37 protein-coding genes and 5 pseudogenes are annotated in these 46,169 nt (G+C 42.8%); 23 read left to right on the top strand and 19 right to left on the bottom strand.

Going from position 1 to position 46,169, the window contains the following annotated elements; translation table 11 throughout:
• Positions 1-470, top strand: a pseudogene (locus tag V7K55_RS06585) (serine/threonine protein kinase); the annotation flags it as partial.
• Between the two features lie 55 nt (positions 471-525).
• Here the strand turns inward: V7K55_RS06585 and hpnH are convergent.
• From hpnH to V7K55_RS06570, 3 genes are read right to left on the bottom strand one after another with little or no spacing between them, the layout of a single operon-like run.
• Positions 526-1,545: an adenosyl-hopene transferase HpnH gene (gene hpnH / locus V7K55_RS06580; RefSeq protein ID WP_334829391.1), complete on the bottom strand. Its 1,020-nt coding sequence runs from the start codon at positions 1,543-1,545 to the stop codon at positions 526-528.
• Between the two features lie 55 nt (positions 1,546-1,600).
• Positions 1,601-2,584 (bottom strand): hopanoid-associated sugar epimerase, encoded by a 984-nt coding sequence (gene hpnA, locus V7K55_RS06575; protein ID WP_334829389.1) that lies wholly within the window; start codon positions 2,582-2,584, stop codon positions 1,601-1,603.
• On the bottom strand, positions 2,584-5,238 hold the full coding sequence (locus V7K55_RS06570; RefSeq protein WP_334829387.1) for an efflux RND transporter permease subunit: 2,655 nt from the start codon (positions 5,236-5,238) through the stop codon (positions 2,584-2,586). Before V7K55_RS06570 ends, hpnA begins: the two co-directional genes overlap by 1 nt.
• A 173-nt stretch (positions 5,239-5,411) precedes the next feature.
• On the opposite strand from V7K55_RS06570, the gene V7K55_RS06565 reads away from it, so the two are divergent.
• Positions 5,412-6,113: a 5'-methylthioadenosine/S-adenosylhomocysteine nucleosidase family protein gene (locus V7K55_RS06565; protein ID WP_334829385.1), complete on the top strand. Its 702-nt coding sequence runs from the start codon at positions 5,412-5,414 to the stop codon at positions 6,111-6,113.
• A 574-nt stretch (positions 6,114-6,687) separates the two neighbouring features.
• Positions 6,688-8,400, top strand: coding sequence for a putative bifunctional diguanylate cyclase/phosphodiesterase (locus V7K55_RS06560; RefSeq protein ID WP_334829383.1), 1,713 nt, complete (start codon positions 6,688-6,690; stop codon positions 8,398-8,400).
• Between the two features lie 459 nt (positions 8,401-8,859).
• Here the strand turns inward: V7K55_RS06560 and V7K55_RS06555 are convergent, their stop codons facing one another.
• Positions 8,860-9,756, bottom strand: a complete 897-nt coding sequence (locus V7K55_RS06555; RefSeq protein ID WP_334829381.1) for an alpha/beta fold hydrolase — start codon at positions 9,754-9,756, stop codon at positions 8,860-8,862.
• Positions 9,757-10,272: 516 nt separating this feature from the next.
• On the opposite strand from V7K55_RS06555, the gene V7K55_RS06550 reads away from it, so the two are divergent.
• Both V7K55_RS06550 and V7K55_RS06545 read left to right on the top strand, forming a co-directional pair.
• Positions 10,273-10,857 carry a hypothetical protein gene (locus V7K55_RS06550; protein WP_334829379.1) on the top strand — a complete coding sequence of 195 codons (585 nt, stop codon included), beginning with the start codon at positions 10,273-10,275 and terminating at the stop codon, positions 10,855-10,857.
• A gap of 178 nt (positions 10,858-11,035) precedes the next feature.
• A complete protein-coding gene (locus V7K55_RS06545) occupies positions 11,036-11,833 on the top strand; it encodes an armadillo-type fold-containing protein (RefSeq protein WP_334829376.1) in 798 nt (265 codons plus the stop codon).
• Between the two features lie 49 nt (positions 11,834-11,882).
• Here the strand turns inward: V7K55_RS06545 and ftsE are convergent, their stop codons facing one another.
• Positions 11,883-12,629: a cell division ATP-binding protein FtsE gene (ftsE, locus tag V7K55_RS06540; protein WP_334829374.1), complete on the bottom strand. Its 747-nt coding sequence runs from the start codon at positions 12,627-12,629 to the stop codon at positions 11,883-11,885.
• Positions 12,630-12,810: 181 nt separating this feature from the next.
• Entirely contained in the window at positions 12,811-13,566 is a 756-nt protein-coding gene (locus V7K55_RS06535) for a WecB/TagA/CpsF family glycosyltransferase (RefSeq protein ID WP_334829372.1), read from the bottom strand.
• A gap of 514 nt (positions 13,567-14,080) precedes the next feature.
• On the opposite strand from V7K55_RS06535, the gene V7K55_RS06530 reads away from it, so the two are divergent.
• The 3 genes from V7K55_RS06530 (at position 14,081) to V7K55_RS06520 (ending at position 17,067) form a co-directional block, all read left to right on the top strand.
• A complete protein-coding gene (locus tag V7K55_RS06530) occupies positions 14,081-14,800 on the top strand; it encodes a response regulator transcription factor (protein ID WP_334829370.1) in 720 nt (239 codons plus the stop codon).
• A 164-nt stretch (positions 14,801-14,964) separates the two neighbouring features.
• The gene (locus tag V7K55_RS06525; RefSeq protein ID WP_334829368.1) at positions 14,965-16,638 is read left to right on the top strand and encodes a SpoIIE family protein phosphatase; all 1,674 of its coding nucleotides are present in this window, start codon (positions 14,965-14,967) and stop codon (positions 16,636-16,638) included.
• Between the two features lie 3 nt (positions 16,639-16,641).
• Entirely contained in the window at positions 16,642-17,067 is a 426-nt protein-coding gene (locus V7K55_RS06520; RefSeq protein ID WP_094329678.1) for an ATP-binding protein, read from the top strand.
• A gap of 84 nt (positions 17,068-17,151) precedes the next feature.
• Here V7K55_RS06520 and V7K55_RS06515 read toward each other — a convergent pair whose 3' ends face one another.
• Positions 17,152-17,583, bottom strand: coding sequence for a ketosteroid isomerase family protein (locus V7K55_RS06515; RefSeq protein WP_334829365.1), 432 nt, complete (start codon positions 17,581-17,583; stop codon positions 17,152-17,154).
• A 202-nt stretch (positions 17,584-17,785) separates the two neighbouring features.
• Between V7K55_RS06515 and queG the strand changes: the two are divergent.
• Both queG and V7K55_RS06505 read left to right on the top strand, forming a co-directional pair.
• Positions 17,786-18,783 (top strand): annotated as a pseudogene (queG, locus tag V7K55_RS06510) (tRNA epoxyqueuosine(34) reductase QueG).
• Positions 18,758-19,393, top strand: a complete 636-nt coding sequence (locus V7K55_RS06505; protein WP_334829363.1) for an HAD-IA family hydrolase — start codon at positions 18,758-18,760, stop codon at positions 19,391-19,393. The pseudogene queG and the gene V7K55_RS06505 overlap by 26 nt, the downstream one beginning before the upstream one ends.
• Positions 19,394-19,513: 120 nt before the next feature.
• Here V7K55_RS06505 and V7K55_RS06500 read toward each other — a convergent pair whose 3' ends face one another.
• Positions 19,514-19,909: a hypothetical protein gene (locus tag V7K55_RS06500; RefSeq protein ID WP_334829361.1), complete on the bottom strand. Its 396-nt coding sequence runs from the start codon at positions 19,907-19,909 to the stop codon at positions 19,514-19,516.
• 218 nt (positions 19,910-20,127) lie between these two features.
• Here V7K55_RS06500 and V7K55_RS06495 point away from each other — a divergent pair, with 218 nt between their 5' ends.
• Entirely contained in the window at positions 20,128-20,658 is a 531-nt protein-coding gene (locus V7K55_RS06495) for an orange carotenoid protein N-terminal domain-containing protein (protein WP_334829359.1), read from the top strand.
• A gap of 1 nt (position 20,659) precedes the next feature.
• On the opposite strand, the gene V7K55_RS06490 is transcribed toward V7K55_RS06495, so the two are convergent.
• Entirely contained in the window at positions 20,660-21,424 is a 765-nt protein-coding gene (locus tag V7K55_RS06490) for an ABC transporter ATP-binding protein (RefSeq protein WP_334829357.1), read from the bottom strand.
• 75 nt (positions 21,425-21,499) lie between these two features.
• On the opposite strand from V7K55_RS06490, the gene V7K55_RS06485 reads away from it, so the two are divergent.
• Positions 21,500-22,522: a tRNA-dihydrouridine synthase family protein gene (locus tag V7K55_RS06485; protein ID WP_334829355.1), complete on the top strand. Its 1,023-nt coding sequence runs from the start codon at positions 21,500-21,502 to the stop codon at positions 22,520-22,522.
• A gap of 286 nt (positions 22,523-22,808) precedes the next feature.
• Here V7K55_RS06485 and rimM read toward each other — a convergent pair whose 3' ends face one another.
• Together rimM and V7K55_RS06475 are read right to left on the bottom strand one after the other, a co-directional pair.
• Positions 22,809-23,531 (bottom strand): ribosome maturation factor RimM, encoded by a 723-nt coding sequence (gene rimM, locus V7K55_RS06480; RefSeq protein ID WP_334829353.1) that lies wholly within the window; start codon positions 23,529-23,531, stop codon positions 22,809-22,811.
• Positions 23,532-23,545: 14 nt separating this feature from the next.
• The gene (locus tag V7K55_RS06475) at positions 23,546-24,829 is read right to left on the bottom strand and encodes a valine--pyruvate transaminase (RefSeq protein ID WP_334829351.1); all 1,284 of its coding nucleotides are present in this window, start codon (positions 24,827-24,829) and stop codon (positions 23,546-23,548) included.
• A 291-nt stretch (positions 24,830-25,120) separates the two neighbouring features.
• Between V7K55_RS06475 and V7K55_RS06470 the strand changes: the two genes are divergently transcribed.
• The 3 genes and pseudogenes from V7K55_RS06470 to V7K55_RS06460 all read left to right on the top strand — a co-directional run bounded on the left by V7K55_RS06470 (position 25,121) and on the right by V7K55_RS06460 (position 26,947).
• On the top strand, positions 25,121-26,230 hold the full coding sequence (locus V7K55_RS06470; protein ID WP_334829393.1) for an S-(hydroxymethyl)glutathione dehydrogenase/class III alcohol dehydrogenase: 1,110 nt from the start codon (positions 25,121-25,123) through the stop codon (positions 26,228-26,230).
• 154 nt (positions 26,231-26,384) lie between these two features.
• Positions 26,385-26,705: pseudogene (locus V7K55_RS06465) on the top strand (DUF29 domain-containing protein).
• Positions 26,702-26,947, top strand: a complete 246-nt coding sequence (locus tag V7K55_RS06460) for a DUF29 family protein (RefSeq protein WP_334829349.1) — start codon at positions 26,702-26,704, stop codon at positions 26,945-26,947. The pseudogene V7K55_RS06465 and the gene V7K55_RS06460 overlap by 4 nt, the downstream one beginning before the upstream one ends.
• Before the next feature lie 25 nt (positions 26,948-26,972).
• Here the strand turns inward: V7K55_RS06460 and V7K55_RS06455 are convergent, their stop codons facing one another.
• Both V7K55_RS06455 and V7K55_RS06450 read right to left on the bottom strand, forming a co-directional pair.
• Positions 26,973-28,646: a hybrid sensor histidine kinase/response regulator gene (locus V7K55_RS06455; protein ID WP_334829347.1), complete on the bottom strand. Its 1,674-nt coding sequence runs from the start codon at positions 28,644-28,646 to the stop codon at positions 26,973-26,975.
• A gap of 96 nt (positions 28,647-28,742) precedes the next feature.
• On the bottom strand, positions 28,743-30,659 hold the full coding sequence (locus tag V7K55_RS06450) for a GTPase family protein (protein ID WP_334829345.1): 1,917 nt from the start codon (positions 30,657-30,659) through the stop codon (positions 28,743-28,745).
• Positions 30,660-30,897: 238 nt separating this feature from the next.
• Between V7K55_RS06450 and V7K55_RS06445 the strand changes: the two genes are divergently transcribed.
• From V7K55_RS06445 to V7K55_RS06430, 4 genes are all read left to right on the top strand, one after another.
• Positions 30,898-31,095: a DNA-binding protein gene (locus tag V7K55_RS06445; protein ID WP_334829343.1), complete on the top strand. Its 198-nt coding sequence runs from the start codon at positions 30,898-30,900 to the stop codon at positions 31,093-31,095.
• Positions 31,092-31,268 carry a hypothetical protein gene (locus V7K55_RS06440; protein ID WP_334829341.1) on the top strand — a complete coding sequence of 59 codons (177 nt, stop codon included), beginning with the start codon at positions 31,092-31,094 and terminating at the stop codon, positions 31,266-31,268. The genes V7K55_RS06445 and V7K55_RS06440 overlap by 4 nt, the downstream gene beginning before the upstream one ends.
• Positions 31,265-31,552 (top strand): type II toxin-antitoxin system death-on-curing family toxin, encoded by a 288-nt coding sequence (locus V7K55_RS06435; RefSeq protein WP_334829339.1) that lies wholly within the window; start codon positions 31,265-31,267, stop codon positions 31,550-31,552. The genes V7K55_RS06440 and V7K55_RS06435 overlap by 4 nt, the downstream gene beginning before the upstream one ends.
• Positions 31,553-31,803: 251 nt before the next feature.
• Complete coding sequence (locus V7K55_RS06430; protein WP_334829337.1) at positions 31,804-32,613, top strand: PEP-CTERM sorting domain-containing protein; 810 nt, start codon at positions 31,804-31,806, stop codon at positions 32,611-32,613.
• Between the two features lie 244 nt (positions 32,614-32,857).
• On the opposite strand, the gene ebsA is transcribed toward V7K55_RS06430, so the two are convergent.
• Positions 32,858-33,232, bottom strand: a complete 375-nt coding sequence (gene ebsA / locus V7K55_RS06425; RefSeq protein ID WP_094332152.1) for a type IV pilus biogenesis protein EbsA — start codon at positions 33,230-33,232, stop codon at positions 32,858-32,860.
• Positions 33,233-33,843: 611 nt separating this feature from the next.
• Between ebsA and V7K55_RS06420 the strand changes: the two genes are divergently transcribed.
• Both V7K55_RS06420 and V7K55_RS06415 read left to right on the top strand, forming a co-directional pair.
• A complete protein-coding gene (locus V7K55_RS06420) occupies positions 33,844-35,250 on the top strand; it encodes a glycosyltransferase (protein WP_334829335.1) in 1,407 nt (468 codons plus the stop codon).
• 210 nt (positions 35,251-35,460) lie between these two features.
• Entirely contained in the window at positions 35,461-35,844 is a 384-nt protein-coding gene (locus V7K55_RS06415; RefSeq protein WP_334829333.1) for a hypothetical protein, read from the top strand.
• 288 nt (positions 35,845-36,132) lie between these two features.
• Here V7K55_RS06415 and V7K55_RS06410 read toward each other — a convergent pair whose 3' ends face one another.
• The gene (locus V7K55_RS06410; protein ID WP_334829331.1) at positions 36,133-38,238 is read right to left on the bottom strand and encodes a DNA polymerase III subunit gamma/tau; all 2,106 of its coding nucleotides are present in this window, start codon (positions 38,236-38,238) and stop codon (positions 36,133-36,135) included.
• 385 nt (positions 38,239-38,623) lie between these two features.
• On the opposite strand from V7K55_RS06410, the gene V7K55_RS06405 reads away from it, so the two are divergent.
• A complete protein-coding gene (locus V7K55_RS06405) occupies positions 38,624-39,310 on the top strand; it encodes a hypothetical protein (protein ID WP_442949071.1) in 687 nt (228 codons plus the stop codon).
• Between the two features lie 171 nt (positions 39,311-39,481).
• On the top strand, positions 39,482-43,366 hold the full coding sequence (locus V7K55_RS06400) for a CHAT domain-containing protein (protein ID WP_334829327.1): 3,885 nt from the start codon (positions 39,482-39,484) through the stop codon (positions 43,364-43,366).
• Between the two features lie 80 nt (positions 43,367-43,446).
• On the opposite strand, the pseudogene recR reads toward V7K55_RS06400, so the two are convergent.
• From recR to V7K55_RS06380, 4 genes and pseudogenes are all read right to left on the bottom strand, one after another.
• Positions 43,447-44,043: pseudogene (gene recR, locus V7K55_RS06395) on the bottom strand (recombination mediator RecR); the annotation flags it as partial.
• A 78-nt stretch (positions 44,044-44,121) separates the two neighbouring features.
• Positions 44,122-44,496, bottom strand: a complete 375-nt coding sequence (locus V7K55_RS06390) for a hypothetical protein (protein ID WP_334829325.1) — start codon at positions 44,494-44,496, stop codon at positions 44,122-44,124.
• Between the two features lie 2 nt (positions 44,497-44,498).
• Positions 44,499-45,737 carry a tetratricopeptide repeat protein gene (locus V7K55_RS06385; protein WP_334829323.1) on the bottom strand — a complete coding sequence of 413 codons (1,239 nt, stop codon included), beginning with the start codon at positions 45,735-45,737 and terminating at the stop codon, positions 44,499-44,501.
• A gap of 207 nt (positions 45,738-45,944) precedes the next feature.
• Positions 45,945-46,169: pseudogene (locus V7K55_RS06380) on the bottom strand (photosystem II q(b) protein); the annotation flags it as partial.

Here is a 46,169-nt window from a genome sequence, read left to right as displayed (position 1 = left end):
GTTCTAATCAAGGCGGGCAACAAGTACCACCAGATAAGACGTTGTTTCAACCGCGACCTGGTTCTAATCAAGGCGGGCAACAAGTACCACCAGATAAGACGTTGTTTCAACCGCGACCTGGTTCTAATCAAGGCGGGCAACAAGTACCACCAGATGTAACGTTGTATCAACCGCGTCCTGCATCTAATCAAGGTGGGCAACAAGTACCACCAGATGTAACGTTGTATCAACCACGACCTGCATCCAATCAAGGCAGACCACAAGTGCGAACGGATGATACTATTTACCAACCAAAGCTCAATGAGCAGCTAGCTACGAGAATCACTCCCAATTTTTTGCGAATCTTGGGAGTAGTCTTGGCCATTGGATTGGCCTTAGCATTGGTAGCTTATATATATACTCAACTTCAATCTCGTAAAGAGCCAAGTAACCAGCAAGGTTTACCTAATAGCGATCGCCTTCAGAACTAACCCCACAGGAGAAGACCGTACTGCCTCCTCCGGTGGTTGTTCTTTTAACTACTTACTAGTTTCTGCCAAACACACTGCCAAGGGCACGCGCCATATTTTGCGGTTGCATTGCATCCATTGCGGCGGTGGGTTCGTAGCCACAGTGAACCATGCAATCGGCACACTTGGGATTACCACTCTTCTGGCCGTATTGACTCCAATCAGTTTGTGCTAGTAATTCCTTGAAGGTAGAGTAATAACCCTCGTTCAATAGATAGCAAGGTTTTTGCCAACCGAGAACGCTATAGCTAGGGCTACCCCAAGGCGTGCATTCGTAGTCCTTCTCACCAGTGAGAAAATCTAGAAAGAGGGGATTGTGATTGAAGTTCCAGCTTTTTTCACCAGCTTTATAAGGAGCCAGAATTTGCCGGAAGAGGGTGCGGGTTTGTTCGCGGTGAAGAAAATGATCTTGATCTGGTGCCCATTCATAACTGTAGCCGGGAGAAATCATCATCCCGTCAGTATTTAGGGTTTCCAGAAAATCGAAGAACTCTTGCATATCTTTAGGTTCAGTACCTTCAAAGATAGTGGTGTTAGTGGCGACACGAAAGCCTTTAGCTTTAGCGGCGCGAATAGCTTTGACAGCAATATCAAAAACACCTTGACGATCGACACAGCGATCGTGTAACTCGCGCATTCCATCTAAATGCACGCTAAAAGTTAGGTAAGGGGAAGGTTGAAACTTATCTAGATTCTTTTCTAACAACAAACCATTGGTACACAAGTAAATATATTTCTTGCGCTCAATTAATCCCTGAACAATCTCATCGATCTGGGGATGTAGCAGAGGTTCTCCCCCAGGAATTGAGACAACCGGTGCGCCACACTCTTCCACTGCGGTAAAGCACTGTTCTGGGGTGAGATTTTGCTTTAAAATTTCCTTGGGATGTTGGATTTTACCACAACCAGTACAGGCTAGATTACAGCGAAAAAGAGGTTCCAACATCAATACTAAGGGGAAGCGTTTACGTCCTTTCAAACGCTGAGTAACCAGATACTTCCCGATATCCATAGCTTGTTGTATATTAACTGCCATTGTTGCGATCGCTCCTCTTTATATATCTAAAAACACTACAGGATCGTTATATTTTTCATCTCACATAGCCCTGAGCAACAAACCAATCTACAGCATCTTTGAGTGCTGCTTTCAACGAAGATTGAGGTAGACCCAACTCTCGTACAGCCTTTGCAGCATCATAATACATAGGTTGTTTCGCCATCCGCACGCCATCCAATGGCACTGAGGGCGATTTACCCAAGGGTGCGAGAATCTTTTCATCAACCCAGGCAACACTAAGGGGCAACCAAGGGGGTACTGTTCGTTGAGGTGCTATCAAACCGGTGATATCGGCAAGTTGTTCGAGTAGTTCTTTGAGACTTAAATTTTGATGACCTAAGATATAGCGATCGCCTGACTTACCCCGTTGCAAAGCCAGTAAATGCCCCCATGCTACATCCCGCACATCGATAAAATTCAGACCAGTATCTAAATAAAAGGGCATTTGCCGTTGTAAAAACCGTAAGATTATATCACCTGTCGGGGTAGGTTTGATATCCAACGCTCCAATGGGACTACTAGGATTGACAATAACTACCTCTTGACCTCTAGCAACAGCTTGTATGGCTTCTTGTTCAGCCAGAAACTTAGACTTTTTGTAGTCACCCACCAACTTTTCTAGGGGACTCTGATGTGTTTCATCGACAACTTGACCAAAGGATCCTACCCCAATAGCTGCTACTGAACTAGTATAAACGGTACGCTCAATTCCAGCTTTGCTAGCTGCCGCTAACACATTGCGCGTACCTAGGACATTGTTATGGTGAAGTAACTCTCGGTCTGTTTGCCACAGAGAATAATGGGCTGCAACGTGAAATAGATATTGACAACCTCTCATCTCTTCCCAGAGATTTGAAGCGTTCAAATCGCCTTTGATAATTTCCACATCCAAACCGCGGAGATTCTCCAGGTTGCTGCTTGAGCGGACTAGCGCTTTGACATCATATCCTTGTTGTAAAAGCAACCGTACCAAGTGGGCACCAATAAAACCCGTACCCCCTGTAACAAAAACTGGCATCAAGCTGTCCCTCTCTTTTTAAATCGGGGAAACCAATCATCTAAAATGGTGTAGACTACCGGCACGACAATTAAGCTGAGGATCGTTGAAGTTACGAGTCCACCAGCGATCGCTACAGCCATAGGCGATCGCAATTCCGAACCAGCACCTAAACCTAATGCGATCGGTAGCATTCCCAAAATAGTGGAGGCGGTAGTCATCATAATTGGTCTGAGGCGCACTATTCCTGTCTTCAGGATCGCCTCGGTGCGTTCTGTACCAGCATTGCGTAACTGGTTGATGTAATCCACAAGCAAGATGGCATTTTTATTGGCCAGCCCCAGTAAAAAGACGAAACCAATCAGTGAGATCATACCAAAGTCACTCCTGGTAATCAGTAATGCCAACATTGCCCCCACTAGTGCCAAAGGTAAAGATACACCAATCACCAGAGGGTCTACCCAGGTTTTGAACAGCAAAAATAGTACCACAACAATACACAGGGCAGATAAAGCCAAAGTACTGCCAAAACTGCTAAAAACCTCACTTTGGTTAGCAGAGTCTCCTCCTAAATCTAAGGAAACATTGGACGGTAATACCGCCTTCGCTTCTGCTACTACTTTGTCAGTAGCATCACCTAAAGACAGATCCTTGCCAAGATTCGCACTAACATAAGCAACTCGCTGATTATTTAAATGCTCGATTTGAAAAACCTTACCCTGTGGATTCGTTTCACCTGTAATTGTGACATCAGCAAATCCCGGTAGTCTTTGAATTCTTTCTTTAATTGCCTTGACTGCTTTACTTAAGGCTTGGAGATCGTTACCACTTAAAGCTATTTGGAGAGGTTTTTGACCCCCAGAATCGACAAATTGAATATCTTCCACACTAGTCGTTACCCCAGGAAGGATAGGTAAAGTGGAGCGCAATTGGTCTTGTAGTTCCGCAGTTGCGATCGCGCGGTCTTCCTTTAACTTTATATATAGTGTGCCTTTGTTTGGCTCACCCTCACGAGAACCAACAGTAGTAAATACCGTTTCAACTGCTGGTGATTTTCTGACTACATCTTCTAGTTTTTTAGCAACCTGAAGAGAATCGTTTAAGGGATTGGGAATATTGCTCCCTTGTTCTTGTGTCCCTCTACCCAAATCTGGGATATTTGGTAAAGGAACAGTATAAGCAATATTGAATTCGCCGCGATCGAGTTTGGGAATAAACCCTTTGGGAATTAGTGGAATCAGTGCTATACCTGCGATGAAGCTGAGGACAGCTAATCCGATAACTATTTTCCGGTGATTCAAAGACCAACTCAGCAAGTTTCTGTAAGATTGGGCAAACGCTACCCAAATTTTTGCTTCCTGACGTGGGGAGAGCGAGGATTTAGGTTTTAGCCAGTAAATAGCCAGAACTGGAGATAAAGTCCGAGCAACTAACATAGAAGCAAGCATCGCTGCTGAAACAGTAATGCCGAAAGGCTTGAAGAACTGACCGATTACTCCACCCATCAAACCTATGGGTAGAAAAACTGCTACTGCTGTCAAGGTGGCGGCGGTGACTGTTAATCCAATTTCATTGGTTGCTAAAAACGCCGCTTGACGAGGAGTTTCGCCATCTTCAATGTGTCGCATAATGTTTTCCACATCCACGATCGCATCATCAACAATACTCCCAATCACCAAAGCTAAAGCTAACAACGTAATGGTTTCTAAGTTGAAACCGAAAATTGCCATGACGATAAATGTCGCCAATAAAGACGTAGGAATCGCCAAGGCAGAGATTAGGGTGGCTCGCCAATTCCACAAAAAAGGAAAAATTACCACGATGGACAACAAAACTGCTTCTAGCAAAGCATCGATAGTTGACTGGGTGGCTTGGCGGATATATTTTGCTTGGGTAGCAGCTAAGGTGAGTTTGACATCCTTGAGGGTAGAACGTAGCCTTTGGACTTCTTTTTCAACTCGACTTACTACTTCTAAGGTGTTAGCGCTACCGCGTTTGATTACCTGAAATGCCAGTGCATCTTGGCCGTTAAATCTGACTAATGTTGCACCTGCTTGGGGGATGGCTGCTGGACTCACATTCGAGGGATTTAGGGGAATTGCAGTAGCACCGCCCAACAGTGAGACTTTCAGGACTCCTGGTAGTTTAGCGATCGCACTTACAATGTCGTCTTTCGCCAACTTTGTCAAATCTGTCAGATTCCGAGTGGGACTCTCAATGGCATAGCTAATGGCGGCTGACTCGTTCAGATTCAGGGGAATAATTTTAGAAGTCGCTCCTTGAGGCAAAGTCAACTGCTTGAGGGCAGTTTCCACCTTTTTAGTCGATGTTTCTAAATTTGTACCAACGGCAAAAGAAAGGCTAACGGCTGTTTGACTAGGATAGGTGGATGAGCGAATATTCTCCAGTCCTTCTAGAGAACGGAGGCGTTCTTCCAACGGTTTGGTAAGCTTCGCCTCTGTATCCAGGGCAGTTGTCAGGGGGGCTGTAGCATTCACAACTACCACTGGAAAGGTAATATCTGGAAACAAAGCATACTTGAGAGAACTGAAAGCCAGAATACCAGCTACCGTTACAGCAATCCAAAAACTCACCGTCAGCCACGAAAATTGAATCGCTAGTTTAGAAATATTGAAGAGTTCTCGTGCGGATTTTGAGCGATCAGGCTTTACCATCTTGGAAAATTATCGTGGGTGGCACAATTATTTAGTCATGCTACAGCAATCACCTGGAGTTTATGACCAGAAAAGGGCAACATTCTTTATTGTCACTCAGATGTGGCAAAATTTTTAAATATGAAACTTGGTTTTGATAAGCAATTATTCTGTCAGAGTTTTTGGGAGATCTAGTGCCTAATTTTTTGCCCATCAATACAATTTTAGTACCCCAAGGAGCAGAATATAAAGCTGTGTGTCGCGGATTAAGCAGCGTAACTGGTTCCATGTCAACCGTAGTAGCCATACCTGTGGGGATGAAACCTTTGCTCAAATATCTGCAAAAATCCCCAGGAAATGCACAATTTTTAGCTCCAAAATCTAGAGTGCTAATTATGGGTATATGTGGTAGCTTGAGCGATCGCTATACAGTTGGTGATATTGTGCTGTATCAAGATTGTGTTTATCAGGGGAAGCGGCAAGAATGCGATCGCACTTTTACAACTCAATTGCACTCTTACATATCAGAGAAAGTCTCATTAGTCAAGTCATTAACTAGCGATCGCGTCATTTGGTCTGCGCCCGAAAAACGCCGTTTAGGTGAGACTTGGGCGGCTGATGTTGTTGATATGGAAGGATTTACCGCTTTAGAATTTTTCAATGCGGCTGGGGTGTCTGTGGCAATGCTGCGAGTAGTCAGCGACGATTGTCAGCACGATATCCCCGATCTCACATCAGCAATTAACTCTGATGGCTCTCTAAACCCTTTTCCTTTAGCGATCGCCATGCTTCGACAACCCCTTGCCGCTACTCGGCTGATTAGAGGTTCATTAACAGCATTAAAGACACTAGAGCAAGTTACAAATCTGCTCTTTTCTGGCAATCAATTGGGATAATTTGTTGCAGAATTAATCGCACACTTAACGGTGTTTAACTTTTCACGAATGATTTAGAACTGGTATACGTATCTTAAGAGGATGTTTGAAAAGTCATACTGTCGGTATAAAAAGTTATAAATCCCCCTAAATCCCCCTTAAAAGGGGGACTTCGATTCCGGTTCCCCCCTTTTTAAGGCTAGGGGGGATCTAAAAGTGCCTAAAATCACAGCCAAATACTTTTCAAACAACCTCTAAGAAAGAATTAATATTTTATAATTCGTAATTTTTGAAAAGGAACCACAAATAAATATTTGTGGTTCCTTTTCTTTTGATATGACATTCAGGCCAAACAATAAATACTGACAGTGTAAAAATAAATACAACTACAAGTTTGCGATCGAAAAGCTTTTGCAATAAGTTTTACAGAAACTTTATCATCATACATGTCAAGTAGAAAAGGATATTGGGAAGCATAATATATAGCCTTATCAGGGTTAGGTTCCACGAGAGCTAATTCCACTGGATTGCGAACAAAAAATACTTTTTTGCCAGGATAGCTCGGAACTAATTTGCCAACTATCAAACATAATTTATGACGCTAAATCACAACCTTTACCTGTATTCGTTCCTCGCTAATTTCAGATGGCTCAAAAAAAGTTACACCGCTAAAATTATGTTGGTGGCTTTTTTGGGTACTCACGTACCACTTCTAACCTTACTTTTGAGTTTCGTCATTTCAAACTCCTATTCCTTCGAGATGGCGGCGCGAGTTATGATTATTGCTCTATTGGCGACATTAGCGGGTACAGCTGCCACCCTCTATGCGCTAAACCATCTCCTTAAACCGGTCATTTTGACATCTGCGGCATTACAAAACTATCTGAACAGCAAAACACTACCTGAGTTGCCCACAGAATTTGCTGATGAAGCGGGTACGTTAATGGCGGATACCTCACAAACTCTTCACAAATTAGATGAGTTAATTCACTACATCACTAATTATGACGAACTGACTGGATTGCCTAATCGCGATCTATTCTGCGATCGCCTCCATCAGATTTTATCCCAACCTGAAAACAACCAACGTCTTGTAGCTGTATTTGTGTTAAGTATTGATGATTTCATTGGCATGAGTCATGGGTTGGATCATCAAATAACAAATTTATTGTTAAGAGCAGTTGCCCAAAGATTATCAACCTGCATAACACAAACAGATATTCTTGCCCATTTTAAGGGAGATGAATTTGCCCTTGCCCGAATCGACATTAATTCTTTGGAAAGTGTAATTAAGTTATCTCAATTGTTATTGAGTACCCTAAATAAACCCTTTTTTTTGGAGGGTAACTCGATTCATATCACCGCCAGCATCGGCATCACAATTAATAACCCAACCGATCTTAATACTGTAAATCAGGTCTTACAACAGGCTCATATAGCGCTGTACCAGTCAAAGCAGCAAGGGCGTAGTCGATACCAATTCTATTCGCCGGAAATTAATGCTCAGTTGCAAGAGCGACTGACTTTAGAAAAAGAATTACATGGAGCGCTTGAACGTGGCGAAATGCTGATTTATTATCAACCTCTAATTGAGTTACATAGCGGAAAAGTTACAGCTATGGAAGCCTTGATTCGCTGGCAGCATCCTACATTAGGTTTGGTTTCTCCAGCAAAGTTTATTCCCATTGCAGAAACCAATGGTGCGATTGTAGCAATTGGCGAATGGGTCTTACGAACTGCTTGCATCCAAACCCGTGCTTGGCAGCTTGCTGGATATACCCCAATTCGGATATCTGTGAATCTGTCATCTCGACAGTTTGAACAACCCTATCTGGTTGAGATAGTCAACCAAATTCTTGAGGAGAGTGGACTCCAAGCATCTTACCTAGAACTGGAAGTGACCGAAAGCTTTTTGATGGCTGATATGGATCGTTCAGTTCATATCTTAAAACAATTACGAGAACTGGGTATCTGCTTGGCTCTAGACGATTTTGGTACTGGTTATTCCTCGCTGAATTATTTGAAACGCTTTCCTGTGAATATGCTCAAAATCGATCAGTCATTTGTGCAGGATGTCATGTCTAATCCTGATAGCGCCGCCGTCACCGATGCGATTATTGCCCTAGCAAAGAGCCTCCGCTTGAAAATCACAGCAGAGGGTGTGGAAACCCAAGAGCAGCTTGAATACCTGCAAATGCGTGGATGTGATGAAGGTCAGGGTTACTACTTCAGTCGTCCTGTTCCTGCTGATATGATTGCCCCGATGTTGCAGAAAAGTTTTCAGCAGGTAGAGATTACTACAATATAGGTGGATGTTTAAGCCATTACAATGTCAGGACTTACGCAAAAAGGCAGTGAAAGCCTTGATTTACCGTAGGGGCAATTCATGAATTGCCCCTACATTTCGCACTTTTATCTCATGTAGTCGTGACTTCCAGTCAATTAAGAGGACAAGGGGCAGGGGGCGGGGGGCAAGGGGGAGAACCCCATAAATAAATTTATTTGCTCTGGAACAAGGACGTATTATTTCTCGCGCTTCGCGTCTCGAAATAAATGTTTAAAATTGAGCATAAATAAATTTAGCGAAAAGTTCTGTAGGCGGGTTTCCCTGCCGTAGGAAACTTTTCCAGACAGGGGCTTGAAACCCTTGTGGCAGTGTATCTCATGGTATCTTTCTCCCTGCTCCCCTGCTCCCCTGCTCCCCTGCACAAGCACAGGCTTTGAGAGATGTGGTGAGAAATCCGGGCTGGGACTACTGAAAAAACTACTAATTCAGCAAAGGCAAAAATTGGCGAATTAACCCAATTGTGACTGCTGGTATTTCCAACTGTGGTGTTAACCCCACATCTTCCAACTCTTGAAAAAATCGGATTGCTTGGGGATTCATTTCGGCAAGGCGGCGACCAATTGATGGCCCGGTAAATTCTGACTTTTGTCCCCAAATAATAGCGGTGGGCGTGGTCAACTGTTGAATGTAAAGGGATAAATCAAAGCATAAATCGCCACGGACAAAGGAGAGTGCCGCATACTCAGCATTAGGCTGTTGGGCGGATTGTAAATAAGCATCTACAATTTCTTGGTACACTCGATTAGACTTAGCAAATTGCCGTTGCTCTAAGAAACTGCGAATACCCCCACTGGTGGCCACCCCAGTGCTATAAATTAAACGGTCAACAATGGGAACGCTGACTAACTGAGCAAAAAAACTACGCGAATAGTTTTCACCAAAGTCGGAAAGTCCGGCGGGGGTAGTGAGAATTAAAGACTTGAACAAATCAGGATGAGCTGCTGCTACTCGAATTGTAAAGGCTGCGGTCAAAGAAGAAGCGATCGCAGTTACTGGGCCAGTACAAGTCTGCTCGATAAACTCCCGAATCGTGGTCAAATAATCGTCAATATTATAATTCCGTTCTGGATGCTCAGACCTACCCCAACCGAGCAAATCGGGCGCAATAACCCGATATTCAGCAGCAAAAGCCGGATAAACTTTTGACCACTCATAAGCAGAAGAACCGCCACCAAAGCCGTGCAGGAACACCAAAGTTTCTCGGTCGTCTTTGGCCGTTATATTGTCCTGCCAAAGTGAGCCGGAGGCGGTGTAATATACCATTCTACCTAGTGAGGTATTTATGGAGCGTTGTTCAAAACCTAGTGGTTGAAACATAAGTATTTTTTGTTGATTGTAGTAATTAATTGGATGAGTAACAGAATAGACCTGTGAATGCGGAGACACTGAGAAAGTATTTGATAATTTCTTTGCGTTACCGCCTCTTCTTTCGCCATTTCAGAATACTTACCTATTTAGTTCAAACTCCTCACTCATTGTTATTATCGGCCAACCAATCACTCTAAGACTTCTCGCTACCGTTAGATTAAGTAGATATAAAATTACTGAATTACCTGTAAAGATTCGATGATTTTTTTCACAAGAAAAAGTAACCAAACGTTGTAAACACTGTTATATAAGGGTTTATTGTGGTAGCGAGGATCACTCAATCAGTAATTAAACATAAGTTTTTATGGTAGTCTATCAAAAAAGTCATAAATAATTTTGAGCATTAACAAGACTCAAAATGCTCATTTTTACAAGCTATTAATTCTAGTTCTACATGTAGAAACAGTAGCTTTTGATATATTACTAAATCTAATTATTCTTTAAGCAATTGTAAGGCGGGATGTCATGGTAAAGCAGGCTACTCTTCAATCAAATAAACTACCAGCGATTGAAGACGCTAAATTTGCGCTTGACAAGTTTAATATACAAAATGAAGTTAAAGCTGAGGCTTGGGGGGATCGAGGCGAATCAGCCATTGATACTGCCAGTATAAATGTACCTACTTATATCTGTTTAGACCTAGAAAAATTAAAGTGTTTTGAAGCTGTAGAGCGTCAGTATGAAGACTGGGGAGTAATTTTTCACAATTGTCTAGCAATACAACCATCAAATCCAGCATTTCCAAACTATTTAGGGCTAACAGTCTTAATGGGAGCGCCCAAAAGCGGATTTTTAGAAGCTACTTTTTTACATCCGGTGAACTCGGTTAGCGCCTTTGTGACTAGTTCGCAACGGCTAGTGCTTTCTGCCTACGATCGCGATCGCCAACTCCTCGGTCAAACTGTACTCCCAAGCGCTAATCTTGCCAATTCAGACTCCGCAATTTCCCCCAATACCTTATTATCTATAAATGTGAATAACATCTACAGCGTTACCTTCTGTGCTTTTGATGGTCAATTCACCCTTGATCACTTTCGTTTTTGTCTGTAAAAAGCCTTTATGCCCTTGCTCTGAACCATTTAAAATGGTATCTTTATTTCCGCCATGCTGTACTAGTCTACTATCCGTCAAGAAAAATCGGATATTTTGTAGTTTGGGCCTTCACTCTTTCTTCATTTCTAGTAAAACTTATACAATAAGTAATTTCGTAATCAAGTAGGTAAACACTTTGGCACAGGCTTCGTCTTACTGGCAGCAATTGATCCACCAGATTCCCAACTGGAACTGGTCGTTTCCATTGTTCAAGACAAAGGGAGCTACAAAGCAGCAAACATTTAAGCGTCTCTCTGGCCCTGGGGGCTTTTTTGGGTTCCTGACAATCATTGTTGCTATGTTGTTATGGAACTGGAAACTGCTATTAGCTCTCTTAATCGGCGTTGGGGTAATGGTATTGGTTTACTCAATGCAGGAGTGGGACTGGCAATTGCACTGGTCTAAGATCCGTAAGTTCTTAAACAGTTCAAATCGTCGGTTAGCTTTAGCAGTCATTAGTGGTGGTGTTGCTACTGTCAGCACTTATATGGCTGCGGCAATTTGGGTTGAATCTCACAGTTCCTGGATTGCGGCTGGTGCTATTGTTCAAGGTGTGGGAACCTTGTTAACTTTAATTTTATTGGTATGGCAATTTGTCAACTTCTATGAAAATCGAGAAGAAGACCACCTTGAGCAGTTGTTGGTCAATTTAACAGACAAAGATCCATTGAAACGCTTGATTTCCCTACGTCAACTAACTAAATTCATCAGCCGTCAGCGAGTTGATTCTTCAGTGCAGCAAGATATTGCCGAATGCTTGCAACTCTTACTTAGTCGAGAGCAGGAAGTTGCAATCCGAGAGGCAGCTTTTAAGAGTTTACAAGTTTGCGATGACCTCCGGTCGTTCGGAGAACATCGCCTACAAGTTCTACCCCCCAAAACAGCAGCAACTTTCATACCCGTATCAGCAAAAGCCAAGCACCAGGTTTATTAGTTATTTGTCCTTTGTCCTTTGCAAATAACCAATGACCAATGACAAATAACTATTTTCGAGACAGTTGTCCATTGCGAACTTGGACTACCGGATGATTGCACCGCCGCACTAATTGTTCATCATGGGTGGTAACAATTACCGTAGCGCCAAAGGAGTTTAATTTCTGGAGAATTTGGATCACTTGCCAGGAATTATCTGGATCGAGATTTCCAGTAGGCTCATCTGCCAATAGCAGTGGTGGTGTTCCAACGATCGCACGGGCAATACTCACTCGCTGTTGCTCTCCTCCAGATAGTTGATCTGGAAAGCAGTCAGCTTTACTCAGCAAACCCACCAACTTTAAAGTTGGTTCTAAACGTCGTTGAATTTCTTTACGGGTATACCCTTGAGCTTGCAGCACAAAAGTCACATTTTCTGCTACTGTTCGTTGGCTAATCAGTTTGTAGTCTTGAAACACAATACCAATCCGTCGCCGGAATAATGACAAGCGATCGCCCCTTAAACCCGCTATATTACACTCATCAACAATTACTTCTCCCTGTGTAGGCAACTCCTGGGCATACAACATTTTCAAGAGCGTTGATTTACCAGAACCACTTGGCCCTGTGATAAACAGAAATTCTCCCTTTTTTACCTCAAGGTTCGCATTCAACAAGGCGTGAGTGCCGTTAGCATAAGTCTTACTTACAGATTGCAATGTCACCTTTGCAATAGTCTTGCTAACGTGCTGTTGAGTTTCACAGTTCTCTCTATGAATGGATTTATCTGTCTTAACTTGAGTTGTTAATACTGGCATTGTTAAATTTTCCTCATACCCACAACCAAACAGTTTGCCGGCTTAGATGTGACATTCCTCTCAAAAATAAGGATTCCCAGGTTTCGCCTGGGAATTTAAAATTCAACAAAGAAAATTTAAAATTTTTTGAAGACCCCAGTAATAACACGGGCTAAACCATAGCTATCCGCTAGCTTAACTCTTAACTAATTGCACCTTTTGCTGTCAACCGATAAACAAACGATTTCACCGCAAACGCTGGCAAAGCCAACATTCGCCGCCAACGCCAAGGCTCTTGATAAAGCCGATACAACCATTCCAAATTATTATTTCCTAACCAGGCGGGAGCGCGAGTTTTAGTTCCCGACCAAATATCAAAACTACCACCAACGCCAATCCAAATTGCTTGAGGACACAAATGGCGGTTTTCGGCAATCCATAACTCTTGACGTGGTACTCCCAAACCGACAAAAATTACTTGTGGCTGCAATTGAGCGAGAGTTTGTTTCAATTGTGCTTCTTCTTCTGGGGAATGGTAGCCTGAGTGAGTTCCGACTATACTCAAATCGGGAATTTGCTGCTGCCAAAAGTCTGCCGCACTTGAGGCTACTCCAGGCGCTGCTCCATAGAAAAATACCTTTGCTCCTGTCTGCTGTTTCCCAAGTTCTTGCAAAAGTGTTTCTGCCAATTCAATCCCCGGAAAACGCCGCACTTTTTGCCATAATAGCCACCGCAAATACAGAACAACCCCGGCTCCATCTGGAATTACTAGTTCAGCATTTTTAATGATCTGAGCGAGGAATTGATTCTGCTCTGCCTGCATAGTCATTTCTGCATTGAGCGTTACTACATGAATTCCTCTGCCTTGTTGTAGACATTCTAATAACCAGCCTGGATAGTTGGCCATCACATGAACTGGTATTCCCAATACTGAAAATGCTCGATCGCCTTTAGACATAGCCTATTCTTGAGTAATTCTCACACCAGATTTCCTTGAATGTTAAGTTTATCAAATTTTTTATATTAGAACTTCAGCAGGAAGGATTCCCAGTGCCTTGCAATAATAGAAAGCTTGATATCCTCACAACTTTAAACTTGGCTCCACCAATCGATGGTTTTACCCGGATTTCTCACCACATCTCTCAAAACCTTGTGCAGGGGAGCAGAGGGGCGGAGGGGCAGAGGGGAAAGAAGAAGGCACATTGAACTCTCCTCTGCTCCCCTGCACCTCTGCATTTCAAGCTTGTGAGAAATGCGGGTTTAAAAGTGGGGATTCCTAAGAGTGCTTGTACTTGGGCTAAATAAGTGCAACCTTTATTGTTAAGGTGTAATATTCACTCAGTATAAAAAGCTAAACTCGCAACTCTGGTTCCGGGAACAGAAGCCCCCACTATACTGCTTGTAGTTGGTGTGGGAGTATGTCACGAAACTCGACTTTATGGTTAAGGTAGTGTAACGGGTTGAAGTTGGCTATGAGTAAAATTCGTATCGCTCTGATTGAAGATCACGATCTAACTCGTGTGGGTATTCGGACAGCGCTAATCCAAAAGGATGAAATTGAAGTTGTAGGTGAAGCTGCCAATGCTGCCGAGGGGCTAAAAATGTTAAAAATGGTACAAGCTGATATTGCCATCGTAGATATTGGTTTACCAGACAAAGATGGCATTGAGCTAACACGGGAGGTAAAATCTAATGCTAATGGACAGAAGCTAGCCACAAAAGTGTTAATTTTGACGCTGCGGGATAACAAAGAAGCTGTGTTAGCAGCTTTTGCGGCTGGTGCAGACTCTTACTGTATGAAAGATATCAAATTTGATAATTTGCTGGAAGCAGTGAGAGTAACTTACAATGGCAACGCCTGGATCGATCCAGCGATCGCTCGAATTGTATTACAACAAGCGCAACAAAATCCTCAAAAGTTGGAATCGGCTTTTGTAGATACCAAGACTATTGCCTCTAACCCTGATTATGTCGATAATCTGGAAGGAATTCAACCTTACACCCTGACAGAAAGGGAGTTAGAAGTGCTACAGTTGATTGTCGAAGGTTGTAGTAATGCACTAATTGCGGAAAGACTTTACATCACTGTTGGGACTGTAAAAACTCACGTTCGCAATATTTTGAATAAGCTATGTGCCGATGACCGTACCCAAGCAGCAGTCCGCGCCTTGCGCTCTGGGTTAGTTGGGTAAAGGTCTTTTTGATCTAGAGTAATTGAGAACGAGCTAAGAGAACTCACAACTTTGAGAAAGTAATATTTTCAAAGTTAATGACTTCTCTAATTTTCTGTGATTTACCAGGTGGTATAAACATCACATTATATCGCCATTCAAATATCTGAAAAATAAAGTCAAATATGGCTGAGACAGGGGTGGAAAAACTTAAGCTCATGGTGGTAGATGATGAGCCAGATAACCTAGATTTACTCTACCGCACTTTTAGGCGAGATTTTCAAGTATATAAAGCCAATCATGCCTTTAACGCTCTGGAAATCTTGGATCAATTTGGCGAAATGGCGGTGATTATTTCTGACCAACGAATGCCAGAAATGAATGGCACCGAATTTTTTAGTCGCACCGTAGAGCGCTTTCCAGACACAATAAGGATTTTGTTAACTGGTTTTACTGATGTCGAAGATTTGGTGGATGCCATTAACTCTGGTCAGGTATTCAAGTACATTACCAAACCTTGGAATCCAGATAAACTGCGGGCATTAGTTGAGCAAGCCACTGATACATATCGCGTAGTTAAGAAGCGCACCCAAGAGTTGCGTCGGGCCTTACAGCGAGAATCTTTGTTTAATGCAGTAACAACTGCAATTCGGGAGTCTTTAGACTACGATAGTATGCTGCAAAAAATTGTAGCAACCATTGGACAAACATTTGACGCTACCAGTTGCTTGCTCAGACCAGTAGAGGGCGATCGCCTGATCCAAGACGAGTTTTTATACCGCGATCCTAAATCCAATGTATCAGATTGCTTCTTCGACTCCAGTATTTTAATTGAAAAAGTCCTGGAAACCCGTCATTATCAACTTACTGAAGAAATATACGAGGGCAACCCCTGTCACCATCTAGTTGTGCCACTTAGCTACCAACAGCATTTGTTGGCTGTGCTGGCCCTCCACCAATGGGGACGCGATCGCCCCTGGCAAGATGAGGACATCCAACTAATTGCAGGTGTTGCGGAACAAGCAGCCTTAGCCCTCTCTCAAGCAAAACTCTACCAGCGCCTCCAAGAAAAGCAACAGCAGATTCATAATGAGTTGGAGGTGGCTCGGCAAATTCAATACAACTTGCTACGTCAAAGTTTACCTGACATCAAAGGTGTGAAAGTGCAAGCCTGCTGTTACCCAGCCCGGGAAGTAGGAGGCGATTTCTTTGAAGTATTTGTTCATCCCAAGGGCGATTTATGGTTAGCAGTAGGTGATGTCTCTGGTAAGGGCGTACCAGCAGCTTTATTTATGGCTAGTATTATTTCAGTTTTGCGCCGGGAATTATCTCAAGAAACACCAGCCGAGCCGAATGTGGTCATGCAAAACCTCAATCACGCTCTGAGTGAAGATTTAATTAGCAATAATTATTTCGTCACTCTTGTGCTAGCTTGTTATACCCCTAGTACTAAGGAACTAGTTTACACGAATGCTGGTCATATCTATCCACTACTATGGTCGCGCCAAGACGCTTTAGCCAACACTCCTAATTACCTCAAAGTCCGCAGCGTGCCTTTGGGAATCTTACCCAAGTGGCAGGCACAGTCTGGTCGTTTGGTTCTTGCTGCTGGAGACACATTGTTACTAGCCAGTGATGGGATTACAGAAGCAATGATTTCAAATGATTCTGATTTAACAATAAAAACCGGGTCTGATGTTGAGGTAATTAACCGTTCTATGCTAAACCAAGATGGTCTTTGGCAACTGTTACAACAAGAGGAAAAACCGCTTTCTCTCAACCATTTACTAGCTCGCATCCAGGCAGATAACAACGTTCAAGAAGACGATCAAACTATACTTTCGCTGGAGATTTTGTAAGTCGTGAAAAGTGAGCTTCATGTACCAAGTGACTTGAATTTTCTGAATATTGTCGAAAACTGGTTGCTGGGATGTTTGAAAATTCAGTTAGGAGAATCTGTAGATTGGTCGCGGCAATCAAGTCGTTTGAGATTGGCTTTGGTGGAAGCTTACTCAAATGCTGTCCGTCATGCCCACAAAGACAAACCAAATCTACCGATTTTACTGCGTTTAGAAGTCAAGGATCGGGATTTTGCCCTAGAAATTTGGGACTACGGCGAAGGATTTGATATGTCTAACTATTACGCTCCAAACCCATTGGAAAAACAAGAAGGTGGTTATGGTTGGCTGATTATGAATCGTCTCATGGATAAAGTAGATTACCAGTTGCAGATTGATGGTGCTAACTGTCTCAAGTTGGAGGCTACTTTACCCGAATTAGTCAAATAGCCAAAAGTTATTTATAGGAATTTTTGATGCCTAGATTTTGTTTTGGGTAATATCAAACATTCCCGAAGACATTATAGTTATTTACTACTTTTCACGACGTAAAGAAAGTAACTCTTGGGGAGAAGCTAAAAGTTTGATTCTAGTATATAAAATTTGCCGTTGTTGGTTGAGGATAAATAACCACAAAACATTTACACTACACCACGAAGTTTGAGCTTTCCCTGTCACCTGGACTTGGATCTCACCAGTTTCTAAAGTCTCGGCTATTCCTGTGTTGGGGTAAGCTTTAACGTTTTGTCCTTCTTTTTTTAAATAGGCTGCGATCGCATCTGTCCCCACAATATCAGATTCAAATGGCGGATGCATCACACCCTCTACCGCAAATAAGGCAGCAGTTGCCTCAAATTCTCCTGCATTTAAGGTTTCAAAATAACGCAGTACACTTGTTTCTGTAATTCCCTCAATCTGGAATTCTTCTTGCAACTGTGCTGGGGATATAAATTCAGCAGAGGTCATAAAATTAGCTGTATTATGCTGGCTGAATATTCATTTCAATACAAAAATCGCTAAAAAGAAAGCTGCTTTTGAGATAGATTTTCGCATCTTGACAAATCTTCCTTACGATGGAAGTAGAAAAAGCAACAAATATTAATCAAAGGTATTGACTACGTAATGTATAATTTATTTGCCTTTGTATAGGCAAAATCCAGATAAAAAAATGAGTCAGTATTCCGTAACAAGCAGTAGTGTGGTGAAAAAAAAGGCCAGCGAGTTGGGCTTTCACAAAGTTGGAATTGCTGCTGTAGATAGGGTAGATGCCACAGAAGCGCAGAGGTTACAAGCATGGATTGAACTGGGTTATCATGCCGATATGGAATGGATGGCTAACCCAAAACGTCAGGATATCCGGTTAGTGATGCCAGAAGCGCGATCGCTAGTGTGTGTGGCGCTAAACTACTACACACCACATCAACGTCCCGTTCGCGTAGCGTCTCCGTCAGGAGAAGGCAAGGAATACGCCAAAATTTCCCGTTATGGTTGGGGAAGGGATTATCACAAGGTGATGCATAAGAAACTCAAGCAGCTATCTACATGGTTAGAATCACTGGATGAAAGCGTAAAAGTTCGTTATTACGCAGACACTGGGCCAGTGCAAGATAAAGTGTTGGCTCAACTTGCCGGAATTGGTTGGATTGCCAAGAATGGTAATGTGATTACACGAGAATATGGCTCTTGGGTATTTTTGGGAGAAGTTTTAACGAATTTGGAACTAGAAAGCGATCGCCCGCATACAGAACACTGCGGTAGCTGTACTCGTTGTCTTCAAGCTTGTCCTACGGGTGCAATTACTCAACCTTTTGTTGTGGATGCTAATCGCTGCATCGCTTATCATACAATTGAAAATCGGGACGAAAAACTCCCAGAGACAATCACACCCCATTTGCAAGGCTGGGTTGCTGGTTGTGATATTTGCCAAGACGTTTGTCCTTGGAATCAACGTTTTGCCAATACAACTGATATTGCAGAATTTCAGCCTTATCCTGAAAATATTGCTCCCAAACTCCTAGAATTAGCCCAAATCTCTGATCGGGATTGGGATAACCGATTTCGAGCATCTGCCTTGCGGCGGATTAAGCCAGAAATGTTACGACGCAACGCCCTAGCTAATCTTGACGCATCCAGGCAAATAATGACCCCGAAAGTAATTATTTTTGATTTTGATGGCACTATTGCTGATACAGTAGATGCCCTTGTAAGTATTGCCAACCGTCTAGCTGTAGATTTTGGTTTTATACATATAAGTCCAGAGCAATTAGCCCTCCTTAAAAATTTAACATCGAGGGAAATTATTAAGTACTCAGGAGTTTCTCTATTTAAAATACCTTTTTTAGTTAAAAAAGTTAAAGGAGAATTAAAAAACAAAATCCCAGAATTAAAACCAATTCCAGGAATTAAAGAAGCATTAATAGAACTGCAAAATCAAGGATATAAACTGGGCATTATTACTTCTAACTCTAAAGAGAATGTTACGCAATTTCTCACAATCAATGATTTAAATCACCTGTTTGATTTTATCTACTCAGGAATTACCATTTTTGGCAAAACAACCATAATTAATAATGTATTGAAGCAAAAGCAACTCAAACCTGAAGAAGTTATTTATGTCGGAGATGAAACCAGAGATATAGAAGCATCAAAGAAAGCAAATATCCAAGTCATTGCAGTAACTTGGGGTTTTAACTCGCCGGAAGTACTGGCCAAACAAAATCCAGATTATTTAATTCAGCAACCTAGCGAACTGTTAGAAGTAATGAATGGTTGTTAATTAATTAATAAACATCTCCAGAAATTAAATATACATTATCCATAAGCACTTTAGAGACGTAGCACAGCTACGTCTCTACATTCTTTTCTACCAGATGTCTAAAGGTTAGGTTAGGAAAAGTTATTTTTTCGGTTGACCCTTTTCCAAAGCTTTTTCTACTAGTTCATCACTGACACTAGCTACACCCTCAGTATTAGAATTGCCAACTTCCTTTGCTAACTCTAGATAATCGTCAGGATTACCAGTTGAGTGCGCTTGAGTTTTTGTTTCTTGTGGTGTAGAGGTTTGATATTTAGGTGCAGTTGCTGCTTCGGCTGCTGCTGCACCTTTACCAGTGCGATCGACTTCACTAACGCTGAATTTTTGTGCAGCTGCATAATCAGCATCAAAATTGACCTTTGGTGCTTCTTCTTCACCACTGGCTATGCTATCAGCAGCTAATTGGGCATTATGGGTGGAAGTTTCATTTAAATTGGGCTTTACTTCATCTAAATTGGGCTTTGCTTTATCAGACATAACTAAAAACCTTAAGGTAAATTTTTATTGCTGTAATAATAGTAACAAGTTAATGCGCCACTTCATTGCCTCCTTCAGAGAGACTTTTACCTCTATTAAAAGGTAGATTAAAGCTAGATTTTTTAAGTAATTTAACTCTTTCTATCGGTACTAGAATCTGACACCCAAACTCTGGTAACACTTAGTTTGATGTATTAAATTTCGCTGGAAACAAAATTATGACTGCAAGTTACGACAAAACTATTTCTCAAGCCCAGAGTGACGAAACTCAAAAATTGGTGGACGCGTTTAACGCCTTAGATACCGATGCAAAATTAGCTTGGTTCTATCTTGTTTATAAAAAGATGGGTGATTCAATTACCCCAGCTGCTCCTGCTGCGGCTGAACCAGAATTAGCACCACTTTTGCTAGGAGATTATTTTGAATTATCCGATGAACAGCAACTAGATATTATGCGGGATATTGTTAACCGCAAAGATACAGAATATTCTCGTGCTTATGGGGCGATCAAAGAAAACAACCAGTTGTTAGTTTGGTATGCTTGGGCAGTAGCTATGGGAGATAAGGTGGTTGGATTACCAGCTAGCTACCAACCAGCTAAGGTGATTAATGATTTGGTTTCTCAAATTGAAGGACTAGATTTTGAAGAACAAATGTCAGTGTTTCGGACAATAGCTGGTGAATTTGGTCACACCGATGTTAAGCCGATCGCAACGCAAGCAGAAACTGGTAAAACGTCGAGTTTGTAAGTTATGACACAGAAAGGCTACTCAAGTCGGCTGGGGTGAGGTTGGAGTGTACCACTTCACCATCGCGGAACCAAACGATGCGCTGGGTTTGACGGGCAACTTCTGGTTCATGAGTTACCATGACAACGGTGATTCCACTGGCATTGAGTTCGCTAAAAATATCTAAGACTTCTTGGGTTGTGCGCGAATCAAGTGCGCCCGTGGGTTCATCGGCTAGGAGTACTACAGGGCGATTGACGATCGCGCGAGCGATCGCTACTCTTTGTTGTTGTCCGCCAGATAGTTGAGTTGGTTTGTTGTTGAGGCGATTTGCTAAACCTACCCGCGTCAATGCAACCGTTGCGCGATCGCTTCTTTCTTTGGGATTCACACCAGCATACAACATTGGCAGGATCACATTTTCTAATGCTGTGAGTTGGGGCAATAAATGGAATTGTTGAAAGACAAACCCCAGCTTTTTGTTGCGAATGTGCGCTAACGAGCGATCGTCCATCTGCGCCACATCAATATTATCTAAGTAATAATGTCCGCCTGTGGGTCGGTCTAGACAGCCAATAATATTCATAGCTGTGGATTTACCTGAACCAGAAGGCCCCATAATTGCACAATATTCACCCTCATTGATAGTCAAATTGACTTTGTTGAGTGCTTTAACCTCAGTTTCGCCACTGCCATATATTTTATAAATATTCTCCAAACGGATAATTGTCGATCTTGGCATAGGATTGTGAACTAGAGAATCTGTAGTTGAAATAATATTTGGCATAATAATTTACTTATTAGTCAATACTGGAGTTCCATTTTTTGATACAGTGATGCTTTGTCAAACGCTCTCATCTCCATGTCGTCCCAGGTATCGCTCCCCCAATCGCTTCATCCCTACCTACCTCTCACCGCCCTTGCACCCATGCAGGACGTGACAAACCTCTGGTTTATGAAGGTCATTGCCCAATACGGCAGCCCTGACTACTTCTTCACCGAGTATTTCCGTGTCAATGATACCTCACGGCTTAATCGTAGCATTCTGACAGCAATCACCGAAAACGACACGGGTCGCCCCGTTTTTGCTCAAATGATCGGCGAAAGTATTCCAGACTTAGTAAGAACGGCAATTGATCTCTGCCGCTATAATATTGCTGGAGTTGACTTGAACATGGGCTGTCCAGCACCTAGAATCTATCGCAAAAATGTTGGGGGTGGATTGCTTCTGTTACCAGAAAAAGTGGATCGGATTTTGGCAGAATTGCGGCAAGCAGTCAACGATCGACCTTTGACCGTCAAGATGCGCCTCGGCTTTGAAAATACAGATACCTTTTACGAAATTCTAGATACCATCAATCGCCACAGCATAGATTTGCTGAGTTTGCATGGTCGCACGGTGAAAGATATGTACCACGGGGCAGTGAAATATGATTTGATTGCTGAAGCAGTCAAACGAGTCAATTGTCCAGTGCTTGCCAATGGCAATATTTACTCTGCGACAACAGCGATTGAAGTGCTTTCTCAAACGGGCGCGGCGGGTGTGATGGTGGGACGCTGGGCAATCGGCAATCCTTGGATTTTTAGTCAAATTCGCCAGGCTTTGCGTTTTGAGCCGATCGTGCCGGTTCCTTTAATGGAGGTACGCAACTATATCGATCGTTTATGCCAAACCCCAACAGCAGCAAATATGCCAGAGCGATCGCGCGCGGGCTACCTGAAAATGTTCCTCAACTACATTGCCCTGAGCGTTGACGCTGAAGGGCATTTCCTGCGGCTAATGCGACAAACCTCTACTGAGTTAGAACTGTTGAACCTGTGCGATCGCCTTCTCCTTGCTGATAGTAGCAAAACTTTAGCCCTGGCACCCTACTCAGGTGTGTAGGTAACTATTCTCGGCTATCTACATCTTCTGAGGTTCTATTTGGTTTTTTTCAATTCTAGCCAGTTGGAGAGCGGGAACTGAACTCGCTTGAATGCTGTATCAATCATGTAGAGCGGTTCTACAGCACTCAATTAACAACTGGCATAGCCGGGACACCAGAAGCGGAAAGTTTTATCTTATCCCTCGTACAACTTCTTTACTGTCCCGTTGTGTTGATATTTCCATTAAACCTGTAACCCCAAAACATTGGATGCCAATTTGCCGAATTTGAATTGTAGGGTAATAATTACGAATTATTAATTTCCAATAACCCAGGCGGCGGCGTAATTTCAATCCGATTAGATTTCAAGTCTACGACTGGTGCGATCGCTTCCACAAATGGAATTAAAACAGTCTTCTGCTTTTTGTCATTTGTCATTTGTCCTGTAAAAGATGGGTGCAACTTGACTTCTAACAAGTCATTGCCGGCGGCGATGATATCTACCACCGTACCAACGAGTTCGCCTGACGCTTGCATGAAGACTTCTACGCCAATCAAATCGAGGACATGATATTCACCTTTGCCTAATTGGGGGCGATCGCTAACTGGTACCATTAACTTACAACCGCGCAACGCCTCCGCCCGATCGCAAGTTTCCACACCAGCTAATTTGATTACATACAAGTTTTTGTTACTAATATAACGTCCCGTCAATAATTCGATTGGTTGCGGTTCTGTGTCACCTGAACACAACAACCAACGTTTTCCCGGCACCTCAAATCTTTCGGGGAAGTCAGATACAGGATAAACCTTTAATTCTCCAGACAATCCTTGAGGGGAAACAATCTTACCAATTTCTAGCCAATTATCGAGATTGGGGACTGGGGGCTGGGGATTGGGGGCTGGGGATTGGGGGCTGGGGATTGGGGGCTGGGGATTGGATCTTTTTGATTTTCCTCTTCCTCCCCTGCTTTTCTGCGCCTCTGTGCCTTTGCTCCCTATTTCTTTATTAGCTTCTTCGTGTTTCATTTATATTTTCCCTACTAGGCAATCACCGCTGCACTCTTATAAGCTTCTTCAGCCACTTTTGCTAAACGTTCCATAGCAGTGGCTATCTCTTCATCCGTACCTGTGAGGCTGATGCGGAAACATTGGTGCTTGTGCGCCCACTCTTCCTCTAAACCAGGGAAGAAGCTACTTCCAGGGACAATAATCACACCTACTTGCTTTACTTGCTGGTAAAATTCCCAATCACTTATAGGTAAATCCTGTAACCACAACCAGGCAAAAATTGCTCCTTCACCGCGATGGAGGAACCAAGGTAAATCCTTTGGCATTGCTTGTTCTAAGCTGGTTTCTAAAACGGTAAATTTATTCTGGTAAAAAGGACGGATGACAGTATGAGAAATTTCTACTAATGCACCAGAATTGATTGCAAAAGCTGCGATCGCTTGGCCGTAACGTGAAGAATGGAGACTCATATTTGCCTGAAAACACTCCAGTACTTCAATCCACTTTTCATCACCAATGGCAATCCCAATCCTTTCTCCTGGTAATCCGGCTTTCGATAAACTCATGCAGTGTAAGATATTATCACCAAACACTGGTGTCATTTCGGTAAAGTTCAATGCTGGGAAGGGAGGCGCATAAGCCGAGTCAATTAACACGGGCAAATTATAAGGCGCAGCCAGGGCAGCAATTTTTTTCACCTCATCATCAGTGAGGACATTACCAGTGGGATTACAGGGGCGAGAGAAGAGGACACAACCTGTCTTTTCTGTAATCGACAATTGGCTGAAGTCGGGGCGATATTTAAATCGGTGGGCGGCTGCATCAATATCAAGAGTTGGTTTGTAGGCAGTTAAGGCTTTTGGAACTAAGCAGATGCCGCCATAACCTGTGTAGTCAGGACTGAGGGGTAAAACGATTTGTTTTAACTCACCGCTAGAGGTGTAGCCACCAAAGCTATTAACAGCGTAGAAGTAGAGACTTTGACTACCGGGGGTGATGAGGATATTGCGATCGCTTAAGTTTAACCCGTAGCGCTTGTTAAAATCATTAGCGATCGCTTCAATTAATGGTGCATAGCCCTGACTTGAGCCATAGCGACAAACCACCTCACCATATTCTGGGCTAGCCAAAAGCTGTGCAGTACAATCCCGCCATAACTGCTCTACTTCTGGCAAAATCAACGGATTACCAGCACTCAAATTAATAAACTGCTGCCCTGCACCCGCTCGCAAAGTCTCGATAATATCCTTCATTATTGCTCTTACGCCAGTCAGGTTGGACATTTGAGCGCCAATTTGAGTTAGGGCAGGGTTCATAAGCTGTAACAAAATAATGTATTAATCTAGGGGTGGACAAATTATTTGGGGGTTGCTGCTGACATCAAGTTTACATCGTTGCCAAAACAGCTGTTACCGCCTTTAACTAATCTAGCTAGAGAATGATATTTTAACAGAGTAATATTTATCCTCAGAGCGGCGATATTCAGTCATTAGTAAATCCGATGAAGTGATACAAAAGTGTATCATGCGCTCAATGTGTTCAAGTCAAATAATTCCCATGTTTCAACACTAGGGAAAACGTCAAACAAATATATAGGAGGGCTGATGTTGCAAGTTAAAGCAGCAGTAGCTTACGGCGCAGGTAAGCCATTAACAATTGAAACCGTTCAACTATCGGGGCCACAAGCTGGGGAAGTGTTAGTTGAGGTAAAAGCCAGTGGGGTTTGCCATACCGATGCTTTTACCCTATCTGGTGACGATCCTGAAGGTTTGTTTCCGGTAATTTTGGGACATGAAGGTGCTGGCGTGGTAGTGGAAGTAGGCGCTGGTGTCACTAGTCTCAAACCAGGGGATCATGTAATTCCCCTATACACTCCCGAATGCCGCCAGTGCGAATATTGTCTAAGTTTCAAAACTAATCTCTGTCAAGCTATTCGCCTAACTCAAGCCCGCGGTGTTATGCCCAATGGCACGAGCCGCTTTAGTATCGATGGGCAGATGATTCATCATTATATGGGTACATCCACTTTTGCCAACTATACAGTGCTGCCGGAAATCGCCCTGGCAAAAATTCGGGAAGACGCGCCATTTGAAAAGGTTTGTTACATTGGCTGTGGTGTGACTACTGGTATTGGTGCAGTTATCAATACTGCCAAGGTGGAACCAGGAGCAAATGTTGTAGTTTTCGGCTTGGGTGGTATTGGTTTAAATGTCATCCAAGGGGCGCGGATGGTAGGGGCGAATATGATTGTCGGGGTAGATATTAATCCCAGCAAACGCGCTTTGGCAGAAAAGTTTGGCATGACGCACTTTGTCAATCCCCAGGAAGTAGAGGGCGATTTAGTTCCCTATCTGGTTGATTTAACTAAAGGCGGTGCTGATTACAGTTTTGAATGTATCGGTAATGTAAAAATTATGCGCCAAGCATTAGAATGCTGCCATAAAGGTTGGGGCGTTAGTGTGGTTATTGGTGTTGCTGGTGCTGGACAGGAAATCAGTACTCGTCCTTTTCAATTAGTAACTGGGCGCGTTTGGAAAGGTTCAGCATTTGGGGGCGCTAGAGGACGTACAGATGTGCCGAAGATTGTTGATTGGTATATGGAAGGTAAGATAAATATTGATGATTTGATTACTCATGTAATGCCCATTGAGCAAATTAATGATGCTTTTGAATTGATGCACAAAGGTGAATCAATTCGGAGTGTGGTGACTTTCTAATTCGTAATTTGTAATTCGTAATTATAATGGGTTTGTACCGGATGCTTATGCAGACAGTCCTGTTTCAAATAAGGTTTAAATCTTTATCTGAAACATAATTATGAATTCTTAAATTATGTAGACACTACAAACCGGAAAATCGGCAAAATAACTGATGCAAAACTTCTATGAAGCAGACTTCTACAGTTGGACTCAACAACAGGCTAACCTTCTGCGTCATCACCAATGGAACCAGCTTGACTTGCCCAATTTAATTGAGTAAATCGAATCTTTGGGAAGAAGGGAACGCCAGGAATTGAGAAATCGTCTTAGTATATTAATTGAACATTTGCTCAAATGGGAATTTCAACCAGAACAACGAAGTCGTAGCTGGTTAGCGACAATTATAGCCTTTCCTAATCACATGAGTTACATCATAGTCCCCTCATCGCTTGCGGGGAGGGGGTTGGGGGTGGGGTTCTTGTACTTCACTTGACTGAGAACCGCTATAGATTACAACGACGAGAAATTCTCAAGTTGTTGGGCGAAAATTCTAGTCTGAAACCTTATCTTGAAGAAGCGCTTCAAGAAGCGGATCAAAACGGTAGGGATTTAGCATCAGGAGAGACAAATCTACCACTCTCAACTTTTCCTAACCAATGTTTATATGCTTTTGAGGAAATTCTGAGCGATCGCTTTTATCCTGGTCAGCCTGTAACTGATGATTTAATGGGATAAAAGCGATGTCTATGACTATCTACGCTTACGCACTCACCAGAAAGTATCGATCAATTTCTGCCGTCAGCATTTCAAAGTCTACAGGTTTGGTCAAGTGGCATGTAAAACCAGACTTCAGCGCAAGCTCTTTTTCCTCCTGGCCACTGTAGCCGGTGAGCGCAATCAAAATTGAGTGAGTAAATTTGGAGTCTTTACTCAGTTCCTGTGCAACGGCGAATCCATCCATTTCGGGAAGTCCAATGTCACAAATAATCACATGAGGCTCAAGCTGTCTTGCAGTTTCTACCCCTAAAATTCCATTATTAGCAGTGGAAACTTCATGCCCAAAATGCTCAAGCACTGCTTTTAATGTTGTAGCTGAATCTTCGTTATCTTCAATGACTAAAATCTTCAAGGATTTGTTAGCCGCCTCTATAATCTCCAGGTCTTTATCCAAAATTGTAATCTCTTCACATGCAGGGAGAGTTACTTTAAATTCTGCTCCCAAATTGATCCCTCTACTTGAGGCTTCAACATTACCACCATGAAGTTCGACAAGACTTTTTACTACGGAAAGTCCTAAACCTAGCCCGCCCCTGGAACGATCTAAACTACGATCTGCCTGGGTAAATGGCTCGAAGAGTTCTGGTAAGATTGTCGGTTCTATCCCTATACCTGAGTCTCTTATAGATAAGGCCGCTACACTACCTAAGCCATTTTCACCGCGAAGAAATGAGAGAGAAATCCAGATCGTCCCATCTGATTTTGAAAATTTTAAGGCGTTATCAAGAAGATTTCCAAAGATTTGAAAGAATCGCGTCGGGTCAACATAAGCCCACAGAGGTGTGTTTGGCAGGTCTTGTACTATGTTAAGGTTCGATCCCTTGATTGCTTGTGCATGGTCATTAAGACTTTGGCGAATCAATTCCACCAGATTAACTTTCTCAAGGTTTAATGAAATCTTCCCATAGGTGATGGACGATACATCAAGTAACTCATCGATCAATTTCGAGAGGTGCTTAATCTGGTGTTGCATCTTTAAAACTGTTTCTCCGACTGCACCAGTCTCGCCTAGCTTCAACTTGAGAAGCTGAACCCCGTTCGAGATGGGGGCGACGGGATTTCTCAACTCGTGAGCTAGCATCGCAATAAATTTGTCTTTAAGCGCGTTTTGGTTTGTCAGTTTCTGGAAAAGTTGAACGTTTGCGATCGCAACTGCTGTAGTCTCGGTCAAAGTCTCAAGGAGTCCGATCTCTTCGGGTGTGGCTAAATGTGGTGTACTCCAGTAGGCTCCGATCGCACCCAATGGATCGGCGATTCGGATGGGAACCATCACCAAACTTTTGACAAAAGTTACTTTGTATGCATCAAGAGGAATTCTTGCATCCTGGTAAATGTCCTCAATTACGGCTGCTTGTTTATTGAGCATTGCCCAACCGGAGATGCAAGACTTGAGGGGAAAACGCATACCTTTCCAAAGTGGCCCGATGGCGTTTTCATCTACATAGTGGCAACATTCACCATCCCGCAATACAAAGGTTACTCCATCAGCATTAGTGAGATCCCTCGCAGCCAAACGCACAATCTCAATAATTTCCTCAATTGTCCTTACACAAGCCAAATCTTTCACGACCAAAAGCAGCCGATTATAAGACGAAATGCTATAGCCCTGATGTAAATTCTGTTCTTGAGATATGGAGCTTTGTAATATATTTTTCATAAATAACTCCGAACAAAAGGCATGTTGTGTAAAAACTCAGGTAAAGCGGGTAGGTTTCAGCAGACACCTATTCTAATCGTAATCTTAACTTTTAAATTATTTGGCAATCGATAGATAATACTCAAATCGATTGCGGAGTTGTTGAACCGTTAAATTCTGAGTCCAATACTCCACTAGGGCGTGACCAAATGCCCAGGCATTGCGATCGGGTGAAGTGGAATTTTCCAGCATTAGCGGCCAGAGGGATAGCAATTCAAAGTTGAGCGGGTTAGAGGTAGCTGTATTCAAGAGCGAGAAAAGCTCGTAAGCCATTTGAAGTTTGCCAATCACAATTGGCAACTGTTCCACGGGAATTTGCTCTGCCAGCATATATGCTAAGGCTGGAGATCCGGTTGAGAGGGTAGAAACAAACTGGAGGACGGGACTTTTGAGCAATGCCATTAGTCCTTGTGTTGTCGCCATCTGGAAGGTGTAGTGGTCGATGATTTTGGCCGCCGCGACAGTGCGGGCTTCTAGATTACGCAAAAAGCGGGCGAGACGGAGTTGCTTGGTAGGCGCGATCGCATCTACTAATCCCAGCGATAGCGCCTCTACCCCCCAGACCACTCGATTTGTTTTGCTGTCACCTGTAACCAAGGGTAGAACTAGATTACAGAAGTTTCCCAGTAATTTAGCGCGATACTCAGTAGCTTCTCGAATGGCAATTTCTTTGGAGCGATTGCCCCATTCCCAATCATAAGGCGGTTGCCATTCGCGGATGGGACGCAGACGGTCTACTTGAGTGACGATCGCGATCGCTGGTAAATCTGCAACTTCTGCTTTTATATCTTGCAAAAAGTCTACATCCATTTGCAGGGCAGGATCGAGGGCAGGGGTAACTAATAGCAGCAAATCGGCATTGATGGCATAATCAAGCACTAGGTTTCTTAGATCGCCACGGTTGACTTGTTCGTAACCAGGTGTGTCCCAAAGCGTCAGGGTTTCCCCACCTTGAGTCTGCCATTGATAATTCTGAATGCGATCAGTACTGGGTAAAACATCAACGGCTGCTAAATCCGCCTGAAATAGGGTGTTGATCAGGCTACTTTTTCCTGAACCTGTGCGTCCCACCAGCAGAATATTCACGGGTTTTTGCTCAACGGCTTCGGCTGGTTGAGCTTGAGTCAAGATTTCTCGGAGTGTTTGAGTTTTTGCCTTGGGTAAAGTCGTGGATACTACAGTTGCTGAAACTGGTAATTTACTACGTCCGTAGAGTGCGATCGCTTGCCGACATAAGTTTCTCAAGGCAGCTTCCCGGAATAACTGACTCAAATTTCCCAATAATTGCTGAGTTGCCTGGTTACTGGAACCCTGACTGGCTTGTTTTGCCACCGCCGCCACCGGATTTAAGATCCACTGTGCCCAATTCCAAGCTTTCCAAAATTTTCGAGCCGATGGTTCCAATTTCCGGTAGACCTCATATCCTTGGTATGCTTGCCCAACCGTCACCTGATTGAGGATAGGGGATAGCTTTTGCATCCACTGATCCATATCATCCACCGTTCCGCGAATCAGCCCGTAAGCTTGGGGGACGTAGATGTTCAGCAGAGGATATTGAATTTGAGGATTATAAATATGAGCGATCGCTACTACCAAATCCTGGCATCGCGTCCAAAAAGTTGTCCAGTCTTCCCAAATCGGGCGATCGCCTTGTGCTGCTTGCAGAATCTCTTGGAGTGCGTTTTCTGCAAGCTTTGTCACATCACTTCCGGCTGATGTTCTGACTGTATCCTCTGCTGCCGATTCTAATTCTTCTTGGACTTGAGCTAATACAGCTTCCACTTGGTTAACAGCAGGTTGAGTCCATTTAACCAACAGCCAACGCCAACCAACGAATAAGAGGGTGAATACACCCCAAATCCAACTAATACCCCAGGCGTGAATTTGTGAACCGGCGGATACCAGTAAGAAAATAATGATAAACGCGATCGGGATTACTAAAACTACCCACTGCCACGGTTTTAATCGCACCATTGCCCCATACCTGCTTTGAAATGTTGGGAAATTCGAGTTTTTGCAAAAATTGCTCTTATAAAAAGTCTATCGTCTTCAATCTAGGCAGGATATTTGATTATATTTTGGGATATGAGGAGCGATTACCTTCGACATGCTCGGCGATCGCAAGCAAGAATAAAAATAGCGATCGCCTGTCAGACAGACTTCAAATACTCCTTGAATGCTACAAAAGTGTAGCATTCAAGGAGTAAAGGCTGTGGCTTCCATCACGATCGACATTCCCGACGAACAATTGCAGAAACTGCAAATACTAGCACAAGAAAGTGGTATCTCGCTTGAAGATTTGTTACGTACCAGAATAGAAGACTGGCTCAGTCACCCGACGAGCGAGTTTGCTCAAGCAGCCAACTATGTGCTAAAGAAAAATGCCGAATTGTACCGACGTTTAGCATGATACGTTACCTGACGGTCGTGGAAGTCCTAAATCTGCATCGTCAGGTTATAGAACAGTCTGGAGGGGCATTAGGTATACGTGACCTTGGTATCTTGGAGTCTGCTGTAGCGCAACCAAAGATGACTTTTGGTGGAGAAGACTTATACTCCATACAGCACTTCCGGCAGCTATGAGGTACACCTTAAAACTGAAAACCTTGACAGAACAGGGGAAAGGAGAAAAGCTGTATTGCATAATAGCCGGAAGCGCTGTAATTATTGAAAAGGCTTCAGCATTAGGTTTCTCTTTGGTCAAAAATCATGCTTTCCTTGATGAAAATAAGCGGACTGGTCACGCAGCGATGGAAATATTTCTTGTTTTAAATAGTATGGAAATTGGTGCTTCGATCGAAGAACAGGAGCGTGTTGTCTTGCTGTTAGCGGCTGGTAATTTAGGGCGTGAAGAATTTACGGAGTAGCTCAGGCTAAACCTTAGAGCAATTTAAACATCTTCTTATAATAAAACGAGATTTAAATTGGGTAATGAGGCTATTTTATCCAATACACTTTGCAAACGCAAGAATAAAGATAGCGATTAACAAGGCTTTTTGTTGCCGATGAAATTTCCATTAGAAGCTTGGGAATAATAAATCATGCTGGAGAAACATTTGCAATGAATCTCAGCAGATTAGGTGTGTTTCCCATCGGCAATTCAAGGAGCCAATTGTTAATGAAAGTAAGTTCATCAGGGACTAAGCTAGGTTGTGCATTTGTTAGCAGCAGTTTTTTAGCGGCAGCAATCATCGGTTTTAGTGGAGCAAATGCTTCGGCTGCTCAATTCATCACAATTGAAAGCACTGGCACATTATCAGGAACAATCGAACTTCCTAGAAATAATCCCAATTTCAATAACAGTATTACTCGTATTGATACGGATGACACTGGAACTTATTACCGGAACTTAGGTACTAATAATAATCCTAATTATGTTCCTGTATACCAGTCAGATTATTTACAGGTAGAAACACGCTCTGATGGAAGTCTGCATTACTTTGTTGACTTTAAAGGTATTCCCTTTGTCTCATTTGATGGTGTTCTGACATCGCCCGTTCTCTCTGGTGGTCAGTTGACTCCCTATAAATACCAAGGACAATTGGCAGGAACCAAATTTCAAGGAGTAGTTCAGGATGAATTTAATTTCATAAAAGCCTTATACACTGGTACTGTTACCGACCCAGATACCGGAAAGCAGTATCAGGGAACTTTTGAAGTAAGTGGATATGGGGAGCGATATAGCGATCGCAATGGTAGCTTAACTCCCACAGTCTTTGATTTCCAGTCTGATATCCCAGGTTCGCCAACTGTAACATCCTTGACCATCGCTAACGCTACTCTGGCGAATTTAAGAATCAAAGTACCTATTGATGAAACTTCTATTCCAGAACCCGCTAGCATTCTCGGAACCTTTCTGGTAGCTGGTTTTGGTATGGTTTTGAAAAGAAAAAAAGACATCTGCCCTAAGAAAGTATTGGGCGATTAGAAGTCGCTACTACACAAAGCTTAGTTCACAGACGTGGACTAATACAAAATAAAGGGTTTGCTTAACCTGCGGAGGCACGTAAAGTCTTGTGTAGCCAAGACTTATATTTGCCCAAAGGAATAATAAATTAGACTTTAAAAACATCTTCGTAAGAAGATGTTTTTAAACTGGGAAGTTGATAAATTTCATAATCCAGAGTAGTTTTAAAAACGAGCCGAACTTTTGCTAGTTCGGCTGAGTTTAATTAATCGTCTATACGCAGTAACTTGCGGTAAAACGGTTGTGAAAAATCGGTCAAGCGATGGCGTTTATAGTTTTCCATAACTTCAATTAAAAAATTAATAAACTCGAAACTAGCCATCATCAGTTCATAACTCAGGTCTGCGTTCCCATCAAACTGAATTCGGCAACGGGTTAAGTCTGAGGGTAAAGTAGCAACATTCCAGGAGGCGACGAAAGGTATATGTTCACTAGCTTCTATCTTCCGGTGTCCTTCCAAGACCCCTTTTTGATAAAGACTGATGGCATAGGGTAAGAAATTGCGCTTAGTACCCTGGACGTAAGGTAAGTAAACACTGGCTTGTTGCTGAGTAGCAGGCTGGAGTTGCTCAATAGACATTGTTAAATATTCCTCAAGTTAGTTGGCAACTAGGGATATTAGTGGATGTTAGTAGTGTTCCCAAAAGATGTGTCTAAAGCACACAGTAGAAAGAGGTAGTAGGGAGTAGGGGGAAAATAGCTCTTCTCTGCACCCTTCCCCCTGCCCCTAAATGAAGTTACTGCTAAGAAATATTAAAATTTCAGTTACAATAAGGCTGCATTAACTTTGATCGAAGGTGGGCGCAATAACATAACATGAAAAATCCCCACTATTAAAGTTGTGGATGTTATTATTGCTGTTTCTCCCAACAAAAAGCTGCTCCTACCTTGGTATCACTTTGCATAAACCGGAGTTCTCATTGAAGAAAGTTCTACTCTACAAGCTTCCTGCCCAAGTGGTTATCAAAGGAATCAAGCCTCTGTCTAAGAGTTGGAAACGTGGTTAATGCTAAGTAATTACCCAGAGTGGAAGTGACAACAAAAGTAGTCCCAGCAGCTTTTGGCTTAGGGATAGCGGGTATTGCAGTTTGCCCATTCCGATTAATATCGGGAAAAGTAGCTTAGGGATATTTGTCCGTAAAATTACTAACTGTAGACAAATACTGGTTTTTGAATCAAGCAACCTAACCTATGCCAGCGAATTCCTGGCCCGAAGAAGATTCTTATCAAGAGCTTGATCCGCTCAACTCCTTGTTGTCTGACCTATCAGTGGATGAGGAGTCAGTGTTAGAGACAGATCCTGTGTCTGTAACATCCCGGTTTCAAGGTCGTAGACGTAAGGCTGCTCTAGTCTTGACCGTTGTCTGGAGTAGCACGATCGCTCTACATTTAGTTTCTTGGGCTTCTATATTTATTCTAGGACTGACCACCATTCTAGGATTTCATGCTTTGGTGGTAGTGTTTACTAAATCCCGTCGCCATCCAAAAGAAATACAGGGAGATTTGCCCTTTGTATCTGTGCTGGTAGCTGCAAAAAATGAGGAGGTAGTAATTGCTAAATTAGTCAAAAATCTTTGTAATCTGGAATATCCAGGTGGAAAGTATGAAGTCTGGATAATTGACGATCATAGCAGCGATCGCACGCCACATTTATTAGCAGAATTAGAGCAGAAATACAACCAACTGAAAGTACTCAGGCGTTCAGCAGAAGCGAGTGGCGGCAAGTCAGGGGCATTGAATCAGGTGTTGCCACTGACAAAGGGCGACATTATAGCAGTATTTGATGCTGATGCTCAAGTTGCGCCAGATATGCTGCAACAAGTAATACCTTTATTTCAAAGAGAAAAAGTGGGGGCGGTGCAGGTGCGAAAAGCGATCGCCAACGCCAAAGAAAACTTTTGGACTAAGGGGCAAATGGCCGAAATGGCCCTTGATACCTGGTTTCAGCAACAGCGCACTGCCCTTGGTGGGATTGGCGAACTGCGGGGCAATGGTCAATTTGTCCGGCGTTCAGCCTTGGAAAGCTGCGGTGGCTGGAATGAAGAAACCATTACCGATGATTTGGATTTGACAATCCGTTTACATTTGGATAAATGGGATATTGAGTGTGTTTTCCATCCAGCAGTGCAAGAAGAAGGTGTGACAAATGCGATCGCACTTTGGCATCAGCGCAGCCGGTGGGCAGAAGGCGGTTATCAACGCTATCTAGATTATTGGGATTTAATTCTCAAAAACCGTATGGGATGGCGCAAAAGCTGGGATTTGCTGATTTTTATGCTGATTATGTATATCTTACCCACAGCAGCAGTCCCAGATTTATTAATGGCGATCGCGCGTCATCGTCCACCAATGTTAAGTCCGATCACAGGCTTGTCCATTTCTATGTCGATGGTAGGAATGTTTACAGGTCTGAAGCGGGTCCGTCAAGATCAAAAATTCCCACTTTCTACATATCTTACGATGCTGGTGCAAACCCTGCGTGGCAGTTTATATATGTTGCACTGGTTAGTCGTCATGAGCAGTACTACTGCCCGGATGTCAGTAAGACCAAAGCGCTTAAAATGGGTGAAAACTTTGCATACGGGGAATGGAGAATAGCCCCTTTGGGGAATTAAAATAACAGAGGCAGGAGGCAGGAGGAATAATGCCCTCTGCCTCCTGCCTTTTTGACTGTAGACCATAATATTCACAGTTCGTTTTTTCTTCTGAAAAAGCTAGACTAAGCTAAAACACATTTAATTTGCAGATTAAAATTTTATCAATATCTTGTGGGGTGGGCATCTTGCCCGCCCTAATGATGCAAGTTAAATGCCGATTAGCTTCCTGATGAAAATGAATGAAGAACAATGGCGGCCACTTAGGAAAGAACACTGGTTACTGCTTAAGCAGCAATTTCCCATTGGTCGTAAGTTTTGGGCAAAAGTAGGAAAAATTAGACCTTTTGGCATATTTATAGAAGTCGATGATTTTCCAAAGGATTCCTATAGGTATATAGGTTTAATTCATATTGGGCCTATTTTTTACTACAAAGAGGAGTGTAAACCACTACCCCTAGATTATGCTGAGTGGCCTCAAGAAGGCACGTATATTTATTGTATGGTTTATTATTATAGAGAAGAAGACGACAACAATAATGGACAACTTTGCTTACGTTGGCTGGGAGAAACCAGTCAATCTCGACCTGAAGCATAGCGATTATCCCTCACTTTAGAAGCAACTACATAGAACTTCCAAAGAATAAATTACTCAACAAAAATCGGTTATATCGTATATTTTATGGTACAAACAAATAACTAACGAATTAAACAAAATAAACTTAACTAGTAGTAAAACTAAAAATCTAAGTTGGATCTAGCTTTGTAGTATTTTATTGAAACTAAAATCATGAGTAAGATATAATTATTAACATCAGCTTTGATTATTTTTCCGCATCAAATAAGTTTTATTCATTTCCCAGTTTTTAATTCAATATTAAGAGCATTATTCCTCATCAACTTCTGATTCTTCTATCCACTCAGGTGTAGTTATGGAATCGGAGAATTCTGGGAAATCATCTGCAAAGCGGATAACTTGTCCGTTAAAGAATTCTGCTAGACGTTGAGCTGCGATCGCTACTTCATCAACTTCCCAATTAGTTGCAGGTGTTCGCTGTGGCGCTGGAGGCAAAGTTTCCGCCCCATTCCTATTTGCTCCATTCCTATTTGCCCCATTTCCATTTGCTCCATTTCCATTTGCTCCATTTCCATTTGCCCCATTTCCATTAGTCCCATTTCCATTTCTTGCAATCGGCTCAGTTTTCAGTGGTGCTGGTGGTGGCGTTGCTGGCTGTGGTACTGGCGCTGGAGGCGAAATTTGCTGGTTGTAACTTGGAATAGCTGGTTGCTGAACGCGAGTAGAGTCTTTTGGCGGAGGAGCTTTATTAGCGGAGGTAGCAGTTACAGAGCTTATTTGTTCCAGATTTACCTGAACTTCACACCCAAAAGTCTTTTGAAAAGCTGCCTTCATCATCGGGAGATCGGATTTAAGTGTTTCATACCACTTAGCTCCTTTGACAGCAATACGCGCTACAGTACCGTTAAACTCTATTAGCTGGCACATTTGCCCCAATAAAGCTTGTCGGGAAGGCATCGGAAAATTAGCACGCACCTGTTGCCAAACCTGAGTTAAATCATATTGTGCTTCTCCAACAACTTCTGAAGTGACTGCTTCAACGTTCGCAGGTGACACCGGTACAGATACAGGTTCTGGGGTTGATGGTGAAACAGAGTTAGCAGGAGAATTGTGATTTGTTTGCCGTTCAACTGCGCCAGATGAAGCAACGGGCTGATTTTGGGTAGTCGCTACCTGATGGTTTGGAGAATTATGATTTGTTTGTAGTTCGGCTATCGGTAAAGAAGAAACTACATGATTTTGGGGAACTGCTGGAGGATAGCTAGGAGATACAACCGGTGGGTTAACTCGCGGCGCGATACTTGGGGCTTGTGGTTGAATATTCGTCGCACTGGGTAACAATCCTAGTAATGTTACCTCTAACCACAAACGCGGCTGGGTGCTGTTTTTAATTTGCACTTCCGATGTTCGCAGGTGTTGCTGTCCTGCCAAAATCACGCTCATATCGAAGTATTGGGCAAACTCAACCAGCGCCGTCCAGGTTTGCTGAGTACAAGCAACCAAATCGTGGCGGTTGGGTGCAGTTTTGGCAATGAGTAAATCGCGGTAGAAGGCCGCAAGATTTTGCAGGAGAGTTAGGGGTTCTCGACCACGATCTAGAATGTAGTGAGTACAGTCTAGAACTGCTTCCGGTTTATCTTGAGCGATCGCATTTAAAAGCCCCAGTAAGTCCTGTTCGCTTACTGTCCCCACCAAATCCCAGACTCTATTCGGTGTCACTTCACCTGCTAACAAACCCAATTGATCGAGTAAACTTTCGGCATCCCGTAACCCTCCCTGAGAAAGTTGGGCTATGAGGGTTACTGCGTCGGGTGAAATATGAATGCTTTCATAAGATGCGATCGCACTTAAATGCTTAACCATCGCCTCTAACTGAATGCGTCTAAAATCAAACCTTTGACAGCGTGAAATAATCGTTGGTAACACCCGTTGCGGGTCTGTTGTCGCCAATACAAAAACTACGTGTTTCGGTGGCTCTTCTAGGGTTTTAAGTAGCGCATTGAATGCCTGGGTACTGAGCATGTGGCATTCATCGATTACATAAACCTTATAACGACACTGCACAGGAGCAAACTGGGCTTTTTCAATCAACTCGCGGATATTATCGACACCAGTGTTACTAGCGGCATCAATTTCAATTACATCTAAGGCATAACCCTTGGTGATTCCCTGACAAACATCACACACGCCGCATGGTTCAGCAGTGGGGCGATCGCTTTTGAGACAATTGAGAGATTTAGCCAAAATCCGGGCGCTAGAAGTTTTCCCCGTACCTCTTGGCCCAGTAAATAAATAGGCGGGGGCGATTTTGGATGTGCCGATCGCATTCGTGAGGGTGGTAGCGATCGCCTCTTGTCCCACCAGTTCAGCAAAACTTTTGGGGCGATATTTATGGTGCAGGGGTTCGTAAGACATGGAAAAATAGACTTCAATGCCTTTCAACGTGAATAAGTAGCACCGAGTCGAGTTTAGGATTCAATTATTTTAAACTCTCGTACCTGCTTGGTTTATCGATGTTGCCATAGCGCTTACACTCAACTAATGCCGTCAATTTTGGCACTCAGGAAAGCAAGCAACCAGATCATATTCTTGACTATGATTTCAACATCAACGTATCGGAATTATAGCATAGCATTTAGTACATTTGTTCTATTTAATGTTGTGGGGCAGGGGAAAATAACTCTTGACAAATGACAAATGACTAATAACTAATGACTATACGTTTTATTGACCGAACTAACGCCATAGTCCAGTGCGATCGCTACAATTTTAGGATAAGCAAAACTCGATGGTGCAGCAGATGCTCAAGCGGCTATTTCAATGGCTCAAAAAGCTTTTTCAGAGCTTGTTTGGTGGAAAAAAGACTACCTCAAAATCTAGAGGAAATATCCAAAAAGAACCAGCACCACCCCTAAGCGATACGGATCTGGAATTTCTCTTTACGGAGCTATTGCAAGGAGTACATCAGGCACGAGGGGAAGCCTGGGCGCAAAAGTGGCTGCATAATATTGAACATCGGATTACAACTGAAGACTGGGTTGAGTGGTTAGAACGCTTTGGCGAAAAATTGCTAGCATCACCTACACCCAATAATGAAATCGCTGCGCGGTTAGTACAACTGGGTGAGTTGAACATCGGAGAAATCGGAGATGTCGCCCATAGTATTGGGATGCAGTTGTTAACACGCAATCAAGGCGAACCAATTTGGGAATATGAAGGGCCAGATGCGATTAGCACGATTTTACCATCTGAGCCAACCGCCCCGACATCAGAACCAGCAGATGCGCCACAGAACCCCCCAGAGGGAGAATACCAAACTGTCACCCTAGAAGAGTTGTTTGTGATGTTACAGGACGATGAAAACTTACGCCAGCAGATTGCTCAACAACTTGCCGTTGAGACAGACGATCCACAAGTCCTTGTCCAGGCGTTGATTAATCAATTATATCCTGCTGGTCAATCGACTACAGAGCAAACAGAAAATTAATCGAATCGGGGAATTGTAACGTTGTAATACTGTACTCTTGAATATTTGTATATTTTTTGCTAACCTGCGACGGAAGCGCTGTCCCGATCTAATGGATTTTTACGTAATTGATGACTTTTTTAACACAACGATGGCTACAATCTAGAAAAACAAAATCCAATAGTGTGGCAGATGCTCAGGCGGATATCGCAGTCGCTTAAAAGGTTTTTAAAGCGCCTCATTGAAAGTAAGCAGGCTAGTTCTCTCAAGGGTGCGAGAGGACACAATCTGGTGGAGTTACTACCAGAACTAACCAATGCCGATTTGGAACAATTGTTTATCCAATTGTTAGAAGGCGTGCATCAAGCACGAGGACGACAGTGGGCATTGAGGTATCTGCAACGGGTCGAAAATCGGATTCCGGCTGAACGCTGGATAGATTGGTTGGTGATGTTTGGCGAAAGCTTGCTAGCTTCACCTGCACCGAATCCTCTTTTAGCAGCCCAGATGGTGCAATTGGGGGAACTTGGTGTTGGCAGAATTGGAGATGTTGCTTATGACATTGGCATCCGAATGATGCAAAACTCACCTACACAGATAGAGTATGAGGAGAATTATCCCGAAGAGGACTTAGAAATCACTCCTGAAGAATATGGGGTAGAAATCACTCCTGGGGAAGAACTAATTCACAACTTAGGTGAGCAGTTATGGGAGGATGATGAGCCAGATGTCATAGAAGCTACTCCTGGGCAAGAACTGATCCGCAATTTAGGCGAGCAGCTATGGGAGTATGATGAGCCAGATGTCGGAGAAATTACAACCGATGAAGAAATTATCCCAATTTCGCCTGGGCAAGAGCTAATCCGTAGCTTCGGTGAGCAATTATGGGAATATGATGATGTGCCAGATGTTGAACCGATCGCGTTAGCGCCTGAAAATGCTTCTTTTGAGGAAAGATTCACCGAGAATTCAGAGGAATTGGTATTGGAGGATGAAAGGGAAGAAGCCCAAACCACAATACCCGAAAATCTTCCTCTCCCCGCCAAGGAAGATTCAATCACCTCATTAGCCCAAGTGAGGTTCGATGATGAAGAAGTTATTCAAAGTACAACAGGAGCAAGTCTCCTTTCTACTAGACAAAGAACTGAATTAACAACTTCTCCCTCAGTGGAAACCTGGGATAACGCTTTGACAAATTTAGAGCCAAATGTGGCTAATACATTAGATGAGTTGTGGGTGAGATTGGATCAGAGTACCAATTTAGTCCAGCAACTTGCTTCTAACTTGGCAGTTCAAAGCAGTAATTCTCCTGGTATTATTGAGCGACATAGCGATAATCCGATTACCCACGCTCAAGGGTGGTTTTACCAAGGTCTTCAGCAAGCGAAAACAGGAGATTTATTAGGCGCGATCGCATCTTACGATCAAGCTATTGAACTTCAACCAGAATTTTCAGAGTATTGGTTTAATCGAGGCTTGACACTGTTCCATTTAGAACGTTTTGAAGAAGCGATCGCATCTTACGAAACCGCCATAGAATTAAAACCCGACTTCTACAAAGCTTGGTACAACCGGGGTGGAACTCTCGGAGAATTAGGATATTTTGAAGAAGCGATCGCATCTTTTGACAAAGCTATAGAAGTCAAGCCAGACTACCAAGAAGCGTGGTCTAGCAAGGGTTTGGCACTACTGAAATTAGGTTGGCTACCCGAAGCGATTTCTAGTTATGACCAAGCCCTGTATTTGGAACCAGAAGACCAGGAAAACTGGTATCACCGAGGCATAGCCTTAGCAGTAGGCGAACAATTTCCAGAGGCGATTATATCTTACGACAAAGCCCTAGAAATTGACCCAGAATATCACGAAGTTTGGATAGATCGGGGTGTAGTGCTGTTTAATTTGGGAAGGTGGTCAGATGCGATCGCTTCCTGGGATAAAGCACTGTCAGTTCAAGCCGACTTCTACTTAGCTTGGTACAACCGGGGTATAGCGTTAGATAACTTAGGTCGTCGCCAAGAGGCGATCGCCTCCTATCAACAAGCGATCGCCATCAAACCCGACTTCCACCTAGCTTGGTACAATCAGGCAGTGGCGCTGTTTTATTTAGAACAATTCACTCAAGCGATCGTCTGTTATGACAACGCTTTGGAAATTAAACAAGATTATTGGGAAGCTTGGATTGGTCGGGGAACTGCGATCGGTCATTTAGTAGATTCTGACGCATTGCTGAATTTCTCGAGTAATATCACAGAGGCAAATCCCGACTTACAACAGGTTAGCTACGAAGGAAAATTAGCCAGCTACGAAGAAGGGTTAAAGCATTTGCGGACAGATACCCACCCAGAAGGTTGGGGTAGATTGCATTTAGCGATCGCTAATACTTATTACGAACAAGGCAAAAAATATCCCAATCCCCGCGATTATTGGCGGAAAGCTGCATCTGAATACCATCAGGCGCTATTAACCCTAACACTAGAATATTTTCCCCAGTTCCACCTAGAGGTTTTGCAATCTCTAAGCAAAGTCTTGATGGGTTTGGGACAAACAACACAAGTCCAAGAATTGCTGCAACGCGGTACAGATTTATTGCGACAATTGCTGAGTGAAGAAACTCGCTCATCCGAAAGTAAAAAACAGCTAGCTTTGAAATTTGCAGGCTTCGATCAATTGGCAGTTGATTTAGCAGTAGAGTCTGGTGATTTAGTAGAAGCTTGGGAAATTGCCGAACAAGGCAAAAATGCTTGCTTAAACTGGCTGCTTTCTGGCTGGAATGATAATATTTACTCGCCCTATTATGGTGCAATTCAAGAACTATTCAATCCGACAACAGCAATTATTTACTGGCATATTAGCCCAGTAGCCCTACATACTTTCATTCTCAAAGACCAAGCGCCATCACCGATCCTCTTATTTACACCCATGCAAGATGCTGGGGGAATACCTTTAGGAGAAGACGCTATCCGTCTCAATGAATTGCCACTACCCGAAGCAGTGCAACGCCTAATTGAATTTGAAATTTGGCTAGAAGATTGGCATCAAAAATACCAAGAATATCGCACCACAGCCCAAGACAAAGAAAGTAAAAGCCAGCATTCTTGGCGAGTGGATATGGAACAGAAACTGGTGCAGTTATATGGGATATTGAATATTTCCACAATTTCCCAGGAACTCGAAGGCATCACCCAACTAGTTTTAATTCCTCACCGCGACTTGTACAGATTGCCCATTCATACCCTTTTCCATCTCTCTTCCCCATCCCAAGAAGAGTTGCCGAATGTGGAGTCAAATTTCACCGTTACCTATCTGCCTAGTGCCCAAACGGGTTTATCAATAAGAAATGAAGATATTTGGCAGTGGCAAAATCAGTTATTGCTAAGTGTCGAACATCCTGAAAGTGCAGCTTATCCTACAGTAAAATTTGCTAAACTGGAGTCTGAAGTTGTTAGCCAGATGTTCAATAATGTTCAAAGAATTCAGGGAGTAGAAGCTACAAAAAATGTTGTAGAAAATGCCTTTTTTGATAGTTACAATATCTTTCATTTTACGGGGCATGTCACTAATAATTTGGCTGAACCCAAAAAGTCAGAATTAGCATTAGCAGGTGAAGAAAAACTCACTCTAGATGAAATCGTCCAACAAAATCTAGCAAGTTACAACCTTATTACTCTCTCTGCCTGTGATAATTTAAGTACTAGTAACTACACTACCAGTAGTGAATATGTAAGTTTAGCCAGCGGTTTAGTGAGTCACGGTGTTCCTCATGTAGTAAGTACTCTCTGGAGTGTAGAATCTTCAGCTAGTGCCTTAGTAATGATAGAGTTTTACCGGAGATTACAGCCTAATAAATCAGCAGTTACTGCCTTAGCTGAAGCAACACTATGGCTGAAAGAACTAACGGCTGGAGAACTGACAAAATGGTATGAAGATATTTTGAATAATCTGCATCCTGAAGAATTGCGAATTCAAACTTATTTAGCCACACAACTATATAGAAATAGTAAAATGGCATCAGATAAAAATCTTTATAATCATCCTTACTACTGGGCAGCATTTACGATTACAGGTAAACCTAATTAATCCTTTGAGGTAGGGGCAATTCATTAATTGCCCCCTACCTCAAAATCTTTACTTTTAGTTTATAAACCTTTGAATTAAGTTTAATCTAACTCCCTACGTCCTTCCAATGCCCTTGCCAGGGTCACTTCGTCTGCATATTCCAAATCACCACCTATAGGTAAACCAAAGGCAATCCGCGTCACTTTAGTAAATGGTTTCAGTAGCTGACCGATATATAGTGTTGTTGTCTCTCCTTCTACACTTGGACTAATTGCTAGAATTACTTCTTGGGGTTTTTGCTGACTTACTCGCCGTTGCAAAGCCAGTATAGTTAACTGTTCTGGCCCAATTCCATCAATTGGAGAAATCACCCCGCCCAAAACATGATACTTGCCTTTGTACTCGCGGGTTTTTTCCAGCGCAATCACATCGCGGGGATCTGCTACAACACAAATAGTATTGTTGTCCCGATTAGTATTGCGGCAAATTTCACAAACAGGTTCAGCAGATAAGTGAAAGCAAACAGAACACAAGCCTATCTGTTTTTTTGCCTCAATTAAAGCTTGTGCTAAAGCCTCTACTTCTGCTTCTGGACGCTTCAAAATATGCAAAGCCAGTCGTTGGGCGGATTTAGGGCCAACTCCTGGTAGGCGTTGCAATTGCTCAATTAACCGTGCTAAAGGACGTGCGTAAACCGTTGTCTTGTCTCCAGAATGTTGACATTTTTAACAAAATATAAAAAACAATACAGAGGCAGCCTAATGAGGCTTACCTATTCAGATGGGAATGTTTGGATTCGATCCTGGCGTACATCGGTTATTTACTCCTGCTTGACTGTTTCCAGACAAAATCCAATTCGGCAGTGAAGGGTCAGTACAGCTAATTTTAACTATAACAATTTTTCCTGCCTTCGATTTTGTATTGAGTAGATCCCCTTTGCATAAACTTGCACCCTCTGCCACCTTCTGGAACTTACTTCCAGGTTGCTTTCGTTCTACCGTGCCATCTTTTATACTTTGTATCTGCCCGATTTTTTGGCAAGATGCGGCAACTGCTTGCATTCCATTTATATTTATATTCCCGCTCATCCAACACACAAAAATTGCAAAGATTAGGGTTAAAACCTTCAAAATATAGAATTTATATTGCATTATTAATCATCTCCTTTTTTAGTTTCTAAACACTGTTGAGCTTGCAAACATCGCTTTGCCATGTGAACCCATGCATACTCATCCGCGTTATATTCAGTAGCAAATGCAAGACATTTTTCCCACTCCAAAAGCGCATTTTTCTTGTCATTTTGGCGTTCCCTGATTTGTGCCATAAGACAGTAAGCAGGTGCGCTATCGCTTGCCAAGTTAATAGCTTCTCGAAGGTTGTTTTCCGCCTCTACGTATACTTTTTGCTCCAGTAGTGCCCAACCTAGATTTTTGAGCAGACCGTACTTTAACTCCTTGTCTTGACTGTCTTTTGTTACCTTTTGAGCTTCTGTAAGCAAGGCGATCGCTGCGGTATATTTTTTGTCTAAAATATACAAACGAGCCAAGTTATTGTATCCTTTTCCGAAATCGCCGTATACAGCAATTTGATATTCAGCGTGGGCACGGTCAAAATCTTGCAGTCTCTCGTAAAGTTGTCCTAATCTGTGGTGAGTTTTCAGATCGTCTGGGTTAAGCTTGATTGCCCTACTGTAGTTTGACTGGGCGCTGGCTAATCGATTTGCCTTATAGTCTTGCTCTCCTTGGTTATAGTAAAAAGTAGCAATCTTCGGTAAAGAAAAACGAAAGCTAAATAGACAGAGAAACAGCAGTAATGCAAAACCAAACTTAACTTCATTCTGGAAATGCTTTGGAATATTGAGGCTGATGAGAAGGCGCTCAATTGTTTCCTGTCCAGTTTTTGTCAATGCGCCCCCAGCAGCTAAAAGAGTTAACACGCTCTGAGTTGTGATTGTAAAGGCTCCTAGCGTATCTGGCACACCAGTCAAAAAGCGTGAGGAAATATCAACTACCAAGCTGAGGCTAGCTGTTATCAACGTCACACTCCCAATACTCCACAGCCAATCAAATTTGTCCCATTGGTTTATAGGAGGTTCCAGAAACCACCACCAAGCTTCTGCCGGTGGATGCACAATAGCACGCCAGTCAGCTAGTTTAACCAGCTTTGTAATCAACTCGCCTTGTTTTTTTAAGCGCTCATCTAGTGAGATGACCATCATCAGACTTTCTTTATCAGTTTGAGTTTTAGCAGTCCGTGCTGCGTAAACTTCATCCCTTGCTATCAGAACATCCATAACTTGTTGTGGTGATGGATGTGTCGTCACTGCTGTTTCAAGTGCTGTGAGCGTCATATCATATTGTTTAACAGCACTAACTAAGTCAGAGACGGTCATTTCTGCGCTCCTATTTATCTCGCAATCTTTATTATTTATATATACAGTGAACAAATATGAATTTATGCACAAGTCACAATAAAAGAAAAGCGCCTCCCTTTGGAAAGCACTATTTATCTTTACAATTACAATTCAAATTAAAAAGCGCCCTCCTTTCCAGGAGAGCGCTTTCTGATTTAGCTATTTAGCTTTAGCTAGACTTCAGAATTAACCGTTGATAGCAGGAGCAGAAAGAGCAACAGGAGCAAGATCCCCAGCAGCCAAATCTAGAGGGAAGTTGTGAGCATTGCGCTCGTGCATTACTTCCATACCGAGGTTAGCGCGGTTGATTACATCAGCCCAAGTCGCAATCACCCGACCTTCAGAGTCAATGATTGATTGGTTGAAGTTGAAACCGTTCAAGTTGAACGCCATTGTGCTGACACCCAAGGC

Source organism: Nostoc sp. (assembly GCF_036919895.1).
GTDB lineage: Bacteria > Cyanobacteriota > Cyanobacteriia > Cyanobacteriales > Nostocaceae > Nostoc.
Note: the sequence above shows the minus strand (reverse complement) of the source record. Positions and strands in the feature narration are given on the sequence as shown.

Bases quoted from the DNA above. Each gene is read 5' to 3' on its own strand.
- V7K55_RS06450 (WP_334829345.1), bottom strand. From the start codon at position 30,659: ATGGTGCGATTAAAACCGTGGCAGTGGGTAGTTTTAGTAATCCCGATC.
- V7K55_RS06500 (WP_334829361.1), bottom strand. From the start codon at position 19,909: ATGTCTGATAAAGCAAAGCCCAATTTAGATGAAGTAAAGCCCAATTTA.
- V7K55_RS06405 (WP_442949071.1), top strand. From the start codon at position 38,624: ATGCTCAAGCGGCTATTTCAATGGCTCAAAAAGCTTTTTCAGAGCTTG.
- V7K55_RS06390 (WP_334829325.1), bottom strand. From the start codon at position 44,496: ATGCAATATAAATTCTATATTTTGAAGGTTTTAACCCTAATCTTTGCA.
- V7K55_RS06490 (WP_334829357.1), bottom strand. From the start codon at position 21,424: ATGCCAAATATTATTTCAACTACAGATTCTCTAGTTCACAATCCTATG.
- V7K55_RS06560 (WP_334829383.1), top strand. From the start codon at position 6,688: ATGACGCTAAATCACAACCTTTACCTGTATTCGTTCCTCGCTAATTTC.
- ebsA (WP_094332152.1), bottom strand. From the start codon at position 33,232: ATGTCTATTGAGCAACTCCAGCCTGCTACTCAGCAACAAGCCAGTGTT.
- V7K55_RS06550 (WP_334829379.1), top strand. From the start codon at position 10,273: ATGGTAAAGCAGGCTACTCTTCAATCAAATAAACTACCAGCGATTGAA.
- V7K55_RS06400 (WP_334829327.1), top strand. From the start codon at position 39,482: ATGCTCAGGCGGATATCGCAGTCGCTTAAAAGGTTTTTAAAGCGCCTC.
- V7K55_RS06420 (WP_334829335.1), top strand. From the start codon at position 33,844: ATGCCAGCGAATTCCTGGCCCGAAGAAGATTCTTATCAAGAGCTTGAT.
- V7K55_RS06475 (WP_334829351.1), bottom strand. From the start codon at position 24,829: ATGAACCCTGCCCTAACTCAAATTGGCGCTCAAATGTCCAACCTGACT.
- V7K55_RS06415 (WP_334829333.1), top strand. From the start codon at position 35,461: ATGCCGATTAGCTTCCTGATGAAAATGAATGAAGAACAATGGCGGCCA.
- hpnA (WP_334829389.1), bottom strand. From the start codon at position 2,584: ATGCCAGTTTTTGTTACAGGGGGTACGGGTTTTATTGGTGCCCACTTG.
- hpnH (WP_334829391.1), bottom strand. From the start codon at position 1,545: ATGGCAGTTAATATACAACAAGCTATGGATATCGGGAAGTATCTGGTT.
- V7K55_RS06515 (WP_334829365.1), bottom strand. From the start codon at position 17,583: ATGACCTCTGCTGAATTTATATCCCCAGCACAGTTGCAAGAAGAATTC.
- rimM (WP_334829353.1), bottom strand. From the start codon at position 23,531: ATGAAACACGAAGAAGCTAATAAAGAAATAGGGAGCAAAGGCACAGAG.
- V7K55_RS06535 (WP_334829372.1), bottom strand. From the start codon at position 13,566: ATGTCTAAAGGCGATCGAGCATTTTCAGTATTGGGAATACCAGTTCAT.
- V7K55_RS06430 (WP_334829337.1), top strand. From the start codon at position 31,804: ATGAAAGTAAGTTCATCAGGGACTAAGCTAGGTTGTGCATTTGTTAGC.
- V7K55_RS06530 (WP_334829370.1), top strand. From the start codon at position 14,081: ATGAGTAAAATTCGTATCGCTCTGATTGAAGATCACGATCTAACTCGT.
- ftsE (WP_334829374.1), bottom strand. From the start codon at position 12,629: ATGCCAGTATTAACAACTCAAGTTAAGACAGATAAATCCATTCATAGA.
- V7K55_RS06410 (WP_334829331.1), bottom strand. From the start codon at position 38,238: ATGTCTTACGAACCCCTGCACCATAAATATCGCCCCAAAAGTTTTGCT.
- V7K55_RS06555 (WP_334829381.1), bottom strand. From the start codon at position 9,756: ATGTTTCAACCACTAGGTTTTGAACAACGCTCCATAAATACCTCACTA.
- V7K55_RS06455 (WP_334829347.1), bottom strand. From the start codon at position 28,646: ATGAAAAATATATTACAAAGCTCCATATCTCAAGAACAGAATTTACAT.
- V7K55_RS06440 (WP_334829341.1), top strand. From the start codon at position 31,092: ATGATACGTTACCTGACGGTCGTGGAAGTCCTAAATCTGCATCGTCAG.
- V7K55_RS06505 (WP_334829363.1), top strand. From the start codon at position 18,758: ATGACCCCGAAAGTAATTATTTTTGATTTTGATGGCACTATTGCTGAT.
- V7K55_RS06570 (WP_334829387.1), bottom strand. From the start codon at position 5,238: ATGGTAAAGCCTGATCGCTCAAAATCCGCACGAGAACTCTTCAATATT.
- V7K55_RS06435 (WP_334829339.1), top strand. From the start codon at position 31,265: ATGAGGTACACCTTAAAACTGAAAACCTTGACAGAACAGGGGAAAGGA.
- V7K55_RS06525 (WP_334829368.1), top strand. From the start codon at position 14,965: ATGGCTGAGACAGGGGTGGAAAAACTTAAGCTCATGGTGGTAGATGAT.
- V7K55_RS06485 (WP_334829355.1), top strand. From the start codon at position 21,500: ATGTCGTCCCAGGTATCGCTCCCCCAATCGCTTCATCCCTACCTACCT.
- V7K55_RS06495 (WP_334829359.1), top strand. From the start codon at position 20,128: ATGACTGCAAGTTACGACAAAACTATTTCTCAAGCCCAGAGTGACGAA.
- V7K55_RS06385 (WP_334829323.1), bottom strand. From the start codon at position 45,737: ATGACCGTCTCTGACTTAGTTAGTGCTGTTAAACAATATGATATGACG.